41 protein-coding genes and 1 tRNA gene (1 of these 42 running past the window's edge) are annotated in these 57,671 nt (G+C 57.9%); 15 read left to right on the top strand and 27 right to left on the bottom strand.

Going from position 1 to position 57,671, the window contains the following annotated elements:
• On the bottom strand, positions 1-3 hold the 5' end (the start) of the coding sequence (prfA, locus tag HMPREF2920_RS07960; RefSeq protein ID WP_005509382.1) for a peptide chain release factor 1. It extends 1,071 nt beyond the left edge of the window; 3 of the gene's 1,074 nt are visible here — the first part of the coding sequence; the start codon lies at positions 1-3; its stop codon lies beyond the left edge, outside the window.
• Between the two features lie 66 nt (positions 4-69).
• Positions 70-2,022 (bottom strand): transcription termination factor Rho, encoded by a 1,953-nt coding sequence (rho, locus tag HMPREF2920_RS07955; protein WP_049172046.1) that lies wholly within the window; start codon positions 2,020-2,022, stop codon positions 70-72.
• Positions 2,023-2,537: 515 nt separating this feature from the next.
• Here rho and HMPREF2920_RS07950 point away from each other — a divergent pair.
• The gene (locus HMPREF2920_RS07950; protein WP_070601561.1) at positions 2,538-4,256 is read left to right on the top strand and encodes a long-chain fatty-acid--CoA ligase; all 1,719 of its coding nucleotides are present in this window, start codon (positions 2,538-2,540) and stop codon (positions 4,254-4,256) included.
• A gap of 45 nt (positions 4,257-4,301) precedes the next feature.
• Here the strand turns inward: HMPREF2920_RS07950 and thrB are convergent, their stop codons facing one another.
• From thrB to argS, 4 genes are all read right to left on the bottom strand, one after another.
• A complete protein-coding gene (gene thrB / locus HMPREF2920_RS07945; RefSeq protein ID WP_049190091.1) occupies positions 4,302-5,228 on the bottom strand; it encodes a homoserine kinase in 927 nt (308 codons plus the stop codon).
• On the bottom strand, positions 5,229-6,563 hold the full coding sequence (locus HMPREF2920_RS07940) for a homoserine dehydrogenase (protein WP_016422448.1): 1,335 nt from the start codon (positions 6,561-6,563) through the stop codon (positions 5,229-5,231).
• Complete coding sequence (lysA, locus tag HMPREF2920_RS07935) at positions 6,560-7,978, bottom strand: diaminopimelate decarboxylase (RefSeq protein ID WP_070549675.1); 1,419 nt, start codon at positions 7,976-7,978, stop codon at positions 6,560-6,562. Before lysA ends, HMPREF2920_RS07940 begins: the two co-directional genes overlap by 4 nt.
• A gap of 65 nt (positions 7,979-8,043) precedes the next feature.
• Positions 8,044-9,696: an arginine--tRNA ligase gene (argS, locus tag HMPREF2920_RS07930; protein ID WP_049172039.1), complete on the bottom strand. Its 1,653-nt coding sequence runs from the start codon at positions 9,694-9,696 to the stop codon at positions 8,044-8,046.
• Between the two features lie 213 nt (positions 9,697-9,909).
• Here argS and HMPREF2920_RS07925 point away from each other — a divergent pair, with 213 nt between their 5' ends.
• The 3 genes from HMPREF2920_RS07925 to HMPREF2920_RS07915 are packed head-to-tail and all read left to right on the top strand — an operon-like array spanning position 9,910 to position 12,964.
• The gene (locus tag HMPREF2920_RS07925; RefSeq protein WP_042388597.1) at positions 9,910-10,698 is read left to right on the top strand and encodes a (Fe-S)-binding protein; all 789 of its coding nucleotides are present in this window, start codon (positions 9,910-9,912) and stop codon (positions 10,696-10,698) included.
• Positions 10,698-12,245: a LutB/LldF family L-lactate oxidation iron-sulfur protein gene (locus tag HMPREF2920_RS07920; RefSeq protein ID WP_049172036.1), complete on the top strand. Its 1,548-nt coding sequence runs from the start codon at positions 10,698-10,700 to the stop codon at positions 12,243-12,245. Before HMPREF2920_RS07925 ends, HMPREF2920_RS07920 begins: the two co-directional genes overlap by 1 nt.
• 2 nt (positions 12,246-12,247) lie before the next feature.
• On the top strand, positions 12,248-12,964 hold the full coding sequence (locus HMPREF2920_RS07915) for a LutC/YkgG family protein (RefSeq protein WP_016422443.1): 717 nt from the start codon (positions 12,248-12,250) through the stop codon (positions 12,962-12,964).
• Between the two features lie 16 nt (positions 12,965-12,980).
• Here HMPREF2920_RS07915 and HMPREF2920_RS07910 read toward each other — a convergent pair whose 3' ends face one another.
• Positions 12,981-13,385 carry a hypothetical protein gene (locus tag HMPREF2920_RS07910; protein WP_016422442.1) on the bottom strand — a complete coding sequence of 135 codons (405 nt, stop codon included), beginning with the start codon at positions 13,383-13,385 and terminating at the stop codon, positions 12,981-12,983.
• A gap of 117 nt (positions 13,386-13,502) precedes the next feature.
• On the opposite strand from HMPREF2920_RS07910, the gene HMPREF2920_RS07905 reads away from it, so the two are divergent.
• Positions 13,503-14,525 carry a pirin family protein gene (locus tag HMPREF2920_RS07905; protein WP_070566854.1) on the top strand — a complete coding sequence of 341 codons (1,023 nt, stop codon included), beginning with the start codon at positions 13,503-13,505 and terminating at the stop codon, positions 14,523-14,525.
• 194 nt (positions 14,526-14,719) lie between these two features.
• Here the strand turns inward: HMPREF2920_RS07905 and HMPREF2920_RS07900 are convergent.
• The 10 genes from HMPREF2920_RS07900 to HMPREF2920_RS07855 form a co-directional block, all read right to left on the bottom strand.
• Positions 14,720-14,792: transfer RNA gene (locus HMPREF2920_RS07900), tRNA-Arg, on the bottom strand.
• A 93-nt stretch (positions 14,793-14,885) separates the two neighbouring features.
• On the bottom strand, positions 14,886-15,677 hold the full coding sequence (locus HMPREF2920_RS07895; RefSeq protein ID WP_070549632.1) for an ABC transporter ATP-binding protein: 792 nt from the start codon (positions 15,675-15,677) through the stop codon (positions 14,886-14,888).
• A complete protein-coding gene (locus tag HMPREF2920_RS07890) occupies positions 15,677-16,852 on the bottom strand; it encodes a FecCD family ABC transporter permease (RefSeq protein ID WP_070549631.1) in 1,176 nt (391 codons plus the stop codon). The genes HMPREF2920_RS07895 and HMPREF2920_RS07890 overlap by 1 nt, the downstream gene beginning before the upstream one ends.
• A 30-nt stretch (positions 16,853-16,882) precedes the next feature.
• Entirely contained in the window at positions 16,883-18,085 is a 1,203-nt protein-coding gene (locus HMPREF2920_RS07885) for an ABC transporter substrate-binding protein (protein ID WP_038628435.1), read from the bottom strand.
• A 169-nt stretch (positions 18,086-18,254) separates the two neighbouring features.
• Positions 18,255-18,707 carry a MarR family winged helix-turn-helix transcriptional regulator gene (locus HMPREF2920_RS07880; RefSeq protein WP_038628433.1) on the bottom strand — a complete coding sequence of 151 codons (453 nt, stop codon included), beginning with the start codon at positions 18,705-18,707 and terminating at the stop codon, positions 18,255-18,257.
• 71 nt (positions 18,708-18,778) lie between these two features.
• The gene (locus HMPREF2920_RS07875) at positions 18,779-19,270 is read right to left on the bottom strand and encodes a MarR family winged helix-turn-helix transcriptional regulator (RefSeq protein WP_049172025.1); all 492 of its coding nucleotides are present in this window, start codon (positions 19,268-19,270) and stop codon (positions 18,779-18,781) included.
• A 14-nt stretch (positions 19,271-19,284) separates the two neighbouring features.
• Complete coding sequence (locus tag HMPREF2920_RS07870) at positions 19,285-21,942, bottom strand: ATP-binding protein (protein WP_070429340.1); 2,658 nt, start codon at positions 21,940-21,942, stop codon at positions 19,285-19,287.
• Positions 21,943-21,945: 3 nt separating this feature from the next.
• Entirely contained in the window at positions 21,946-23,121 is a 1,176-nt protein-coding gene (locus tag HMPREF2920_RS07865; RefSeq protein WP_070429341.1) for a metallophosphoesterase family protein, read from the bottom strand.
• Between the two features lie 2 nt (positions 23,122-23,123).
• The gene (locus HMPREF2920_RS07860) at positions 23,124-24,182 is read right to left on the bottom strand and encodes a hypothetical protein (RefSeq protein ID WP_070854141.1); all 1,059 of its coding nucleotides are present in this window, start codon (positions 24,180-24,182) and stop codon (positions 23,124-23,126) included.
• A complete protein-coding gene (locus HMPREF2920_RS07855) occupies positions 24,182-27,421 on the bottom strand; it encodes a DEAD/DEAH box helicase (protein WP_070854140.1) in 3,240 nt (1,079 codons plus the stop codon). Before HMPREF2920_RS07855 ends, HMPREF2920_RS07860 begins: the two co-directional genes overlap by 1 nt.
• A gap of 578 nt (positions 27,422-27,999) precedes the next feature.
• On the opposite strand from HMPREF2920_RS07855, the gene putP reads away from it, so the two are divergent.
• From putP to HMPREF2920_RS07840, 3 genes are all read left to right on the top strand, one after another.
• The gene (putP, locus tag HMPREF2920_RS07850) at positions 28,000-29,523 is read left to right on the top strand and encodes a sodium/proline symporter PutP (protein WP_070546799.1); all 1,524 of its coding nucleotides are present in this window, start codon (positions 28,000-28,002) and stop codon (positions 29,521-29,523) included.
• A gap of 97 nt (positions 29,524-29,620) precedes the next feature.
• Complete coding sequence (locus HMPREF2920_RS07845; protein WP_049172013.1) at positions 29,621-30,262, top strand: HNH endonuclease family protein; 642 nt, start codon at positions 29,621-29,623, stop codon at positions 30,260-30,262.
• Positions 30,263-30,370: 108 nt separating this feature from the next.
• Positions 30,371-30,871, top strand: a complete 501-nt coding sequence (locus HMPREF2920_RS07840; RefSeq protein WP_049172012.1) for a hypothetical protein — start codon at positions 30,371-30,373, stop codon at positions 30,869-30,871.
• A gap of 177 nt (positions 30,872-31,048) precedes the next feature.
• Here the strand turns inward: HMPREF2920_RS07840 and HMPREF2920_RS07835 are convergent, their stop codons facing one another.
• Positions 31,049-33,214: a DEAD/DEAH box helicase gene (locus HMPREF2920_RS07835; RefSeq protein WP_049172010.1), complete on the bottom strand. Its 2,166-nt coding sequence runs from the start codon at positions 33,212-33,214 to the stop codon at positions 31,049-31,051.
• Between the two features lie 713 nt (positions 33,215-33,927).
• On the opposite strand from HMPREF2920_RS07835, the gene HMPREF2920_RS07830 reads away from it, so the two are divergent.
• Positions 33,928-34,860 (top strand): bile acid:sodium symporter family protein, encoded by a 933-nt coding sequence (locus HMPREF2920_RS07830; protein WP_070854139.1) that lies wholly within the window; start codon positions 33,928-33,930, stop codon positions 34,858-34,860.
• Here HMPREF2920_RS07830 and HMPREF2920_RS07825 read toward each other — a convergent pair.
• The 5 genes from HMPREF2920_RS07825 to HMPREF2920_RS07805 form a co-directional block, all read right to left on the bottom strand.
• Positions 34,857-36,239 (bottom strand): MFS transporter, encoded by a 1,383-nt coding sequence (locus HMPREF2920_RS07825; RefSeq protein WP_070429347.1) that lies wholly within the window; start codon positions 36,237-36,239, stop codon positions 34,857-34,859. The genes HMPREF2920_RS07830 and HMPREF2920_RS07825 overlap by 4 nt on opposite strands.
• A gap of 23 nt (positions 36,240-36,262) precedes the next feature.
• Entirely contained in the window at positions 36,263-37,546 is a 1,284-nt protein-coding gene (gene dcm / locus HMPREF2920_RS07820) for a DNA (cytosine-5-)-methyltransferase (RefSeq protein ID WP_069358840.1), read from the bottom strand.
• A gap of 124 nt (positions 37,547-37,670) precedes the next feature.
• A complete protein-coding gene (locus HMPREF2920_RS07815; protein WP_070854138.1) occupies positions 37,671-39,056 on the bottom strand; it encodes a Sau3AI family type II restriction endonuclease in 1,386 nt (461 codons plus the stop codon).
• Positions 39,057-39,206: 150 nt separating this feature from the next.
• Positions 39,207-40,346 carry a trypsin-like serine protease gene (locus HMPREF2920_RS07810; protein WP_246821107.1) on the bottom strand — a complete coding sequence of 380 codons (1,140 nt, stop codon included), beginning with the start codon at positions 40,344-40,346 and terminating at the stop codon, positions 39,207-39,209.
• Positions 40,347-40,601: 255 nt separating this feature from the next.
• Complete coding sequence (locus HMPREF2920_RS07805; RefSeq protein WP_070854137.1) at positions 40,602-41,663, bottom strand: chymotrypsin family serine protease; 1,062 nt, start codon at positions 41,661-41,663, stop codon at positions 40,602-40,604.
• Between the two features lie 298 nt (positions 41,664-41,961).
• Between HMPREF2920_RS07805 and HMPREF2920_RS07800 the strand changes: the two genes are divergently transcribed.
• The gene (locus tag HMPREF2920_RS07800) at positions 41,962-42,516 is read left to right on the top strand and encodes a hypothetical protein (protein WP_049190066.1); all 555 of its coding nucleotides are present in this window, start codon (positions 41,962-41,964) and stop codon (positions 42,514-42,516) included.
• Positions 42,517-42,544: 28 nt separating this feature from the next.
• On the opposite strand, the gene HMPREF2920_RS07795 is transcribed toward HMPREF2920_RS07800, so the two are convergent.
• Positions 42,545-43,378 carry a hypothetical protein gene (locus HMPREF2920_RS07795; RefSeq protein WP_070643448.1) on the bottom strand — a complete coding sequence of 278 codons (834 nt, stop codon included), beginning with the start codon at positions 43,376-43,378 and terminating at the stop codon, positions 42,545-42,547.
• 198 nt (positions 43,379-43,576) lie between these two features.
• Complete coding sequence (locus HMPREF2920_RS07790) at positions 43,577-44,389, bottom strand: (2Fe-2S)-binding protein (protein WP_070429350.1); 813 nt, start codon at positions 44,387-44,389, stop codon at positions 43,577-43,579.
• Positions 44,390-44,575: 186 nt separating this feature from the next.
• On the opposite strand from HMPREF2920_RS07790, the gene HMPREF2920_RS07785 reads away from it, so the two are divergent.
• The 3 genes from HMPREF2920_RS07785 to HMPREF2920_RS07775 all read left to right on the top strand — a co-directional run bounded on the left by HMPREF2920_RS07785 (position 44,576) and on the right by HMPREF2920_RS07775 (position 53,103).
• The gene (locus HMPREF2920_RS07785; RefSeq protein WP_224783718.1) at positions 44,576-45,394 is read left to right on the top strand and encodes a hypothetical protein; all 819 of its coding nucleotides are present in this window, start codon (positions 44,576-44,578) and stop codon (positions 45,392-45,394) included.
• A gap of 91 nt (positions 45,395-45,485) precedes the next feature.
• Positions 45,486-49,331, top strand: coding sequence for an ABC transporter ATP-binding protein (locus tag HMPREF2920_RS07780; RefSeq protein WP_168168143.1), 3,846 nt, complete (start codon positions 45,486-45,488; stop codon positions 49,329-49,331).
• A gap of 103 nt (positions 49,332-49,434) precedes the next feature.
• Positions 49,435-53,103 (top strand): multifunctional oxoglutarate decarboxylase/oxoglutarate dehydrogenase thiamine pyrophosphate-binding subunit/dihydrolipoyllysine-residue succinyltransferase subunit, encoded by a 3,669-nt coding sequence (locus HMPREF2920_RS07775; protein ID WP_070854135.1) that lies wholly within the window; start codon positions 49,435-49,437, stop codon positions 53,101-53,103.
• Positions 53,104-53,487: 384 nt separating this feature from the next.
• Here HMPREF2920_RS07775 and HMPREF2920_RS07770 read toward each other — a convergent pair whose 3' ends face one another.
• Positions 53,488-54,243 (bottom strand): type 2 periplasmic-binding domain-containing protein, encoded by a 756-nt coding sequence (locus HMPREF2920_RS07770; protein WP_070854134.1) that lies wholly within the window; start codon positions 54,241-54,243, stop codon positions 53,488-53,490.
• A gap of 43 nt (positions 54,244-54,286) precedes the next feature.
• On the opposite strand from HMPREF2920_RS07770, the gene HMPREF2920_RS07765 reads away from it, so the two are divergent.
• Positions 54,287-55,510: a magnesium and cobalt transport protein CorA gene (locus HMPREF2920_RS07765; RefSeq protein WP_016422415.1), complete on the top strand. Its 1,224-nt coding sequence runs from the start codon at positions 54,287-54,289 to the stop codon at positions 55,508-55,510.
• Between the two features lie 43 nt (positions 55,511-55,553).
• Here HMPREF2920_RS07765 and HMPREF2920_RS07760 read toward each other — a convergent pair whose 3' ends face one another.
• The gene (locus HMPREF2920_RS07760; protein ID WP_042388577.1) at positions 55,554-56,036 is read right to left on the bottom strand and encodes a YflT domain-containing protein; all 483 of its coding nucleotides are present in this window, start codon (positions 56,034-56,036) and stop codon (positions 55,554-55,556) included.
• Positions 56,037-56,355: 319 nt separating this feature from the next.
• Here HMPREF2920_RS07760 and HMPREF2920_RS07755 point away from each other — a divergent pair, with 319 nt between their 5' ends.
• Complete coding sequence (locus HMPREF2920_RS07755; protein WP_049190060.1) at positions 56,356-57,489, top strand: Mrp/NBP35 family ATP-binding protein; 1,134 nt, start codon at positions 56,356-56,358, stop codon at positions 57,487-57,489.
• The last annotated feature ends 182 nt before the right edge of the window (positions 57,490-57,671 follow it).

Below are 57,671 nucleotides of genomic sequence, written 5' to 3'. Positions count from 1 at the left end.
CATTGAATATTCCTTCAGATTGTGATGGGTGAAATGCTGGTTGGTGCTGTGGTTTGCGGCTAACCCCAGCTAAAGCATGTCGTCCACATCAACGTCGGCGGCCATTGGTGCAGAAGAAGCCACCTGCATCAGGAATTCCTTGTTATTCCGGGTCTTCTTCAGCTGCTTAATCAACAGGTCAATAGCAGCCTGCGACTCCAGCGCGGAGAGGATGCGGCGCAGCTTGTGCATAATGCGAGCCTCCTCCGTGCTGAGCAGTAGCTCATCCTTACGAGTACCCGACGGGTTGACATCCACTGCCGGGAACACGCGGCGCTCGGAGATTTTACGGTCGAGCTTCAGCTCGGCGTTACCGGTGCCCTTGAACTCCTCGAAGATAACAGTGTCGCCTGCGGAACCGGTCTCCACCATCGCGGTGGCGATGATGGTGAGGCTGCCGCCTTCTTCGATGTTTCGGGCAGCACCCAAGAAGCGCTTCGGCGGGTACAGAGCGTTGGAGTCCACACCACCGGAGAGGATTCGTCCCGATGCCGGCGAAGAGTTGTTGTACGCACGGCCAAGGCGGGTAATGGAGTCCAGCAGTACGACGACGTCCTGCCCCTGTTCCACCAGACGCTTTGCACGCTCAATAGCCAACTCGGCCACTGCCGTGTGATCTGACGGCGGGCGGTCGAAGGTAGAAGCAATAACCTCGCCACGGACACTGCGCTGCATGTCGGTGACTTCCTCCGGGCGCTCGTCGACAAGCACGACCATCATGTAGCACTCGGGGTTGTTCGTCGCGATAGCGTTCGCAATGTTCTGCAGGATCGTGGTCTTACCGGCCTTCGGCGGCGAAACGATGAGCGCACGCTGACCCTTACCAATCGGCATAATCAGGTCGATGACGCGAGTGGTGAGAATCTTCTGCTCGGTCTCCAGGCGCAGGCGACGGTTCGGGTACAGCGGGGTGAGCTTAGCGAAGTTCGGCCGCTGCTTTGCCTGCTCCGGATCGATGCCGTTTACAGTTTCGACCTTGACCAGCGGGTTGTACTTGCGGCGATTACGGCCGTTGCCATGAGTGACCTGGCCCGAGCCATTCTCACGCGGCATGCGGACCTGACCAGTGACGGCGTCGCCCTTGCGCAGACCGTATTTACGAACCATTTGCGCGGACACCAGCACATCGTTAGAGCCCGGCAGGTATCCGGACGTGCGCACGAATGCGGTCTTGTTATCTAGCACATCGACGATGCCAGCCACCGGCTGGAGAACGTCATCCTCGCGGATCTCGTCCTGACCGCCGTGTCCCCCACCGTTGTTATCGCGTCCGCGACGGTCGCGGCGATTGCGACGGTTGCGGCGGTTACGGTTGCCACGACCGTCATCGTCATGGTTATTGCGGTCGTTATTGCGATTGTTGTTGCGACCGCGGCGGTTGTTGCGGTTGCCGCGGCCTTCATCGTCGTTGTCTCGATCGTGGTTGTTGCGATCGTTGCGGTTATTACGGTCGTTGCGATCACCGCGGTCATTACGATCATTACGATCGTTGCGATTGTCGTTGCGATCACCGCGGTCGTTGCCGTTATCGGAATCGTCGCGGCTATCGTTGCTGCGATCGTCCTGATTCTCCTGCTCGCGCTGACGAGCACGGTTACGACGATTTCGACGCTGCTGAGAACGGGACATCTCCTCGCGACCATCCGCGTTGGCGTCGTCTCGCTTGTCGTTGCCCTTGTCGCTCTTGTCGGCGCTCTTACTGGAACCCTTATCCGCGCTTTCCGACGGCGATTCCTTGGCATCCTTCGCCTTGGAGCCGGTATCCGCAGCCCCAGCCGCAGCCTTCTTCGCGCGAGATTTCCGAGCTGGAGCGGAACCAGCAGCCGGGGCACCATTCTTAATGGCCTCAATCAGCTCATGCTTGCGCATGGCGGAGATGCCGCGAATGCCCTTGCTGGAAGCGATTTCACGCAGTTCTGCCATTCGGAGGGCCGCAAGATTCTCTGGGCCGCCTGCCGTGGCAGTGGTGTCCGTATCGGTCACGGATGTCCTTTCATCGACCTTCCCTGTAGTCACTCTCTACAGGGGGCTATGTCATTGACACTTTTTCGCTCTTACTGCCCGCCACCGCGTGTGCTCCGTCGTCGAACCTTTACCACGTGCGGAAAAGTAGCCGCAGCTGACGGGAAATTATCGAAAAAGCCAGGCAAAAGACCTCGACGTTGAAACTAAACCGAGGCATCTTGCCTACATTATTTCCGCATCTCAAACCCGAGCGTCCGGGCTGAAGATGGTTAGGAAATTTTAGGTCCACAGCACCGCAAGACTATGTAGTCGCACTACTGATTTATGTGTTTTCAATGTCACGTTGCGCCATCGCGTTGTGTGAACAACTGCGAAGGTCAACGGCATGCGGAGTACATGAAGAAGTACGTATCTATCCGCGTATTGAAAACGACCTATTGACCAAGGATAGTCACCAAATAGTCAGGTAGCAACACTAGTTCTCACCTGCGTTTCGCTAGGTCGCGGGGCTGCGAGTCGGTACTGTAGAGCTCATGCGCAGTACGATGCCTCATATTCCTCTCAGTATCGCTCAGATTGTGGAATACGGTCGCACCATTCACGGTCGGACTCCGGTGACCTCCTGGAACAGTGACGGACCTGAGACCACCACTTTTTCCGCCATCGCCGCGCGCGCTAGTGCGCTGGCACATGCACTTCGCGATGAGCTCGGCATCGACGGTGACCAGCGCATCGCTACCCTGATGTACAACTGCACCGAACACTTCGAGGTCTTCCTCGGCGTCGCCTCCATGGGCGCGGTATTCCAGCCGCTGAACAAGCAGCTCATGCCGGATCAGATTGTGCACATTATCAATCACGCCGATGACCAGGTCATTATCGCAGACCCGACCGAGATTGAGCTGCTCGCCGAGGTTCTTCCGCACTGCCCGCGCGTCCGCGCCGTTATCATTATCGGTATTGGTGATCTGTCGGATGTGGCTGAGCAACTGCCGGCTGGCATCCCGTGGTACTCCTACGAATCACTCATCGACGGACGCCCCAGCCGCTTCGACTGGCCTGAGCTCGACGAAAACTCCGGTGCAGCCATGTGCTATTCGACGGGCACCGAGGGCGCACCTAAAGGTGTCGTCTACAGCCACCGTTCGCTGTACTTGCACAGCCTGAATATGCGCACCACTGACTCCTTTGCCATTTCGCATGGAAACCCGTGGCTTTGCTGTGTGCCCATTTACCACGTCCTGTCCTGGGGCGTGCCGCTGGCCTCCTTCATGTGCGGGGCATCGCTGATCTTCCCCGGCGCGGACCTGTCCGCACCGCGTCTGGCAGAAATCATCGAAACCTCAATGCCGCGCGTAGCTCAGGGCGTGCCGACGCTGTGGATTAACCTCATGGCGCACTACCTCAGCAATCCTCCGAAGCGCATGAGTCTGCAGGAGATTTTCTCGGGCGGTTCCCCTGTCCCACCTGCACTGATTCGGCTATGGGAAGAGCGCTACGGTGTCGATGTCATCCACTTCTGGGGCATGACCGAGACTTCGCCTATCGGTACCGTGGCACGACCTCCGTACGGCGCCTCCGGTGAGGCCCGCGAACGCTACCGTGTCAGCCAAGGGCGTTTCCCGGACATCATGCAGTTCCGCATTGTTGATGACAACGACCGCGTACTCGACCTGCATGACCGCAACCAGGGTGAGCTGCAGGTGCGCGGCAACACGGTCACCGGAGGCTACTACAGTTCTCCGGAGGCTCAAGATGGAGGCACCGCGCACTTCTTCCGCGGTGCGGAGGTCGACGAGGCTAGCGAACAGTTCACCGAGGACGGGTGGCTCCGCACTGGCGATGTCGGCTCGATTACTCACGACGGCTATCTGACTATTCATGACCGTGCTCGCGATGTCATTCGTTCCGGTGGCGAGTGGATCTACTCTGCTCAGCTGGAGAACTTCGTAATGGAAAGCCCACAGGTACTCGAGTGCGCGATTATCGGCATGCCAGATAAGAAGTGGGGTGAGCGACCGCTCGCCATTACGGTGCTGATGCCGGAAGTTGAACCAAGCAAGGAGACCGCTGAAATGCTCCGCGATGAGCTGCGGCCAAAGCTGCCAAAGTGGATGTTGCCGGAGTACTGGGCCTTCGTGGACTCAATCGATAAGACCTCAGTGGGCAAGTTCGACAAGAAAGACCTGCGCTCGCACTTGAGCGCAGGTCAGTACAGCATCGTGAAACTGAAGGGGCCGGGCGAAAAATAGGTGGCAGGCTAAGCCACTGGCTCGGCACCTGGCCGCAGCGGCGGCTTAGCCGTCGACCACGACCTTAACCGGCTCGCCGATTCCCAGCTCCATGACCTTGATGCCAGCCTCGCGGGCATCGTCCAAGATTTTCTCATCCACTGCAGTAGTTCCCAGAACCATACAGGTCGGGCCAGCACCCGAGAGAAATGCTGCGTAGCCACGGTTGCGCAGGCGGTTGACCCACTCTGCGGTCACCGGCAGCACGTCGGAGCGGTACGGCTGGTGCAGGCGATCTCGCGTTCCCTCCCACAGCAGTTCCGGGTGGGACTGCAGCGCTGCGGTCATAACCGCAGTACGAGAGACATTGAAACGAGCGTCGACATGCGAAACATCGCTCGGCAGCACCTGACGAACTGCATTCGTGGAGGCGTGGAATGCCGGTACGAGTGCGGTCGCCTGAATGGACTCATGCACCGGAATGCTCACTGCTCGGTACTGGGGCGCGGTGCGACCATCGACAGGCTTGTCGGTCCAGCTGACCACTGCCCCGCCGAGAACGGATGCGCCAGCGTTATCCGGGTGGCCTTCGAATACCGAGGATTCTTGGATTACCTGGTCATCGGTAAGCGGGAAGCCCGCCAGACCGTTAGCGGCAGCGACACCAGCAACGGCGGCGGCTGCGGAAGAGCCTAGACCGCGCGACTGCGGAATGGTGTTGTGGCAAATAACCTTCAGCCCCGGTGCCTCGACACCTGCGGCGCGAAGGCCCGCGCGAATCGCGCGCAAAACCAGATTAGATTCGTTGCGCGGCAGGTCGACTTCGCCCTCGCCGTGAATTTCAACGACGACACCGGACTCGATGACCTCGACCTCGACGATGTCGTAGAGCGCAACTGCCAACCCCAGGGTGTCGAAGCCCGGGCCCAAGTTCGCTGACGAACCTGCAACCGTGACGGTGACCTTCTGACCCGGGAAAAGCTCCTGTGCCATTTAGATATCCATTCCTTCGATACGAATGACGTTGTTGACGGCCAAAACCGCGTCGTTGGCGCGCAATTCGTCGACCGTTGCTTCCAAATCCTTCTCCAGTGCCTTGTGGGTCACGATGACCAGGCGAGCGCCGTTGGCGCCCTCTTCCTGGCGGACGGTGCGCAGGGAGATGTTGTGATCAGAGAAGGTACGAGCGACATCGGCAAGCACTCCGACACGATCGTCGACGTGCAGGTCGATGTGGTAGCGGGTGCGAACGTCACCGAAGTCGAGAATCGGCAGGTTAGCGTAGGTGGAATCTCCCGGTGCGCGACCACCGTGGACAATGTTGCGAGCAGCTGCAACGAGGTCACCGAGCACTGCGGAGGCGGTCGGATTACCACCAGCGCCGTTGCCGTAGAACATCAGGCGACCAGCGGCCTCGGCCTCAATGAAGACAGCGTTGAAAGACTCACGCACAGTTGCCAGCGGGTGACGACGTGGAATCAGCGCTGGGTACACGCGGGCGGAAATGGACTCCTTGCCATTTTCGTCCGTAACCCGCTCACAGGTAGCCAGCAGCTTAATGGTGCAGTCTGCGCTCTTGGCGGCTGCGATGTCGTCAGCGGTGATCTCGGTAATACCCTCGCAGTGAACATCATCAGCAGTCACGCGGGTGTGGAATGCCAGGCTGGCCAGAATAGCTGCCTTGGAAGCGGCATCGTGGCCCTCGACGTCTGCAGTCGGGTCGGCCTCGGCGTAACCCAGGCGGGTGGCCTCTGCCAGCATCTCGTCGTAGTCCGCACCAGTGGAGTCCATCGCATCAAGGATGAAGTTGGTAGTGCCGTTGACAATACCCATGACCTTATTGACAGTGTCACCGGCCAGCGAACGGCGCAGCGGCCCGACGACCGGGATAGCTGCAGCCACAGCTGCCTCAAAGAACAGGTCGACACCCGAGGAATCGGCAGCCTCAGAGAGCTCCTCGCCGTGAGCGGCGACGAGTGCCTTGTTGGCGGTCACGACCGACTTGCCGGCACGCAGTGCCTCCAGCACAACGCGACGTGGGTAATCAATGCCGCCGATGACCTCGACTACCAGGTCAACGTCATCGCGCTGAACCAGCGAAAAAGCATCATCGGTAAGAAGATCCTGATCCACATTCGGACGCGGCTTGGTCTTGTCGCTCACAGCAATACCAACGACCTCGACCGGGCCGCCGATGCGGCGCTCGAAGTCCTCAGCCTTCTCGTTGAGCAGGCGGTAAACCTCAGTACCGACTGTGCCAAGACCTAAAATAGCGACACCAACTTTGTGGCCCTCGCCCTTTCCAGGATTATTCGTTGCGGCAGTCATCGTGGCGTTTCACACTCCAGGCTTAGTAAGTCTTGTACGGTTTCTCGTCTTAATATTTGGGTCACTTGACCATCGCATACCGACACTACTGGTGGTCGCGTCAGCATGTTGTAGCGGCTGGCCATTGCGTAACAGTATGCCCCAGTAGCAGCGAGCGCGAACAGATCACCCTCGACAATGTCGTTCGGGTAGTTCGCATCGTTAATCAGAATGTCTCCCGATTCACAGTGCTTTCCGACGACGCGGGTGGGAATCCTGGAACCGGACACCTCGCGATTAACAACGCGACCATCATAGTTCGAGCCGTAAAGCGCCGGACGAATATTGTCGCTCATGCCGCCATCGACCGATACGTAACGACGGGTCATGCCGTCATCGATGGTCACATCCTTCAAAGTGCCCACTTCGTACACCGTGACCATGGACGGGCCAACGATGGCACGACCTGGTTCAACAGCCACTGCCGGAGTCGCAATGCCGATATGCTGCGCAAGCTTGTCCACAGCAGTGAGGATCTCGTCGGCAAGCGGAGCAACGTCGAGGGGCTGCTCGCCTGCGGTGTAGGCGATTCCGAAACCGCCACCGAGGTCGAGGGTGTTGAAGTGTTCCGAGATTTCAGTGCCGTGACGTTCGACCAGCTTTTCCACCAGTGAGAACACGCGCTCGGCGGCGAGAATGAAACCGTCGGAATCGACAATCTGGGAGCCGATGTGGCAGTGCAGACCAACTAGGCGCAGATTGTCGTCCTCTTCTACGAGGTTGGCAGCTTCCAGCGCCGAACCGGACGCGAGGGAAAAGCCGAACTTTTGATCTTCATGCGCAGTAGCAATGAACTCGTGGGTGTGCGCTTCCACACCGGGCTTCACGCGAACGAGCACGTCCTGCACCACGCCTGCTTCAGCCGCTACCTCGGACAGGCGACGTAGCTCCGAACGGGAGTCAAGCACAATCTTGCCCACGCCGGCGGAGATAGCATCACGCAGCTCAGCGGTGGACTTGTTGTTGCCGTGGAAGGTCATGTCCTTGGCTGGGAATCCCGCAGCCAGAGCGATAGCCATCTCGTTGCCCGAGGCGACATCTAGATGCAGCCCCTCCTCCATTACCCAGCGGGCGATGGTCTTCGACAGGAAAGCCTTGGATGCGTAGTGGACATTCTCCGCGCCGCGGAAGGCCTTGGCCATCGAGCGGCAGCGGGAGCGGAAGTCCTGCTCATCGACGACAAAAACCGGAGTGCCAAATTCCTTGGCAATGTCGACCAGGCTCACGCCGCCAATTTCCACCGAGCCGGGGTTATCTTCGTCATCGCCCCGACGACGGGCGGTAGTTGGCCAGACATGCGCTGGTAGTTCATTAAATTGGGTGGAATCGGGTCGAGTGTAGCCACCCAGTTCGAAACCATTGCCGTCGATAGGCACGAAACAGCTCTCTTTCTCCGTTACCCGGGCGGAGCAACGGGGTGTAGTTTTACGGGCGCGTTCGACTACATGCGCTCAGGTGCGGTAACACCGAGCAGCTGCAGAGCATTGGCCAGCGTCTGGCGGGTAGCCTCAGCCAGGCCGAGACGAGCACGGTGTAGCTCAGATACCTCTTCGTCTGCCTTTGGCAGAATCTGGCAGGTGTCGTAGAAGCGGTGGAAGACACCGGCGAGCTGCTCAGAGTAACGGGCAATGCGGTGTGGTTCCCGCAGGTCAGCAGCAGACTTGATGATGGCCGGGAACTCACCGATAGTGCGGATGAGCTCACCTTCACGGTCCTCTACCAGCAGGGAGAAGTCAGCGCCTTCGCTGGTCACACCGGCCTCTTCGGCACGGCGGCCGATTGAGCACAAACGAGCGTGGCCGTACTGGACGTAGTAGACCGGGTTGTCGCTGGACTGCGAAGCCCACAGCCCCAGGTCGATATCCAGGCTGGAGTCCACAGAGGAACGGATTAGCGAGTAGCGAGCAGCATCGACGCCGATTGCCTCAACCAGGTCGTCCAAGGTGACCACTGTGCCCGCACGCTTCGACATCCGGACAGCCTTGCCGTCGCGAAGCAAGTTGACCATCTGACCGATGAGCACCTCGACGCCATCGGCGTTGTAGCCGAGCGCTGCAGCGGCCGCGCGCAGACGCGCGATGTAGCCGTGGTGATCGGCACCCAGCATGTAGATGCACAGGTTGTGGCCGCGGTCGAACTTGTTCTTAACGTATGCGATGTCACCTGCGATGTAGGCTGCGTCGCCGTCGGACTTGATGACCACGCGGTCCTTGTCGTCACCGTAATCGGTGGACTTCAGCCACCATGCGCCGTCAGCTTCGTAGAGCTTGCCGTTTTCCTTCAGGGAATTGACAGCTGCTTCTACCTGACCGGACTCGAACAGCGAGTTTTCGTGGAAGTAAACGTCGAAATCGGTGCCGAACTCGTGCAGAGACTTCTTGATGTGCTCGAACATCATGTCCACGCCGATGGCGCGGAAGTGCTCCTGGACCTCTTCCTCAGAGCCCTCGAGTGCCTGCGGGTTCTTCTCCAGCACAGCAGCGGCGATGTCCTGGATGTACTCTCCGCCGTAGCCATCTTCCGGAGTCGGCTCGTTGCGAGCGGCTGCAACCAAGGAGTCGGAGAAGCGGTCAATCTGGCGACCGTGGTCATTGAAGTAGTACTCGCGAGTGACCTTGGCACCGGTGGCGGACAGGACACGACCGAGAGCGTCACCGACTGCTGCCCAGCGAGTACCGCCCAGGTGGATCGGCCCGGTCGGATTCGCGGAGACGAACTCCAGGTTCACGTCGAGGTTGGAGTTGAAGTCGGCATGACCCCACTTCTCCCCCGCTGCCAGGACGTCCTCGACGATCTTGCCCTGGGCATCGGAGGCCAGGCGGATGTTAATAAAGCCCGGGCCTGCGATGGTTGCTTCATCGATGCCCTCAGAAGCGCCGAGCGCTGTGGCAATTTCAGTTGCCAAGTCACGCGGCACCATGCCGACGCGCTTGCCCAGCTGCATGGCGATATTGGTTGCATAGTCGCCGTGCTCAGGGTTACGCGGACGCTCGACGGTCGGGTTTTCCGGCACGATAGAGACATCGGCATCGTGGGCAGTCAAAACCTCGACGGTGACTTTTCGGACTAGTACAGCAAGATCAGCAGGATTCACGATTGCCTATCCTATTAGGTCAATCGCAGTCGTGGAAACATCAGCCACCAAAAGATTGATTTGAGGGGTATCTGCAGGCCACCGCGTCCGGCTGTCCTACACCGCTTTCACGGTCCAGCCGAATTCAGGTTGAGAACAGATTTAATCCGGGGCTAGGCGTAGCATTCAGGTAGGAAATTATTGCCTTACCCCTCAACCCTTTTTGGAGCGACCGTGAAAGTAGCACTTTTCGCGACCTGCATCGGGGACATGATGTTTCCAGATGCAGTGAGTGCGACCGCCAGAGTTCTCACGCGCCTAGGATGCGATGTGGTCTTTCCACCACAACAAACCTGCTGCGGCCAAATGCACGTCAACACCGGGTACCAAAAGGAAGTCCTTCCTCAGCTGGACACCTACGCTGATGCTTTTGCAGATTCCTCGATTGACTACGTTGTCGCCCCGTCCGGTTCCTGCGCCGGCGCCGTTCGCCACCAGCATCCGATGATCGCGGGCCGCTACGGTACCCGTGCCCAAGTCCACGCGGCACAGGCCTGCGCGAACAAGACGCTGGATCTCTCCGAGTTCATCACCGATGTCGCTGGCGTGACTGACGTCGGTGCTTACTTCCCCCACTCAGTGACCTACCACTCCACCTGCCACAGCTTGCGGGTACTCAAGGTGGGCGACCGTCCGTGGCGGCTGCTCAGCGCAGTCGATGGAATCGATCTGCGCGAGCTGCCCGGCGCGGCGGAGTGCTGCGGTTTTGGCGGCACCTTCTCGGTGAAGAATGCGGAGACCTCCGCTGCAATGGTTGCCGACAAGACAGCCAATATCCGCGCTACGGAAGCGGAGTTCGTCACCGCTGGCGATGCTTCCTGCTTGCTCAATATCGGTGGCGCGTTGCGTCGCCAGGACTCTGGCGTGCACGCCATCCATATGGCCGAGATTCTGGCCTCCACCAAGGAGACCCCGTTTGATGTGCACAACCGCCAAGAGGCTTCCCTGCGAGGTGAACAGTAATGGTCGCAATTAACGTCGGCATGCCAGCCCTTCCTCCCCGCGCGCCGCACAACGTCGGGCATCTGCGCGGTACGCGCGGGTTCACGGCCGCAGCGCACGAGGAACTCAAGAACACTCGCATGCGCGAAAATGTCGGTCATGCCACGCGTTCGATTCGTCAGAAGCGCGCGCATGTCGTAGCCGAGAAGAATGACTGGGAGCAGCTGCGGCTCGCGGGCAGCCACATCAAGCGCGATGTTATGGCGCGTCTGCCGGAACTGCTGGAGCAGTTTGAAGAGTCAGTTACGAACGCCGGCGGTCACGTCCACTGGGCGCGCGATGCCGCCGAGGCAAACCGCATCATCACGGACTTGGTGAAAGAGACCGGCGAAGAAAAGGTCGTCAAGATTAAGTCGATGGCCACACAGGAAATCGGCTTGAACGAAGCACTTGCCGACGCCGGCATCACCGCCCGCGAAACCGACCTGGCGGAACTCATCGTTCAGCTTGCCGACGACATGCCGAGCCACATCCTGGTTCCTGCTATCCACCGCAATCGCGAGGATATCCGCGAGATCTTCCTCAATGGAATCCCAGGAGTCGACCCGGACCTGAAAGCCAATCCGGCCGATCTCGCCGAGGCATCCCGTAAGTTCCTGCGCGAGCAGTTTATGGAGGCCAAGGTTGCGATTTCCGGCGCCAACTTCGGTGTAGCCGAAACCGGCACGGTAGCCGTCGTCGAATCTGAGGGCAACGGCCGTATGTGTCTCACACTGCCGGAAACACTGATTTCGGTGATGGGTATTGAGAAGCTGCTTCCCACCTTCCAGGATCTGGAAGTCTTCTTGCAGCTACTGCCACGGTCGTCGACAGGCGAGCGTATGAATCCCTACACCTCTCTGTGGACGGGAACGACTGACGGCGACGGCCCGAAGAATTTCCACATTGTGTTGCTGGACAATGGGCGCTCGGCCACTCTTGCAGATCCGATTGGGCGTGAAGCGCTGAAGTGCATTCGCTGCTCGGCATGCCTGAATATCTGCCCTGTTTATGAACACGTGGGCGGGCACGCTTACGGTTCGGTCTACCCGGGCCCGATTGGTGCGATTTTGTCCCCGCAGCTCACTGGCATGGATTCCTACGATGATCCGAATGCTTCGCTGCCCTATGCGTCTTCGCTGTGCGGGGCTTGCTTTGAGGTCTGCCCGGTGCGAATTGACATCCCTGCGGCACTGCTGGAGCTGCGCCACCGTAAGGTCACGGAACACCGCCCGCCGGTGGAGGGCAAGCTGTTTGCCACGCTCGGGTTCATCATGGGCAATCAGAAGCTCTGGAATATGAGCGCAAAGATGGCCTCCCTCGCCCGCGTGCTGGGCCTCAAGGACGGCGAAATTCACGCCCTGCCGCTGTTCCTCAGCGGTTGGTCCGATGTGCGTGACACGCCGGTGCCGCCGCAGAAGCCCTTCCGCTCCGTGTGGGGTTCGGAGGATCTCTCCGCTCAGTTGGCGCGTGAATCGGCGCATCAGGTACCGACCAAGATCAATGGCCAAAGCGAAAAGGAGTCCTAGCGATGACCAACTCTGGCGCCAAAAACGACATTCTCGGCCGCATCCGCAACGCGCAGAAGATTGCCTTTGAGGGCCGCGATTTAGCCTCTGACGTGGGCATTATCACCGGCGAGCCCGGCGCGCACTTCTCCGTTCCACGCGACTATGAACGAAGCTCGGAGCTGCCCCACAAGGACATCGTTTCGCTTGCCGACGAACGCATCGCCGATTACAAAGCCGATGTGCGCCGTTGTGGCAGCTCGGCAACTGAAATCAATGACGCAGTGAAGAAGGCTATTGCGGATGTTGGGGCCTCGCTGATTGGTATCCCCGAGGGCTTGGACCGCGACTGGGTTGCGGGGCTTGGCTCTGGCGAGACTGCTGAAGGGGCGACCGAAATCCGCGTCGATACCGGTTTCAACGCCCGCGAACTGGACGAACTCGATGCCATTGTCACCAGCTCTGCGGTTACCTGCGCGGAGACCGGCACCATTTTCCTGGACGGCTCCGCTACCTCCGGGCGCCGAGCCCTGACCTTGGTGCCGGATAAGCATATTTGTGTCGTCCCAGCAGAAACGATTGTCTCTGGCATTCCGGAGGCCATTTCCCGCCTGCGAGAGGTTGACCCCACGGCTCCAATCACTATGATTTCCGGGCCTTCTGCGACCTCGGATATCGAGCTTTCCCGCGTCGAAGGTGTCCACGGCCCGCGCACCTTGATTGTGATTATTGCTGGGTAGGGGCGAATACTCCCTGTTATCGCCCTGGCCAGTACCTTTTGACTGACACGAATAGCATCACCGCTACCGCCACGATTGTCACCGCAGCGGTAGCGCCAACATGGTGCCGCGGCACATTTGATGCAACTACCAGCACAATAACCAGCGCAAGGACTGCAGCCCAACCTTGTCGCGCCCTTTTATCCCATTTGAAGGCATTGTCCTCCCAGTCCGGGTCAAAGACCCCTTCCCTATTGCGGTAATCAAAAACGAACTGAACCGCGATTAGTAGCAACACACCGGGAAAAATCCACTTAGTTGTCAATCCCGCCCATGCAATGACTCCGATTAAGAACCCGAAAATGGCAGCATAGATAACTGCTTGTCCCCATACTGCACTAGGGCTTTTGGGTCTTTTCAGCGCAACTTCGGTTTCCGTCATAGATTCCAGGCTAAACCTCAAATCGAAGCTCCACAGCGGTTTCAACCAAACCTCGGAATATTGACATGACAACAATGCGTTATGGAAAATGAAACAACCTAGCTAAAGGAGCCTTCCATGAGCGCAATCATTCAAAAGTTCTCAGTAGCCGACAACCCACAGCTCCCCGGCATGGATCCCTTCCTGTTCGCGGTCCACCATTACGACCTATACCCGCAGGCCAAGGGCACAACCATGACACCAGATGCCTCGCTGCTCGGCCGTAATATCGGCATGGACTTTTCCGGCAAGGACGGCTGGTCCATGTACCACGGCACAACCGTCCCCGGCTTCCCCTCCCACCCACACCGCGGCTTTGAAACTATCTCGATTGTCGAGGAAGGTTACGTCGACCACACCGACTCCGAAGGTGCACAGGCTCGTTACGGCGACGGCGACACGCAGTGGCTGACCACCGGCGCAGGCACTGCGCATGCTGAAATGTTCCCGCTTCTGCATAACGACGGCCCCAATCCTCACCACATGTTTCAGATTTGGCTGAACCTGCCGCCCGAAGGCAAGGAGGCAAAGCCGCACTTCCAGATGTTCTGGGCAGAAGACACTCCGCATGTCACCGGCACTGATGACAATGGCCACGGCTACGACGTAAAGGTCATCGCGGGCGCATTCGGCGATACTCAGCCGCTTGCTCCGCCACCGGAATCCTGGGCCGCTGCACCAGATTCCGATGTAGCCGTGTGGGTGCTGCGCCTGCAGCCGGGCGCACAGCTAACGTTGCCACCAACCAATTATGCCGAGACAATTCGGACTCTCTACTCTCTACGCGGCAGCCTCACTATCGAGGGCGAAACGCTTGAGCAAGAGGGCGCAGTGCTACGCTCAACCGAGACACTGGACATTTCTGCAGGTGACGAAGGGGCCTTCGCACTCATTCTCCAAGGCCGACCGATTGGCGCTCCCGTGTATCAGCATGGCCCGTTTGTCGCGAATAGCCGCGAAGAGCTCGTTGAGGCATTCGATGCCTACCAGCGTGGCGAGTTCGGCGCATGGCGGTTTGATTCCAACGATCCGGTTGCCCCCTTTGAAGAGGGGCGCTTTGCCCGCTATCCGGACGGTACGGTTCGCCGCCCGGTCAATTAACCGGGATCTCCGACGGGCTGCACATGTGAAACTGTGTGAGTTTATGACACTTTCAGGCCATTTTTCGGGCGATTTTTGTCATAAACGCAGTCAGTAACTCGGATTGGCCCGCTTCCGCCAGGTACACCCGAAACAAAAATCCCTCAAGCAACCAGGCGAATCTAATCGAACCTAACCGCTTAAGGGATAAGACGTGCCCCCGAGAGGAGTCGAACCTCCGACCTTCGGTACCGGAAACCGGCGCTCTATCCACTGAGCTACGGGGGCGTGTGGCACAAGCACAACAAGTGCAACGAGAAAAGATGTTACCACTTGGCTGGGGCGATTAGCGAAATGCCCCGCACCCCAGCCAAATCCGCACTATGCGGCCTCAGAAACCTGGTCTTCCTCAATAGGACACACCACAGGAACGCCTCCATCATTAAGCACGCGGGCTCGAATTCCATAGACGCGGGCCAAAAGATCCGGTGTGAGAACGTCAGCAGGACTCCCCTGGGCAACCACGTGGCCGTCGTGAAGCATGACAAGCTCATCGCAGTAGCGGGCTGCGAGATTGAGATCGTGGATTGCCACGAGCGCCAAGGAGCTCCGTGAGGCGACTTCCGCGCGGACGAGCTGTAGGAGTTCCACCTGGTGGCGCAGGTCGAGGGCGGAGGTGGGTTCGTCGAGAAGCATGACCTCGGGATCGCGGACAAACATCTGCGCGACGGCGACGAGCTGACGCTGACCGCCGGAGAGCTCGCCGACGAAGCGGTCGGCAAGGTGCTCAATACCAACCTTCCGGAGAACCGCCGCAGTATGCTCAATCTCGGAGCCGCGCACGCGCAGACGCCCGGCGCGCCGGCCAGAGACCAGTACCGATTCGAATGCGGTCAGCGAGGCACTTGCTGGCAAATCCTGGGGCACGTAGCCGACGACATCGCGCAGTTCGGAGCCGATGACCCGCTCAGTGTCACGGGTCAGCACAATCTCCCCGGACATGGGCTTTCGAATCCCCGCCAGGGTGGTCATCAGTGTGGACTTACCCGCAGCGTTTGGCCCGAGCAAACCCGTCACCGTACCCGGCTTCAGCGTGCGCATCGACGCCCCGCGCAGCACCTTCCGCTTGCCATAGCCTGCAGCTACTTCGTTGACATCGAGAAATACGCCCATTAGTTCCACACCGTCCTCTTACGCAGGAAAACCAAACCGACAAAGAATGGGACACCGACGATTGCGGTAATGATGCCAATCGGCACTGCCACACCCGGCACCACCGTGATGGATACCGCATGAGCTGCCGCAAGCAGCGCCGCACCTGCTGCCATCGATGCCGGGGCAAAGAAGCGCTGTTCTTCACCGACCAGCATGCGCGCAATGTGTGGGCCGACCAGTCCGATGAAGCCGATGATGCCGGCAAAGGCCACTGCGGTTGCCGCCAGCAGCGAGGCTACAATCAGCGTCGCAATGCGCAGCCTATCCACATTGATGCCCACGGCTTTTGCGCGGGCATCGCCAAGCCGCAACACCGTCAGCGCCCACGCATAGCGAATGGTGAACGGAATGGCGATCAGCAGCGCCGCCGCAATAATGCCGTTGGCCACCCAGTTCGCGCGCTGTAGCGAGCCCATCGTCCAGAACACAATCTGCTGGAGCGCCTCGGTAGTCGCGCGGTATTGCAACAGCGCCAACAGCGCTTGGAATAGAAACACCAGACCAATACCCAGCAGAATCATCGATTCCTTACCCGAGCCGCGCCATACCGACGCCGCCGCCACAATCGCCACCGCGATGACGGATGATACCCAGGCCACGGCCGCCAGGTTGAACTGCGCATGCGGAATAATCACCCAGCCCAGCACAATCGATGCCGCCCCACCGAACGCCGCTGCAGCCGAAATACCGAGGGTAAACGGCTCCGCCAGTGGGTTGTCGAGGATTGTCTGCATCTGTGCACCGGCAAGCGACAGCGCTGCACCAATCAGCACTGCCATCACTGATGCAGGAAGGCGCAGCTTCCACAGCACCGTACGAGTGGTTTCATCAACGTCATTCGGGCTCACGATACCCCGCACGACATCCCCCACACTCAGTGACATCGGCCCCACGATCGTCGCTACTACAAACGCGCACACGGCCAGCCCCACCAGCACCGCAATAACGGCAATCTTCCGGGCGGAGCGTCGTCGGTACTGTCGCGCAGAGTCGTAGGTCGTGCTTGACGACGGACACTCGTGCTGTTCGGTGGCGGGCTGCGACTCTTGACCTCCACTGCCGTTGGTGGAGGTGGACTCGCGGGGTTCGTCGTCAAGCCCTGACGCGGGAGCGTGCAGATTGGTGTAAGTCATCGGATTCCTTCTTCGATGGTGGAAGATGGGTTACTTGGTCGGCTCCAGCGCGGTGAAGAAGGTGCCGCTGAGTTCGAAGGGCAGGTAGTCCTTGTGGAACTTGGCGAAGTCAGCGACCGGGTCGAGGTCAGCGAACTCCTCTGGGTGAATCCACTTGGCGAATTGCTCGAGCGCGAAGACGTTGTACGGCGAGTCGTAGAACTGGTGGAAGGCGGCGTACAGATCACCCTTCTTCGGCGCGGTCAGGGTGTCAAAACCCGGAGTCTTCAGCAGGCCTTCCAGAGTGCGCTGTGCGGTCTCTGGGGTGGCGGTGTAGCCGAGTTCGACGTGTGGCAGCACTTCCGGCTTCTTCGGATCGAGCGCCCAAGAACCACCGGTGGCGATGATCTTCTCCGGCTGGACGGACAGGACCTTCTCTGCGGTCACGTCGCCCGATTCGGTGTCGAGGAGGCTGTCTCCGAGGTTCTCACCGCCGGCTGCTGTGACAAGGTCACCGAGGTTGGACTTGTTGACGGTCGAGCAGCAATCCTTGAGGCCGGCTGCTCGCCAGACGAAGGTCTTTGGCTTGTCTTCGAGCTTGGCGGCACGTTCGGTGATCTCGTTGACGCGCTTTGTGTAGAAGTCGGTGAACTTCTTGGCATTGTCCTGCTCATCGACGATCTGGCCGAGGAGCTCGACGGACTTGGCGGTATTCTCCAGGGGCTTTTGCCGGAAGTCGGTGAATACGTACTTCAGACCTGCCTGATCGAGCTTGGTGAGGAAACCGGACTGCTCCGCGGCCTTCTTGTGGTCAAGGGTCATGACGACCACGTCTGGGTCGTGGGAGATGAGGTTTTCAACTGTGACATCGCCCTTGGCGATATTGCCGATGGTCGGCATGTCTTTCAGCTCGGGGTTCGTCTCGAAAAGCTTGGTTTCAAACGACGGCGCGCCCGAATGCAAATCGCTGCCCATGGCGACAACGTGGTCACCCGGGTTTTCGTGGTCAAGCATCGCGGTGACAAACATGGCGCGGCCTTCACCGAGCACGACTCGTTCTGGCTGCTTGTCGAAGGTCACAGTGCGACCTGCGACATCAGTGACAGTGAGTTCTCCTTTGTTGTCGGCAGCCTCGTTCGACTCTGCGTCCGCACCGCATGCTGTAGCGACGAAGCTCAGCGCTGCACACCCGATTGCGGCCAGAGTTTTGGTCTTTGGCGCGGTTTTAGCCTTGGCGAAAATATTGACTCTCATGCGTTTCAGTTTCTGCCTTGTTTATTTCTGCGTAGTTTTTGGTACTTAGGGTGCACAAAGAGAAGTGAGCACTCACCCCTTTGCTTTAGGCACGCCTTACTTTACAACTTGAAACGTAGAGAAAAAAGCGCCCTGCTAGTGATTGTTTTACTAGCAGGACTTGGAAGTCTTATTTCCTTTCGAGAACCGACTGGAAGCACCTCAGCATCACTTCGCGGTCTTCATCAGCAAGTGGTGAAATAACTTCCTGGCGAACAGTGTCTACATAATCCGGCGCCGCCTCGGCAAACACGTGCCGACCAACGCCTGTTAAGACGACGACATAATCCGAATCCGGGTCTTCGCCGTGGTCTTCGGTGTGAATAAATCCGCGCTTTTCCAACCTGTTGGTATGTAGCAGCGCGCGGGGATGGTTCCACTTCAGTCGATCACAAATCTTGTCAACATGCAGAATCCCCTCCTCTACCTCATGCAGAGCGATGAGCAGGGTAAAGTCCGCGAACGTCAGCCCGGTTCGAGTGCGTAGGCTCCGCTCGATATTGCGCTCTACCTCGCGAAAAGCAGCTACCATCGACTGCCAAAAGAGCTGTTCATCATCACTCAGCCATTCAAATGAGTTCATACTGCTCTAGGCTAATGGTGAGAGCCTCGAAGCGGAGACAAATGAGAAAACACTCACAGAAAAACTTTTGACTACTCTGCTTTTCCGTCGACGGAATCGGTGACCGCAGCATTGGCGGTCGCTGCAATCTTATCGAGCACAGCGGAAATCCCCTGATAGTCGATATTTTCACCGAGCACGTCAAACAAGACATGACGTACAAGCTTCACATGGTTCGGCGCCGCCTTCTCAATCACGGTTCGACCGTGTTCAGTAAGCGTGACATCGATACCACGGTTATCGCAGGCGCAGCGTTCCTTAGTTACTAGTCCACGTCGCTCCATGCGAGTAATTTGGTGCGACATTCGGCTGCGGTCCCATTCCAGGGACTCACACAGGGTGCGCATGCGCACAACATTGTCTTCAGCCTCGGAGAGAACAACCAGAACCGAAAAATCTGCAGTGGAAATATCGAGAGAATCTTGCAGCTGAAGGTCAATTGACCTGTCAACGGCCCGTTTAGCGTTCAGAATTGAGCGCCATAACCGCTGCTCTTCATCACTTAACCACGGAACATCTTGCATATGTACAGAGCCTACTATCTTGAAACCAAATCCTGAATTTTCATAAATTCCGCTCCTGTCACGCGATCAAAACGGGCTTCATCGCACGTCAGGACTAATACCTGCATATCGCGCCCCGCTTTGGCAAGAGCATTATTCATCCGCCGCAAACGGTGTTCGTCTGAATAACCTAACGCATCATCAATAATCACCGGAGCGCCTTGGCCGCCCTCCAGGACACCGGCAACGGCCAAGCGCAGCAGAATGTCCAGCTGCTCCTGCGCTCCACCAGATAGTTCATCGACATCGAACTTGCCATCGGCATTAGACCGTGACTCAATCTGCAAGTCCTCATTCATCGTGAACTGGGTTCCCGCACCGAACACACCGCCGCCGTACTCTTCGAGCTTGCGGAGCAAGGGGTCAGCCAGCGCATTCCGCGATGCCGCACGTGCCTGTGTCATTACCTCCATAAGAGTCTTGGCGGCGGCTGCACGGCGACGCATCGAGTCCCGATCTCGCTGTGTTCGCTCCACTACCCCCTCAGCAGCTGCCAGCTTCTCATTCGCGCTGTCGAAATAGTCCAAGTGCACCCGAATCTCTTGCCGGCGCTTTTCCAGCTCAGCCAGGCGATTCTCAACTGCATCCCGTCGCTGCTTAGCGCCCGCGAGCGATGCTTCCACGTCGTCGGCATCCCGCTGCGCCAGCTCTTTCAGAGCCGTAGCCAGCTGCTCTTCTGCCGCCTCATAGTCCTTGCCTCGGTTTTCCACCGCAGCAAAGATCTCGGCATCCGAGGCTTTTTCTCGCGCCGTCGTGAGCGAATCTTCGCGGACCTTCAGGACGGACCGAGCCCCTTCAAGCTCGCTGCTGGCCTTCGTATAGTTGGCGTGTGCAGGACGCTTTTCCAGCTTCGACAAGCGCATATCGGCATTGTCACGCTTCGACTCGGCATCCCTACGCCCCGCTGCAGCTTCTTCCAACCGAGCCTTCGCCGCTACCAAGTCAATCTCCGTCGGCGCATCCTCGCCCGCAAGTGCCCGATACCGCTCGCCCTGTACTCGTGCTTCTTCCTTCGCATCGTCCAACTCTGCGGTGAGCTGGTGATACTCCACACCGTCGGACACCGCAGTTATGGATGTCTCCACCTGGAATCTTGCTTTTTCCGCTTCACGACGTCGTGTGTGTGCCTCTTGTGCTTCCGCGACGGAATCAGCGCCTGCCGCCTCAAGCTGTTCCTTGAGCGATATCTCTGCTTTTTCTAGCTTGCGCTGCTGCGAATCTGAGCCGTCTCCGGGCTGAACAGCAACCGTGACGTCGCCAACTTCGATGGCCAACGGCTTAGTAACCGCACGTTGAACTGACTCAGCCTCCGGCGCTAGCCCCACTTTCTCGCCGTCGACCGTGACCTCCTGCGCACTACTAGCCGAGAGCTGCACACTCGGGCTCGACGCCTCCAGCACAGCGGTGGCTGTTGCAACTTCGCGTTCGCAGGTCAACAGTTTTTCCAGTACCTCCTCGGTAACGGAATTTCGTGCAATTACCTCCTTGTGCTCTGCCAATTGTGCACGGAGCTCATCGAGCTTCTCCACTCGCTTCGACAGAGCTTCGACCAAGCTGCGCTTCTCCCCCAATGCGACTTCAGCTGCAGCCAGCTCTTCTGCTTTTCGAGCTTCGCGGTACGCGGTCACAACCGCATCGCGATTTTCCTGCGCCTTCTTTAAAGCTGCGACCTCCTTATCGAACGCTTCCTTAAGTTCAGCAACTTTCTTCTCTGTGGCGGAATGCTGATCCCTGGCATCTTGTGCCTGCTGAATGAAGGTTTCGCGCTCTTGCTGAGCCTGTTTAGCTAAGTCCAGCTTCTGCTTCGCCGCTGCAGAGACCTCCTGTGCCTGGGACACGGCAACCCTGAACTTTTCGAGTTCTTCGAGTGCCTGCGCCCAATGCTCGACTTCGTTTTTGGCTTCTGGCAACGATGCCCGCTGCGTGTGTTGGCTTTCTTCATTACGAGCAGCTTCCTCATTGAGCGCTTCGAATTCCCGGACCTTTTTCGCCGCTTCGTCGCGCACCCGCTGGGCTTCCGCCAGCTCCTTGTCTACGTCGGTAAGCTGCTTGCGCTCTTTGCCATTTTTTTGGAAATAGTTGCCGTATTCAGCTTCAACGGCTTCAAACAGACCTACCTCTTCTGCGGTTTCCGCGCGCTGCCCCGATGCCGACTGCAGTGCGCTTGTGACCTGCGCATAACCGCCCAAGGAGAGTGTCTTTTGCGCTTGTCCCTGTTCAGCAACGAAAACCTGCCACAGGTTCTTGGTGTCCGCATTGTGCATTCGGGCGGCCAGCCACTCTTCCGCCTGGTCATCTTTAAGAACCTCGGCTGTCGGCGAGTGGACGGTGACGATTGTGCCGGTGTCCTTGGTGCTACCAAAGATCTTGTCCAGCGTAAATTCGTAGCCGTCAAGCTCCAGACGGAGCTTAACCTGCGGCTTTTCCTGGCTGGAGTGACTGTTCAGACTAAGCGCTTCGCTTGACCTGGACTTCCATTTTGTCGTCAGCGCAACGTGAATAGCTTTGGCGATTGTCGTCTTACCCGACTCGTTTTCACCGGAAATCACTACCACGCCCCGCTCGGCTAGCCCTGTGATTGAGAGTGAATCAATCGCACGTACATTGTGTAATTCGATGTCGTGAAAACGCATGATTTATTCCTTCTCTCCTGCCAGGCGGGCCAGCAAGCGAAGCGCATCGGCTGCTGCGGTGGTTTCAGATTCTGATAGGGGGCTACCGCTCTCGGTTCGTCCCTTACTCAAGACCGTTAGTTTTTCTGCAGCTATGAGCGGATAACCGGTGAGATTGAGATTAGAGATATCCCCCTCGGACGGAACCACCGTCAAATCGGAGCCACTTTCCCGGCGATAAAGTGCAGCGAAAAGCTGTTGATACTGCTCAAGTCGGTTTTCAAAGGTAGTCGACTCTGACAGTGTCACGGTTCCTCGCAATGAATACTTCACCGCTGTGTCTGTCTTCGCCTCGATACCGTCCAGTTCAGCAAAGAACTCATCGAGGTCTTCCGCGCCAGTGATATCCATGTCTATGGCATGAAAAGCCCACTGCCCCACTCGGTGGGAGGCCACGGTAACTGAGCCTTTTTCGGGGCCGCTCTCTACAATGTCGACGACGAGTGCATTGCCGGAATCCCGTTCTTTGTCGTCGTACGCTGTGGTTTCGTGTGCGCCGGAGAAATAAACTCTGCCAGCATGATCGAGTTGGCTCGTGGAGTGGGAATCCCCCAGCGCAACATAGTGCAACGCCCCGCGGTCAATAGCTTGTTCCAAGCTGGTCAGATCAATGGTGGCTCCTGCATCAGCACCAAAGCCTTCTACTTGGCCGTGTGCGACCATCACTCGGATTCCATCGGCGGGCTCAAGCTCCGTGGCTATTTCCGCCACGATGTCGTCTGCCGAATACTTGCCGCGCACTGGCACACCGATGAGTTCCACCCCGTCACGGATTGCAATGGGCGCGCTGTCGCGAATTACGTAAACTCCTCGGTCTTCCAAAGATTCGAAAGCACTACGTCGATAAATGGAAGAAGCATCAAGCGCATCATGGTTGCCGGGTAGGAAATACACCGGCACGGGTAGCTTGGCGATTCGCTCAAGAGCCCGCAAAAACACCTTGTCCGGCAATGTGTTGGAATCGAACACGTCTCCAGCGACGACAATGAACTCAGCGCCTTCGCTAATCGCCAACTCGCCGATGCGATCGATGGCGTTGAGTCGACTTTCGTGGAACCTAGCTTGGGCTTCACCGCCGTCGAGCTCTAGGAACCACCGAGTCATTCCCAGTTGCCAATCTGAGGTGTGAATGAATTTCATGACTAGCGCTCCTTTTGTCCCAGGCTCAGCGATTCCTGCAGATGTTGCCAACAATCTTCCAAATCAGCGACTGCACGAATGGTCTCTCTCGAAATTACGCAGGTTGGCTGCAATGCTTCATGCAGCAAACTGCGGTCGGTAACTGTTAGTGGGTCAATAACCTCGAGCGAAGGAACACTGACTCGTTCCAAATCATTGCCCCAGTAGTCGGCTTCGACAGCGAAAAGTTCGGCAACCTTCTTCTGCTCGTTGTCACCGCTATCTTTTCCACCAGCGTCATTCGACTTCTGGGCGGTTTTATTGGGATTCTCCCGAACCGCGCCACCAAGCCCGAGGCGCTTCGGCGCAGTCCGGTTTCGCAGCTGTGTTAGTTCCTGAAGCCGGCGTTGCAATTCGCGCTGCGGATAATCGCGCAGCTGTAGTAGCGACAGCGGATCGCGGTCGATATCAGCGACAAGTTGAGCGGCAACTGCAACGGTGTGCTTACACACAGGTGCCGGGTCCGGGCAGGTGCATTCGCTGTAAATGTGCTCTTCGCCATCGCACAACAGCATTTCCATCTGATCATACGGCAACTCGCCGTGCTCAAACTCTGTGAAGGCCGACGGATTGTTCACCAACCACCGCAGTACGTCGTCAGTTTGTTTCTGCTCCCGCCGTGGGAACCGAATAAAGACTGAAAATGGTTCCGGCTGGCTGCCCTGCACTTCACCGATGATGTAGCCATCCGCGATTCGAAGCCCCAGCACATTGCCGTCGAACCTGTACTTCTCACCTCTGTGAACACGACCCGAATCAGCGCCACGGATGATGAACTCCCACACCCACCGGGCAAAAGTAGTACGTGGCTCGACCGCCACGCGCGCTGCGGTTCCACGTCGCTGCTGTCCGGTAAATGCACCAGCCCAGTCCTGGGTGGCCAGGAGCTTTTCAATCGTCGAGCTGGTTGCTGGCGCGCTTCGCGCCGTAGTCCTTTTACGACCACGCTTTCCAGAGGGCCCCTTGCCAAACTCGGCAAAGATGACATTGTCGCCCCATGTCACGTCTCCGTCACCGGCCATCAGTACCACCTCTTCTGGACCCTAAACGGGGTCACATTGTTGGGAATCGAATCGTCATCCGAGATTGTGGAGTCCGATGCCGTGCCCTCCGGGTTCACCCCATCGGTCACCGTCCCACCGGACTTTGACTCCGCTGCGTCCATCGATTCACGCAGTGACTGAATCTTGTCCTTGTCCAATTGCCACAGAGACCGCAAACGGTGAAAGTCCATCTCCGTCAGCTTGGTTTCACCAGCGCGCACAATCGCATCCGCCAATTCTGCCTTCTCGAAAATCAGCTCGTCGATACGCTCTTCAAGCGTTCCCACACTGACCAGCTTGTGCACGTGTACGTCTTTACGCTGACCGATGCGGTAAGAGCGGTCCGTGGCCTGGTTTTCAACTGCTGGATTCCACCACCTGTCAATGTGAATGACGTGGTTGGCGGCAACCAGGTTGATGCCAACACCTGCCGCGAGAGTAGACAGCAAAATGATTGGTGGGCCGTCCGGGGCATTAAACTCTGCCACTACTTTCTCGCGCTGTGCCGGAGTCATTGCCCCTTGGATAAACGGAATGTCCACGCCCAGGCGCTTGCTGAAATGAGGGGCGAGCATCTTGCCGAACTCCACGAACTGCGTGAACACAAGCGCGCGTTCACCGTTTTGGACAATCTCATCGACGAGCTCTTCCAGCCGTGCAACCTTGCCCGAGCGATGCTGCCCATGATTAAGCAGCCCTGAGCCGTCGTGCTGGTAGTGCGCTGGGTGGTTGCAAATCTGCTTCAACTTCATGATGCCGCCGAGGATGATGCTCTTTCGCCCGAAGTTGCCAGAGCGATTCCGCTTCGAGCGCTTGAGCTTGTCCTCGATGTCCTTCACAGCTTCCTGATACAAGAAAGCCTGCTCCGTCGTGAGAGGAACCATCTCCACCTGCTCATTCTTCTTGGGCAGGTCCGGCGCAATAGCTGGATCCGACTTGAGTCGGCGCAGAATAAAAGGTGCTGTAATCGACTGCAATTGCAGTAGCATTTCCGCATTCCCATCACGCTCGATGGGAATCGCAAACTTGTTGCGAAATGCATTCGCCGACCCCAGCATGCCTGGATTACAGAAATCCATGATGGTGCGCAGCTCGCCCAAGTCGTTTTCCACCGGAGTACCAGTCATGGCGATGTTGTGCCGCGAGCCCAGGCTCCGCAGCGCTCTGGATACCTGGGCGTTGGGGTTCTTAATTGCCTGTGCTTCGTCAGCAATCACATGATCCCACTGCACTTGGGCGAGTTCGTTCACATCGCGGGTAGCAACACCATAGGTCGTCACAACAACATCGTGTTTTCCGATAAATTCTTGTAGTTCCCCACCATGAGGGCGGTTTGAACCATGCAGCAGCCCAACCTTAAGCTCTGGAGTGAACTTTGCCGCTTCTGCTGCCCAGTTGCGCAACACACCTGTCGGAACCACCAGCAGCGAAGTCTTGTGCCCTTGAGCCGTAGCATCTGCTTTCCGACGGCAGCGCTCATACTCCAACAGCGCCAGAATTTGCACAGTCTTACCGAGCCCCATGTCATCCGCGAGAATGACACCAAAGCCGCGGTTGGACATATCCGCCAGCCACTCCACACCGCGCTGTTGATACTCCCGCAGCTCACCGACAAAACTCGGTGGCACCTCGACCGACTCTGCGAGGGCCGTGGAACCGTCTGAGTACTTCGACACCAACGCCTTGAGCCAAGAGGGGTCCCTGGGGGCGACTGGCACTGCTGCTGGAGCTTGCGACTCTAAGCCACCGTCGAAGACCAGCTCTTTCAGGGTGGCTTGCCCCTTACCGGTTTCCTCCCCGGCCTTGGTCTGCTCCACCAAAAACTTCAGGGCTTCCCTAGCTACCTCTGGGTTCGCGTGCACCCAATGGTCTCGCAGATGCACTAGCCCCGTACTCGATGCAGCGAGCTCACGCATTTCCGCTTCCGTCAGTACGGCATCCCCCACGGCCAGCTTCCACTCGTAATCAACCAGTTGGTCAAATCCGAGTTTCGGTTCCGAACGGCGCCCAGCAGGCCCCGTCGGATCTAACTGGACGACTTCAGTGTGCAACTGCAGGGTGGTCTCCACTGACTTCCAGTTCGGCGGCAGCATCACATCGATATCAACCTTTGCCAGCTGCGAGATGCCATCAGTCATAAGCTCTATCAGCTGCTCTGAGGTCAGCAGCAGATCCAAGCCCGGGTGTCCCGCTGCTTTCGCATATTTGAGCGTTGGGAATGCCTCCTGTGCCGCCAATAGCTGCGGGCGAAGCAGCGACAGCACGGACCGGCGACACATTTCTGGATTCAGGCGCTCCGGAGCTGCGACGCCGATGCGGTAGTACATCCGCAATGGCCATAGAGTCTCATGTTCCACCGCAGCTGAACGAGGATTGAAGCGAGTTACTGAGCCGCCTTCTTCATCCGCTCGATTCCGCAACTCCAACAGCTGCGGAAGATCCACATCCGGCAAGTCTTCCAGCTGGCCTTCAAAACCAACAGGTTCCTGCACCATTAGCTGCAGACGAACATCCTCACCATCGGCCGACAGCCTCCACTTTGCCAGTGACTGCGCCACCCCCGGCGTCGCACGCCCCAGGGACTGAGACTGCAACAACGACCGCACGAAACTCTGCCGCTGTTCTGCCGGTTCATCCAGATCGGCCAGAAGCGCGTTGGTGACCCAATGAAACATCCGATTGATGAAATCCTCAGCCACCGTGGCGCCTCCGTTATCAATCAATACCGGTGGTGTACGAGAAATGACCTGACTCTGCCAAGCAATCTCACTCAGCCCCTCCGACATCCGCCACGTCGGCCACCACTCATTGTCTTCCCACGTCAGCGCCACCAATGCCCGCCCAGAGCGTGCGAAAGCATCCAATCCCTGTACAACATCCACAAAGAACCGAAGATCCGGTGCCATCGCCGCCGAGGAAACTTCCTCCTGCAATTGCACCAGTGCCGTCACCGCAGCCCATGGCGGGAACACCCATGTGGGTACCGCTTTCCCTACTGCCCGCCCCTTCGGTGTGCGCAGTTTTAGCGTCAGTTGCGCTCGACTCCCCTGGTCCAGCACTGCAAAAAGCCGACGCTGATGCGCCGGGACTTCCAGCAAATCCACGTCCGCAATAATCCGGTGCCCCTCTGGCCGCTCCACCCATAGGTGAAGACCCGAATCATCTTTCCAGACCGCGTGCAGCAGCAACGGCACCGCTGACTTAGCAACTTGGTCCATTACTTCCTCCCCACTGCTTGCTCAGTCATCACCGTCTAATCACCCGGCGACTTCGCCACCAGATATTTGTTCAATGAAGATTCTGCCACGCACCCCGGATCAGCTTTTCCACCACACCACAACATTAGCACGCATGTTCGAATTATGTATCTTGCAAAAATTACTCCTCCTCTACCCAAATACCCCTTTTCCCAGGTAATTTGTCGCACTTAACCGATTTTTAAAAGCTTTTTCAACGCTTCTTATCTTGCAATGCAGCGCATCACATGAAAACGTCGTATAGGCCACAAGAATTAAAAATGTGTGACTCGTGCAATAGTTCTGCCATGGTTCGCATGTGCCAGTAGGCTCCGCTGACTGTCGAAGATAGTCCGGAAGCTGAAGCTGTGCTGAATCGCGAACCGCAGGTTCCACCGTGGACGTCGGCCACTTTTTGGCTCGATGCTGCCGCGGCGCTGTGAACGTCGTCAAGCAGACTTGATTAAGCGAAACTGAGTTGTGCGCCGAAAATGCTTTTTGGTGCGCTAGGTAGTGCGCGAGTCCGACTGTACGACTAATAAATAATGAGGAGTTGCCCTGTGGACCAACACACATGGTTCATCATCGCACTAGTCATTTATCTGCTGTTGATGGTCTACATCGGTTGGACCGGATGGAAAAAGACTGCAGAGTATGACGAATACATGATTGGCGGCCGCGGCCTACATCCGTTCGTCGCGGCACTGTCAGCGGGTGCATCGGACATGTCCGGCTGGCTGCTGATGGGTCTGCCCGGCGCGATTTACCTTTCGGGTCTGAACCAGACCTGGATTGCAATCGGCCTGGTCGCAGGCGCATGGCTGAACTGGAAGTTCACCGCACCACGCCTGCGTAGTTACACCAAGATTGCTCGTAACTCGATTACCGTGCCGTCGTTCCTGGAGAATCGTCTGCACGATACGTCGAAGGTGCTGCGCGTTGCCGCAGGCCTGATTATTTTGCTGTTCTTCACCTTCTACGTCTCCTCGGGCATGGTGGCAGGTGGCCGTTACTGGGAGTCGACGTTCGGTGGCAACTACCTCGTCGGCATGCTGTTGGTAGCGGCTATCACTGTCGCGTACACCCTGTTCGGTGGCTTCCTGGCGGTGTCTTACACAGACACGGTGCAGGGCATCATTATGTTCATCGCACTGCTGGCGGTTCCGACTGTCGGCATCATCTACCTAATCAACAATGGCAACTCCGCCTCGGACATCTTCAGCTTTGCTGCTAACAACCCCTACCCGGGCAGCGAGGGACAGCCGGTTGAGGCCTTCTTCGATCCGTTCGCTGGCATTCCGCTAATCACGATTATCGGTCTGCTCGGCTGGGGTCTGGGCTACTTTGGCCAGCCGCACATTATCGTTCGCTTCATGGCTCTGCGTAGTGCAAAGGACGCAACCGAGGGCCGCCGCTGGGGCGTTGGCTGGCAGGCACTGTGCATGCTCGGCTCCGTCCTCGTGGCGCTGACCGCAACTGTTTTCTTCGCTACGAACCCAGATGCTTCGGTCACTGATGCGTCTTCCTACGAGACCATCTTCCTGGACATGACCCGCATCCTGTTCCACCCGCTGATTGCAGGCCTGATTCTGACTGCAGTACTGGCAGCAATCATGTCCACCATTTCCTCGCAGCTGCTGGTGTCTTCCTCCGCGCTAATCGAGGACCTGTTCAAGGCAACGGTCAACAAGTCCCTGCGTCCGAAGACCTACATGGCTCTCTCCCGCGTCGCCGTCGCGCTGATCGCCATCATCGCCGCAATCATCGCTGCTAACCCGAACAGCTCCATTCTGGATCTGGTTGGCTTCGCGTGGGCTGGCTTCGGCTCGGCATTCGGCCCGGTGCTGCTGGCCGCCCTCTACTGGTCGCGCCTGAACACGCCAGGTGCTGCTGCCGGCATGATCACCGGTGCGGTTGTCTCCTTCGCATGGGGCATGAGCTCGCTCAGCGACACTCTCTACGAGATCGTCCCGGGCTTCGCCGCTGCAACTGTCGTGATGATCATTGTCACGCTGCTTACCAAGGAGCCGAACGAGAAAATCAAGGAAGAGTTCGACCACGCAGCAAAGCAGGCTCTGGTCTAACGCTTTGATCTAGGCTTGGCCTCCGCTAGCCCCGCAGGCTAGCCCCGGCGCATACCTACAAGGGAACCGAAAAAGTATTTTTCGCGCCCAACTAGGTATGCGCCCTTTTTTATTTGCCATCCTGGCCGCCTCCCTGACTGCCGCCTTTGTCTCATCCTTTGCGCTTACGCGAGTTCTCGTCACCTCCTCCCCCGCGGGCTCGGAGACGGAAGCCGTCGTCAAGCAACTGCGCACCGTACGCGTCGTCGCCGACCGCCCCACCGTCACCGGATACAAGCGCGAGCGCTTCGACGTCTGGGCAGGTTCTGCCGATTGCAATACACGCCATAAAGTGTTGGCGGCGTGGTTCGGGGGCTCGGCGTGTTCGCTTGACGACGGCTCCCCGCGCGAAATCCCTGACCCTTACACGGGTGACCCGGTTGGTGCGCATGAGGTCGATATCGACCACATTTATCCGTTGGCAGCGGCGTGGGATTTCGGAGCCTACGCCTGGGATCCCGAGAGGCGTCGGCAATTTGCCAACGATATCGAGACCAACCTCGTGCCCACGCGAAGCGCGGTCAACCGGGATAAAGGAGATGCCAGCCCGGCGGAATGGCTTCCCGAGGATGCGAAGGCGTGTGACTACTCGCATCGTTACTTAGCGGTGGCCATTAAATGGGACCTGCCCGTATCGTCGGCAGACTGGAAGGCGATGGCCACTGCGTGTGGAATCCGCGCGAGGAAAGGCACGAAATAGAGAAAATAGTGCGAGCACGTTAAGTTAAGGACTGGTCTTAATAAAGAAATATCCAGGCCACTCCTCGCTTGAACGCGAGGCCTACATTCAGTCGTGGAAAGGTAATACGTGCAAAACGTAGTTCTTATGGTTCACGTCCTGGCGGCAATTCTGCTGCTTGGACCGGTGACTGTCGCAATTTCGATGTTCCCGAAGCTCGCGCTTGCAGCCCGCGGCGGAGAGGCTGGAACGGTCGGCGCCGCGCGCACCATGCACGCCATTTCGCGCACCTACGGCATGTGGTCGCTGCTCGTGCCGCTGCTCGGCTTCGGTGTCATGTTCACCGATGTGTCGACCTACATGAAGTCCGGGGCAATGCACGCCGCAATTCTGCTGGCTATCATCGCCTGGGCACTGTTGTTCTTCCTGGTCATTCCGCGTCAGCGTCTGATGATGGCCGGCCTCGGCATCGCTGACGAAGACGAGGATGCTGACGATCCGGAGTTCATCGAGCGTCGCAAGAAGGCTGAAGAGCTCGACTGGGACAAGCAGAAGGGCCAGCTGGCTATGTTCTCCGGCATCTTCTCCCTGCTGTGGGTTGTCGCCGGCATCCTGATGTTCTTCATCTAGAGCTCACGCTCAGACACAATAAAACTGCCGGTGCGCCTGTACGTTTCGGCCCGACTTTTAGGGCTTGGAAGTACATGCGCACCGGCAGTTTTTTTATTTTCTAGGTCAGCGCCAAGGGCGGTCGTCGGTTGTCGCCTGACGACGCTCCCCCCCCCCAGCTCACCTCACCTAGCAGGTTTAGCGGCGTCCGCCTCGGTAACCACCGCGACGGTCATCACGGCCACCACGGTAGCCACCGCGACCGCGACCGCCACCACGACGGTCATCGCGACCGCGACCACGGCCACCGAAATCGTCACCGTCATCGAAGTTTCCACGGTAGCCACCACGGCCACGGCCACCACCACGACGGTCATCGCGACCGCGACCACCACGGTATCCTCCGCGACCGCGGCCGCCATCACGACGATCGCCACGGTAGCCACCACGGCCACCGCGGTAGTCATCGCTGTCGTCGACCGAGGTGCCGTCGTCAAGCTTCAGCCCAATGAGCTGGCCGGAGATGCGAGTATCGGAGAGGTTGTTGATGACTTCTTGCGGCAGGTTGGCCGGCAGTTCGACCAGTGTGTGGTCGCCACGGATGTCGATGTGTCCGAAGTCCTTGGAGGACAGGCCACCCTCGTTGGCGATGGCGCCGACGATGGCACCCGGGCGGACGTGCTGGCGACGACCGACGCTGATGCGGTAGGTTGCGGTGCCCTCGCGGTCGAATTCGACCAGGTCAGCGCGCTTGCCCTGACCGCGCTCACCGCGGGAGCGACCATCGCGGCCACGGTTGCGGTCGCGGTCGAAACGATCACGGTCACGGTCGTTACGACGGCCACGCGGCGGTTCCTTCATTAGGAAGTCGCCCGACTGTGCCTGCGCAGCGATAGCGGCGGCGATATCAACCAGTGGGGTGTCGTGCTCTTCTGCGTACTCCTCGATGAGCTCACGGAAGACCGGAACCTGCGAATCAGCAAGCGCCTCGGTCAAGTCATCAGCGAACTTCTGCTTGCGAGAGTCGTTGACCTCATCGACGGTCGGCAGCTTCATCTCGTGCAGCTGCGACTTGGTTGCACGCTCAATCGAGCGCAGCAGGCGTCCCTCACGCGGGGTGACAAAGAGCAGCGCCTCGCCGGAGCGGCCAGCGCGGCCGGTACGACCGATGCGGTGGACGTAGGACTCGGTGTCGTGCGGAATGTCGTAGTTGACCACGTGGGAAATGCGGTCAACGTCCAGGCCACGAGCAGCCACATCGGTTGCCACCAGGATGTCCAGGCGGCCGTCCTTGAGCTGATCAATCGTGCGCTCACGGAGAGTCTGCGGGATGTCGCCGTTGATGGCAGCAGCGGAGAATCCGCGGGCACGCAGCTTCTCGGCGAGCTCCTCGGTCTCGTGCTTGGTGCGCACGAACATGATCATCGCTTCGAATTCCTCGACTTCGAGGATGCGGGTCAGCGCGTCCAGCTTGTTGCGGTGGCTGACCATCAGGAAGCGCTGGCGAATGTTGTCCGCAGTGCGAGTCTGGGACTTGACGGTAATCTCTTCCGGCTCCGTCAGGTACTGCTTGGACAGGCGACGAATCGCAGCCGGCATGGTAGCCGAGAACAGCGCGACCTGCTTGTCATCCGGGGTGTCGGCAAGAATGCGCTCGACATCCTCCTGGAAGCCCATCTGCAGCATCTCATCGGCCTCGTCCAGCACCAGGAAACGCAGGTCGGAAATGTCCAGCGAGCCCTTCTCCAGGTGGTCGATGACACGACCAGGCGTGCCGACGATAATCTGCGCACCTCGGCGCAGACCCGACAGCTGCACTCCATAGGACTGACCACCGTAGATTGGCAGGACCTGAATCTTGCCCAGGTGATCAGCAAACGACTGGAAGGAGTCCGCAACCTGCAGCGCCAGCTCACGGGTCGGAGCAAGCACCAGAGCCTGAGGTGCGCGGACGGAGCGATCAATGCGAGCCAGAATCGGCAGCGCAAACGCCGCGGTCTTACCGGTACCAGTCTGAGCCAGGCCGACGACGTCGCGGCCGCTCATCAGAGTCGGGATAGTAGCAGCCTGAATTGGGGACGGAGTCTCAAACCCAACCTTGCGAACTGCATTGACAATGTCATCCGGCAGCTCAAGCTCATCGAAGCCGACGGTGTCGTCGTTGTCGTCTTTGTTCTTTTCGGCCTTCTTCTCAGCCTTTTCCTTGACCTCGGCCTTTTCGGTCTTTTCCTCAGCGGCCTTCTCTTCGACCACCGGTGCTTCCTCGGCCACTACATCCTCGGCCTTCACAATTGCGTCCTCGCGGTTTTCGCGCTGATCCTCGCGGTTTTCCTCGACGCTGCCATTCATTTCATTATTAGCCATTTGGGGCTCTTCCTGGGCCTTTTCGCCCGCACACTCAATATTCAACAGTTGATTACTCACAGTTGGGTCGCACATACATGACCCGCCCAATTTACGTTCTTGTTTTTCAGTGCTCTCACGTCGGAATTGCGATGACATCGCTTCTCTTGCACATACTTCGAAAAATTGCGCCCAAACCCAATTCAGCTTTTACTTCCGAGGAGGGGCGCCCATCATGCACTATGCACTTTCAAGCGTTTCACCAGCGAATTTATACCGCTGCCAGATTCTCTGCGACATTGTCGTCAGGATTTCACACCGACTGCCCAGACTACGCCACCGTCGGTCAAAAAACCATTTCCTGTCCGCAAGGTCACAACACTAGGCGGTCGATTTCTTGGATGAGGCCCCGGCGCTGGGGCCGTCGTTAAGCGAGCGCATTGCACCCACTTCGGGGTGCCTATTTTGTAATTTCCTGGGGTGAGGTGGCTAACATTTTCCCTACAAGTTTGTACACATATCAGCTATTTTCCGCCGTGGAACACCCACCGTTCGGCGGACTTTTGCAACTACACAACGTATAAACCCAAGGTCGCTAGAGAATGTCCAGCTATAACAACGCACCAGAAACGCAGCCGTCTTCGCCCCGGCAGTCCCCGCTAAAACCACATTATCCCGACGAGTTTTCTGGGAATGGCGGGCAGCCGGATACACAGCCGTCGAAGCTCTCGGCAATGATTGGAGTTCTCGGGTTTCCGGGCTTTATTTTGGCGGGTTCGGCGCTGGCATTCTTCTTCCCCGCCCCGTTTACTCCGCTGACGGATTACATCACGTACTTCCTGATGATCATCATGTTCGCGATGGGCCTCACCCTGACCATCCCGGACTTTAAGCAGGTCGCTAAGCGCCCGTTGGCGATTCTCTTCGGCGTCATTGCTCAGTTTGTCATCATGCCGCTGCTAGCGATTGCCGTGGCGAAAGCCCTCGGCCTCAACCCGGCACTCGCCGTCGGCCTGCTGATGCTGGGATCCGTCCCCGGCGGCACCTCGTCGAACGTCATCGCTTACCTGGCACGCGGTGACGTCGCACTGTCCGTCGCCATGACCAGTGTGTCGACGCTGGTCTCGCCGATTATGACGCCGTTTCTTATGCTCGTGCTTGCCGACGCGCACACGGAGGTCGACGGCCTCGGGATGGCCTGGAGCCTCTGTCAGACAGTCCTCCTGCCAGTGATTGGCGGTCTGATTATCCGCTTTGTGGCCGATACCTTTATTAACAAGATCCTCCCAATCCTGCCGTGGATTTCTATTCTCGGTATCGGTGGCGTGGTCTTCGGTGCCGTGGCCAAGAACGCTGAGAGCCTGGCGAACATTGGCCTGATTGTGTTTGTGGCTGTGATCATCCACAACGTTCTGGGCTACGTGCTCGGCTTCTTTGCAGGCCAGCTGGTGGGGATGCCGACTGCGGGCAAGCGCACGGTGGCCGTGGAGGTCGGCACACAGTCCGCTGGCCTGTCCTCCGGTATGGCAGCGAAGTTCTTTACCCCGGAGGCAGCGCTTCCCGGCGCGGTGGCCGCTGTGGTGCATAACATTACTGGCGCTATCTATGTGGCTATTTGCCGAAAGGTCGATGAAGGCAAGGAAACTAGCAAATCCGCTTCTGCTTAAGCTGTTTTTGCTTCGGCTTCTTTGGCTCCGCTGTTCGACGAGTGGGCTGGTAGAGTCTCTCGCCCGAAGATCCAGCCCACCATTGCGACCAGCGAAATGACACCGCAAACAAAGAAACCGGCCTTGAACCCTGCGGCATCCACAATTGCGCCGACAATCAGCGGGCCAGAGATCGCTCCGAAGTCCTGAGCCATTTGGAAATTGGCCAGCACCTTTCCACCTTGGCGGTTGGCGCCGATGACGTCGGCAAGCACGGCCTGCTGCGATGGATTGATCATGCCAGCGCCGAAACCCGCGAGGACGGAGAGAATCAGTAGCGGAATGGCGCCGCTGCTAAATCCGATAGCGCCCGTGAACACGCCGTTGATGAACAGGCCCGTGATGAGCAGAGGGCGACGGCCGATGCGGTCGGAGAGACGGCCGGAAAACTGCAGTGCCGTGACATTGCCGAGCGCGAAGGCCGTCAGCGCGAAACCAGCTGTGGCAGTGGCGGCTACTGCCCCATCGCTGCCCGGTTCTGGGGTGCCAACATGGGAAAACGTTGCCGCGGCGAACAGCGGGACAATCGCGACGCGCACACCGAAGTTCGACCAACCGTTGGCGAAGGCTCCGACTAGTGCGCTCCGATATGCCGAGTCACGGATTGCCTCGGAGAACCTCAGCACCGGGGTCGTGCGCTTGGGCACTACATGGCGAAGATGCTCCGCACTCAGCGACATGCCGACCACAATCGTTGCCACGATCAGCGCCCCACCGTAGATGAAAAACGGCATCCGCATGCCCCATGCGCCCATTGCAGCACCAATGATCGGGCCAAAGACATTGCCCAACAGGAAGGCTGTGCCGTAGGCGGCCGAGCTCTTACCGCGGATCTCCGGCGGTGAAATCCGCACAATCAGCCCCATTGCCGAGACCGTAAACATCGTCGAACCGATGCCTCCGAGCGCACGAAACGCCAGCAGTTGCCAATATGTCTGCGCAATACCGACAAGCAAAGTCGAGAACGCGACAATACTGATGCCGGTTAGGTACGTGCGTCGATATCCGAGCTTCTCTACCAGTGAGCCCGATGCCGGCGCGAAGATTAGCCGGAAAATGGAGAACGAACTGACCACGAAGCTGGCCGCGAACACCCCCACATCGAAGCTGCGCGCGTACTGCGGCAAGATCGGTGCAATCAGACCGAAGCCCAGCGCAATGATGAACGCAGCGCTGACCAGAATCCAAATCTCTCGCGGAATCGGCTGTTTAGTCCCGTCTAATTCACCCTGCCAAGAATCCCGACCTTGTGGTTTGCTTCCCACCTCCGATGCGATATCCGGCTGAGATTCGCACTTTGCTTTACGACGAAGCAGGTCGCGCGAACGGGAAGCTGACAAGGTAACGGTCCTTTCTAAAACCTCTAGTCAGAGTCGCCCATTTCACTTTCAATTCGCCGGGCCAACTCTTTGCCAATCAAATGAGGAATTCCAACTACTAGTGCATTACCCATGCAAAAGGCACGATGGCCGTCGGTCATTCCTGTGTCCGTCCATCCCTTAGGGAATCCTTGCAGAGCATCCAGTTCATCTGGAACTAGACGACGCAGTCTTCCATCCACCTTAACCACATGCTTGAAACGGGAGGCCGATTTTCCGCCTTCACCAGTCAAAATCGTTCGGGAGGGCTTTTCCGTCGAGTCCGGGAAGGACATACTCCCCTCACTGTACAAATACGTAAAACCAGTCTTTTTATTGACTCGTTCTTCGCGCTTTGAACCCTTCAGATACTCCCACTTATGAACTTCATCCGCGTGAATAACGAAAGAATCTGGAACAGCAGACTCATCAACAAGGACATCCCCAAGAACTTGTCGAGGCCCATCATAGGACTCAACCACAGAAAATGTCAGCGCCTTGAAGTTCTGCATTATGCCTCCAGTTTCGAATGGAGACTTCTTGGCACCTAGTGAAAACGTCTTTGTTGCTTCATATGGATCCTCTGGAATCACAACTTCTGTGAAATGCAGAGGTTCCTCAATTGGTAAAGCCGCGGCCATGATGCCATCCTTAGCGCGCTGCTCTAATTCCCAGGTGCCGGGATTCTTAACTGCATAGATGTAGACCCGCTTACGTCGCTGCGGAAAACCATACTCAGCACTATTAATCACCCTCCACTCGACGGAGTAGCCGAGGTCACCGAAGCACGACAACATAATTGCAAAGTCGCGACCTCGCTGAGTAGCAGGGCTCTTCAGCAATCGATCAACGTTTTCCAACAAGACATACTTGGGGCTCTTTAGCTTAAGGAACCTGTAGATATCCCACCAGAGGACACCTTTTTTCCCTTCAATCCCACCTGCTTGCGATAGCGGTTTGGCAACTGAGTAGTCCTGGCACGGAAACCCTCCCACAACCATGTCTACATCGGGAATTTCGAACAGCCCGGCTTCCGCATTGTCGAGAACAACGTTGATGTCTTCATTCACACAGCTGTTCTCCCCGAACCTGTTTACATAACAGCGCCATGCAAACTGGCGAGCTGGAGTTCCTGGTGGTTCCCACTGGTTAGCCCACACGGTCTCAAATGGTCCTGCCGCCGGAAGAGATGCTATACCGTCGCTTTGATCCTGATAGCCGTCTAAGCCGAGGCGAAAGCCACCTACTCCCGCGAACAATTCGGCTACGCGAATGGTTTTATCAGACACGTTTCTCCAATCGCTACTGTGTTCTGATACGTCAGAGTGATTCTAACCATGACACAGAGGCCGGATCAAACTGGCCGATAGTTAACCAAAACCGCCGCCTTATTCGAACACTATTTCTAAATCTCTAGGAATTTAGAACCCGACTGATCTCATCACCCACGTACCCCGCGTTCAACCAAAAGGACTTTTTGACCACAGTTTCACCTCGCGGAGTAACAGCTGTATCTGCCTTGTTTCGAGCCTTCGGCCGAACGTGACAGCAACGGTTCTCCGTACTCTTAACCGACTCGCTAGCGCGCCCGTCGATTACACGCTCCCGCATCAGGTCGTAACATGCACGTGCCTCTACCAAGTCAGAGTCAGGCATCTGCCAAAACAGTACGTCCGCTAGTCGAAACTCTCCAAGATTCGACTCATCTTCGCAGAAGACAACAAAGAGGTACTTCTGCGCCAACTGCTCACTGAACTCGCTTTGCTCGAAATCTTGCTCCACCAAATCACGGTAGGAAAACCTTGGAAAAGATAGGGATTCCTTGGGCTTTCCATTTCTCTTCAAACGGATAACCTTAGGGACGATCCCAGCTTTTACAAACTCAGCAATTTCAGATTCCTTGTCCACACCGAGAATACTCTTAACAATAAGACTGCCAATATGCTTAGGAAGGCGGGTGTTACTGTAACCCAAGCCTTCAGCCAAGCTAGTAAGGGTACGATTCATATACGGCGCGAATCGCTTCTTTACCAGCCCAAGCAAATCCATATCTGCTTCTGATTGCTTTCGTTCAATCTCTTGAGCATTAAGCATGCCGTTGAGAATGACATCAATATAACTCCGCTTAAAGGCCCATGCCCGAGGCTTCGCCGGCTCATCCGAGAATGGCTGCTTCCGCGTAATCGTGCTATTCGCTGCCTTAGTACAGGCTTCCAGGTACATCGTGTCACCAGATGAAATGGTGTGCGCTTGTCCTCGTCGGACCTTCTCCTGAATCAATTCCCAGTCACTGCGAAGCTGGACAATGTCATCCTGCGACAGTTCCCAAAGCTTCGCGAGAAGAACCTGGTAATCGACAGGATTCTTATCCTTTTCAAAAAGGTATGCCACTAATAGCATGCGGCTAATCTTGGCCAGCAGATGCGACTCAACCCACTGTTCCTCAGGGAGTGAAAAGTAGTCAATCATCGAAAGGACAAGACGTTCCTTTGCGGAATAATCACCTTTTCTAGTCAATTTCATCGGCGTACTTTTTAGTTCGACGCCTATTTTTGTAAAGTCTGCTTCTGCATTACTGTTAGCCGGAATCTTGAAATAGAGTGTCTCTAACGCGGAACCGAATGCCCCTCGCTTTACCCTCGGATCATCCAAATCCTCGACACCAAGTGCCTCTCGAAGAGATTTTCCGACTATCTTTTCGGCGTAGTTTACAACTGACTCCACATCAGAATCGTCATAGCCTAGCTCAGTCGAAAAGCTCTTCATAGCAAAAAATGTCCCATCACTCGATTCCTGCATATCTCTTTTCGTATGCTGGTGCGTTTAGCTTATATAATTTTGCGGCCAAAATACGAAAGCCAAACCCCTCCCCCGCCACTGTGGCGGAATAGGGGGTTGAACGGAGCGTCGTAAAGCGAACGCCCTATCTACGAGACTGCGGTGACCTGATTAGAACAGGCTCGGCAGGTTCGCCTGCGAGGAAATGTTGCTGACAGACTGCGTTGCCTGAGCGGTCGCACCCGACAGCTCCGGAATCGGCAGCTCCGGGAGAGACGGGCTCTCCGAGATGATGTCGGCAATCTCCGGCGGGACCTCGACGCCCTCTGGGAGCAGCTCGCCAATCGGGCCCAGCTCCGGCTCTTCCTGTGGGACGTGCTGCTTGGTGTACTGGGAGTCCTCGTCAATCGTGCGGAACTCGGACTGCGGTTCAGTGGAGGTCTCTACCTTGAAGCGCTCGTTGACCTGGCCGTCCGGGATGTCGTACTGCTCTTCAAGAGCAACGTCAATCGGCTGGAAGCGACTCAGCGGGCCGATGCCCATGGAGTTAACGCCAATGGCCTCGCGAGTCTCCGGGTTGAAAGCGTTTCCGCCCGAATCGCCGTGGTCAATCGGAGCGATAGCCCAGACACCATTGCGGACTCGGAAGACCTGGAAGCCGCAGCCACGGCCGGTACGGGAACCGTCGGTGCACACGGGCTCACCGAGGTTGTCGAAGGAAATCTCCATCGGCTCGAGAGTGCGCTTGTCCTCGATACCGACGATCTGAACCGGCTCGCCGTGGACGTTGCCGAACTCATCAACAGAGTGGGACATAGAGGTGGTCTTGATGTCGTCCTGAACCTCAATGATGCCGTAGTCACCGCTATTGAAGAGGTCGTTGAAGAACTCCGGCATAGTGGTGTTTTCGTCGAAGTCACCCTCTTCCGGCATGACATCGGTGCCCATGTAGTCCTTGTTGACCAGCCTGTCGCCATCCTTGGTTGGGATGAAGAACTGGCCGGTGACCTCTTCGCCGGTTTCAGTATCCTTCGCCACAACACAGTGGCCGGCAGTCATGATGACACGATGCGAAACGCCATTCTGATCCACAACGGTGCCAGGAACTCCCAGAGAGCACATCGGGGACTGAACATGACGTCCATCGATGTTCTTGCTGCTCGGGAACGGCATTCGCAACGGCGAGCCCGGGCCGATGACAACATCCGAGTTTGCCGGTGCAGCCTCAGCTACCGCGATTCCGGGCACAAAGCCACCTGCAGCTACCGACAGTGCAGCCGTAAGTGTGGCGACCTTCTTCGAACTGGCCATAGTGTGCGCTACTCCATTTCTGTACAGAAAACTTGTCCCACTCAGTGTATTAGGGACACCTTTACAAAGCTCTCCAAAAATGGAACCTAGGGTGAAATTCTCAGTCGAGGAACCGTTCAATCGCCTTCACGGCACGCGCATTACGCATCAAAAAGTTTGTTCAACAGCAATGCAAGAGCCAGAACCATCCGCCTTGGATGATTCTGGCTCTCTTAACGGTTCGGGGGTGATTTTTGTCAGATTCTCAGACTGGTGCTAGCCCTCAAAGCTTGGAAGCTGAATTTCTGCCAACTGAGGCAGCTCAAACGGCTGTGACGATTGTGGCAATTGGGGCGATTGTGGCAGCTCAGGCAGTTGCGGCGACTGCGGCAACTGGTCCACAAGATCAGTTAACTGCGGTACAGAACCTTCCTGAGAACCCTGCGAATTCTGCGTCCGGGCGTACTCCTGATCCGCCGCCATATCCTCGTTGAGGGTGCGATAGGTGGAGTCGCGCTGAGCCGTGGAATCCGATACCTCGAAGTGGTCGTTTACTTGACCGTCGGGAATGCCGTAGGCCTCCTGGATGGCAATATCCGCGGGCATCACACGCGAGACCGGACCGAAGGTCATCGAATTCACGCCAATAACTTCATTTGTGGTCGGATCGTAGGCATTTCCGCCCGAGTCACCGTGGTCAACGCCGATACCAACCGTCCAAATGCCGTTTCGAGCCCGGAATACCTGATAGCCACAGGCACGTCCGGTACGCATGCCGTCCTTACAGATAGGTTTGCCAAAATTATCGAAGGAGACCTCGCCACGCGGCAGATCTTCATTGTCTTGAATGCCAGTCATCGCTACAGGCTCCCCGTAGCTCTGACCATTTTCATCGATGGAGTAACTTGCGCCGGTAGTTTCTACGTCTGGATCAAGGTTGATTACTCCATAGTCTGCACCATTAAAGGCCGCCGGCAACGACCCCAGTCCGGCATCTTCCTGCGGCACTTCCCAACGGTGAGCACCTGTCGTACCAATGCGCTTATCGCCTTCGGTGGTTGGCACATACACCTCACCGGTAACGATTGGCAGACCCACATCCGGAGCATCATTCACACAGTGCCCTGCGGTCAACATGACCCGATGCTTTTCCCCATTGCGGTCCGTCACCGTTCCCGGAACACCCGCCGAACACATCGGCGAGTTGACATTTCGGTGCCCATCCCACGGGCTTCCCTCCATGGGAGTTCGAATCGGGTCACCCGGACCAACCACGACAGCATGTGCCGCGACCGGGGCTGCTAAGGACAAAAGTGCTGCGAAAGCCGATACCGCCATTCGACTTCTTGCGTGCTTCATTGAGACGAATCTTTCAAATTTTTAGTTTTCCTTTAGGGCCATCCCCCACACTAATCCACCACCCCACCCCCAGAAATAGCGTTTTCTCAGACTCTTGGACTTTTACAAAAGTCGTTATCGAATCGTTTCCACAACCCCACATGTCCCTGCAATAACACCAGGCACCTAGCCAATTGACTACCCCCACTTGGGTAGCCAATTGATGCTAAACATATCTCGAACATTAGTTCTATATGTTCGAAAATGTGAGTCCGGGGTGTTCGATAACTTGTGAACCATGAACACAGCAGACGAGTTTCCCATTCATCGCCGCCTAGCTCTTCCCCCACTATCCGCTACCTACCGTGCAGAATGTTTCGAAGACCTCGACCTCATCCGCACAATCCTCTGCCACCCCACCATCGGCCGTAGGCATTCGCCCGGCGCGCTAGATCACACCTTCTCGCTTCCCGACGGGCCTGTGGTCACCGTCCGCGCGTCACGGATAGCGCTTCCTCGCGCACTGGTCTCCCAGCTTGCCGACGTGCACGCGGAATACTTCATCCTGAAGGATGAGCCCATGTTCATGTACTCCGTTTCCGTCAAGGTGGAATCCTCATCGGAGGTAGTCCTCCGCGGAATTGGCGGTTCGAATCGGACGCGGGAAGAAAACCGCCGACGTACTCGGGCTGTGGCTGAGGCACTCCATCGTGCGCAGGACTGCAGCAAGATACACGAAAACGGCACTGACCTCGCACTCCCCGGGCGCCGTTATAGCTGGATTGGCACCAGGGACGCGCGGCCACTGCCGTGTCCTAACGAGCTCTTTTCTTCTCGCCCATCAGCGGCTTAGCACTGGTCACAGTGCTGCCACAGTACGGCTACTCGCTGTCGTCGCCTTCTTCGTCGTCCTCGTCGTCATAGTCGCCATCGTCATAGAGGTCATCATCGTCGTCATCGTCATCATCTTCCCCGTCCAAGGAGGCAACGTGATCAGAGTAGATATACTCCGCGTACCCGTCATCGACGGGTGCCAGCTGATCTTCCCATTCCTCTGCGCGGTCTACCACGAGCGCAAGGACATCCATCAGCTTGTCAAAGTCCTTGAAGGTGCCCAGCGTCAGAACCTCATTGCGCAAGGTCTGGATGTCAGAGTAGAGGTCAGCGAACATCTTGCGACGGTCATCATCGGTGAGAACCGTTTCGGTGTCCGAGTCCCAGAACTCTGCGATGGCCTGGTCGACAATGTCGTCCAAGTTCGCGTCCTGAGAGATGAAGCGGACGTGTGCGCTGGGCTCGTTGTTGTGGGCAGTTACCAAAACCTGCACCAACGAGGAGGTACCAACTTCGGAGGTAACCAGAGTTGCCTCTTCGGGGTCCTGTTCAAACTCCAGGTCAGCAATGCGGTCATCGTCGCCATCGAGCAGAGTGCGAAGCAGGCCAACAACCTGGTCAGTAGCTACATGGTGAGCGACTGCTGCGACGGCGTCTTCGACGGAGAATACAGCGGAGACCAGAACAGCTTCGAACTCGTCGTCCTCATCATCCACATCGGCAGCGGCTACGTAAACTTCGGCAGCCGGGATGTCCTCATCAATGGTGACGAACTGAACCTCCAGGTCAGAGGTAATGGGAACGAAGAGGGTGTCATCGTTGACACGACTTTCAATGCCCTCGCGGTCCAGTGCCGCAGCAATCTGCTCGAAAAAGCTCATGGGTGGAATCCTCCCTTGAAAGATAATTGGCCTCTACCCGCAGCCAATCGTAGCGACAAACGCGCAATCATGGGGCGGCTCATGCCCCCGACAATTGTTGCGAAAGATCACGCCGGCAGTGCGCGTGCTACATCAAAGCCGCCAACGCGGCCGGTTGAGGGGCAGGCCGCCAGCTGTCGATTCTCGAAAACAGAGCGCTCAGTAGCGTGCCCAGAGCTGATGGCGTTCCTCACGCGAACGTTTCGGACACGAGACACACAGATCGGCGTCTGGGCTGTGATAAATCATGCAGCAAGTAGCTCTCTCCAGGTGAGTAACTACATCGAAGTCCGGTTCTTCTCCCGATTCAGCAGCGGCTTCATCCCAGGGGCGCACCTCGCCTCCACAGGAATCCATGAAACGAGGAAGAGGGACCTTATGTACTCGCTGTACTCCCTCAACGACATGTTTGCCAATAAGCGCTCCGCGCCAGGGCTCCATCAGCTCATTACCGGCGGATATTGCGGCATTAGCTACGGCATCGGCAGCCACGGCCCAAAGAGGAGCAGGCTTGATTTCCCCGACTTCTCCAACAACCTGAGCCAACGGCTCCAAGAAATGGGCCAGTGCTTCGCCGGAATCCTTCAGCTCATCCGCATCCTCAGCAGAAATGCTTTCAAACTGTTGAGCTTGGAACCCGACCCAATAGTCATCTCGGAGAAATGTGAACCAAGAAGACCACTGCCACACTGGAACTCGATCGGAAACCAACACGCATGCCAGCGATGGCCCTACCAATGCTCCGCACATGGACCACCACCACAACTGGGCCTGGAAACGGGTATCCACCTCAACCTCGGGCATGGGAAACAGCCTTCTCCCGGCCTCAATTCCGGCGGCTACAGCTTCGGTAGAAAGGTGCCACTCCGCAGCGCCGTCGTGAGGCATGACATCTGCGGAAAACCGAGGAAAGTCCGCCAAAAGCTGGGAGTACTCGGGAGGCAATGCGGCGCCCCGCATGACATCGTTCACCAGTCTCGCCCTTCTATCCGCTGTGGTAGTCGCCGTACACGTGTCTATTTTTCCACCGACTACGGAATTTCCCCACAGCTCAGTAGTGTTTATATGGGCATATGGCTCTCAACGGACCCGTTTAGGAGGTCTACTACTTTGTTCCAAAAGACGAAGAAGGATTCAACTCGCACAGTAACTGATGCAGTGAACTCAACCCCCGAAGCAATCGAACGTGATGCCGGAAAACTGGGAACCCTTCTTATCCAAACCCTGGATAAGACCATGAGCTGGCAGTCATCTGCCATCACCGGGTACGTCAGTTCCCTGCACAAGCGCAAAAAAGATGAAACTCCGGCGCAGGTACAGGAACGTATTGATTCCCACTACCTGAACCTGGTCACCGGCACCGGTGGTGCAGCTGGCGGCAGCGCAGTTCTTCCCGGCGTCGGCATGATTACGGGCTTGGCTGCGGTTACCGGTGAATCACTGCTGTTCCTGGAAGCATCAGCCTGGTACACACTGGCCTCAGCAACCCTGCGCAATATTGACATCACCGATCCACAACGCCGTCGCACGCTGATTCTTGCGGCCATGAGCGGTTCTGAAGGGACAGCTATTATGGCCTCCCTGCTTGGCGAGGAATCGCTGCGGAAGCAGACCAAAACTTCCGTGAATTCCCTACTGCCACGGCTTGGCGTTCCGCAGCTGGGTGCAGCAAACCGTCTGCTAATTCGCGAGGCACGCAAGCGCTTGATGAAGAACGCTCGTCTGGCCATCATCGGCAAGATTTTGCCATTTGGAATTGGCGCCGTGGTTGGGGCCTCCGCAAACCGCAAGCTCGGTGGCATTCTTATCAGTTCCACTCGCGCATCTCTGGGCCCACTTCCCCAGGATTGGTCGGACTTTGAACGAAAGCTACCGGCTAAATCCAACACCTCTGAAGACTCGAAGAAGGACTCAAAGTCATCGAGGTTCTCTATTCCCTCGGCGCTGAAGTGGCCGAAGAAAAAGAAGAATAAGTAGTTCCTCTTACCCCGATTACCCTTCAGCGACGTTTTTCAATGGAAGAGCGGTACCCACCATGGCCCAGAGCAAACCCCTCAGAACCTCTCCCATGAAGTTCTTGTGGAAACAGTCTCTTCACAGGCCGCTACCGCTCTATGGTGTCGTTGTTGCAGCGCTAATCGTTGTCGGGGTGGAGTCCGTACTTCCGCTTCTCACTAGAGATGCCATTGATGTGGCAACGGGCTCTTCCGATGGCGGTGTCCCCGCGCGCCTGCTGCCTTCCCTAACTCCCCTGCAGGCAGTCATTTCCGTATTTCTGGCCATCGCGTTAGTACGCTTCATCGCCCAGGTGGGGCGCAGATTCTTCTCCGGCAAACTCTCCATTGATGTTCAGCACGACCTGCGACTAAAAATCCTTCGCTCCCTACAAAACCTCGATGGTCCAGCACAAGACCGAGTCAACACAGGCCAGGTTGTATCGCGGTCAATTTCCGACCTCCAGGCGGTGTCCGGACTACTGGCGATGTTGCCGTTGACGCTGGGGTCCGTCGTCAAGCTGTTCATCACTATCGGCATCATGCTCGCCCTCTCGCTGCCCCTGACGCTGGTCGGCCTCGCCGTGGTGCCAGCGATTGTCTACATTGCAGTGAATTCGCGTGACAAACTCCATGCCGCAACCTGGGCTGCCCAACAGCAAGCAGGCGAGATTGCCGGACAAGTCGAGGAAACCGTTTCCGGCATCCGTGTTGTCAAGGCGTTTGCGCAGGGTGACAACGAAGTTGTGAAGATGGAGCGTAACTCGTCTCTGCTCTATTCCCTCCGCCTGCGAGCGGCAAAACTCAGCGCTCGATTCCAACCGGCGCTGCAGTCGTTGCCGCAACTGTCCCTCGTCGGAAATATCGCGGTCGGTGGCTGGCTAGCGATTCACGGACACATCACCCTAGGCACGTTCGTAGCTTTTGCCACGTATCTCACCAGCCTGACTGCCCTGTCGCGTCTGGTCTCCAACATGGTCATCTCGATACAGCTGACGTCGGCAAGCATCGACCGCATTTCCGATGTCATCGACGCCCGACCAGACAACCCCGAACCCACCGACGCGCTTCCTCTCCCCGACGGCCCCGTTGGCATCAGCTTCAACCACGTCACCCACAGCCGTGGCGGACGCACGCTTATCGACGATGTCTCATTCTCCGTCGCGCCAGGGGCGACCTTAGCGTTGATTGGCCCACCGGGGTCCGGAAAGACTATCGCCACGGAGTTACTCGGCCGTCACTATCTGCCGGATTCGGGAACTATCACTATCGATGCGCCCAGCCACGGCACATCCACAGATACCGCGCGCATTCTCTCCAGCGACGTATATGACGCTATTACTGTCGTTCCGGACTCTCCTTATCTATTTGCGGGCACGTTGCGTGAGAACATCGCATTCGCCAATCCCGCGGCGTCCCAGGAAGAGATTATCGCCGCAGCGACCGCCGCCCAGGTCAACTTCGTCGACGACCTGCCTCAGGGGTGGGACACAGCCATCGGCGAGCGCGGGCATAATCTCTCCGGCGGACAAGCTCAACGCGTGGCATTAGCACGGGCATTCCTCGCCCGTCCTCGAGTTTTGGTTCTCGATGACGCAACCTCAGCAATCGATGCTGCAACTGAGTTGGAAATCTTCAACGCGCTGACCTCACAGCTGGCAGATACGACTATCGTCATCGTGGCGCATCGATCTTCCACTCTCGAGCAGGCGGACCACATCGCCATTTTCGAAGACGGTGCCATTACCGGCATTGGAACCAAGGCCGAACTGATTACTTCTCATCCGCGCTTCACCGAGCTGATGGACATCGACCAGAGTGCCTACCCCGAAATCGAAAACCTCGTTCTCGACCCCATCGACAGTGAGGACCCCAGCCCCGAGGAACTCTGGCCCGACGAATCCGCACCAACCTCCGACGACTCCACGTCAGACACCTCTGCGCGGCTTCCCAGAGACGCCACTTCTCAAATGACCCGCGGGGTAGGCCAAGCCGGAGGCGGTCCAGGTGGACCCGGTGGCCCTGGTGGTCCCGGTGGTCGCGGCGGCGGGCGTGGCGGCATGGGGGCGGCTCTCGCCAATGCTCCTGCGACGCCAGAGCTTCTCGAGCGTGTGCGAAACCTCCCACCCGCTAGCGAAAAACCGCGTGTACCAGCTCGAGCACTCGACAACTCCGAGCCTTTTTCTCTGCGCCGGCTGCTCTCCTACGTCCGCGGCCTATTTATAAGCGTCATTGCGCTGCTGGCCCTCATTGCCGTTGCCGATCTCGCGTTCCCCATGCTCGTGCGCTACGCCATTGACCACGGCATCCGTGAGCACAATGAAGCCGTGTTGTGGGCCTGCGCCGCAGGCGGTTTGGCGACAGTCCTCATCAGCTGGATTGCCGTAGCCACAAATGCTGTTATTACTGCGCGCACTGGTGAGCGGCTGCTCTATGCCCTGCGTGTGCGCTGCTACCGCCACCTGCAGTCGCTTGGCATTAACTACTTCGAGGCCAATCGCTCGGGTGCCATCATGACGAGGATGACAACCGACATCGACGCGCTGTCCTCCTTCCTACAAACGGGATTGGCAGAGGGCGCGATTGCCACGTTCACTCTGCTCGGTGTCTCAGTGCTGTTGCTTGCCACACAGGTGTCACTCGCCGCGGTGGCGTTGGCGTCCCTTCCCATCATTGTGGTGGCCACCCTGGTATTCCGCCGAATCTCCTCGCGCTTATACAAGGCTGCACGCGAGCAGCTCTCCTTGGTCAACGCTGATTTTCAGGAGACCATTGGTGGGCTTCGCGAGATTCAGATGTACCACCGTGTCGCCGATATCGAATCTTCCTTTGCCGAGGAATCCAACAAGTACCGCGCAATCCGTCAGCGAGCGCAGCTGGCCGTGGCTCTATTCTTCCCCGGCATCAACTTCGTCTCTGAGTTGGCAACAGCCGCGGTATTGGCTGTCGGTGCCCAACAGGTTGCTTCGGGAACCACGACGCCCGGCGTACTCGTCGCCTTCACGCTGTACCTAGGAATGCTCTTTGGCCCGATTCAGCAGCTGTCCCATGTTTTCGACGGCTACCAGCAGGCGAAGGTCGGCCTCAATCGCATTGATGACCTCCTACAGACCGCCCCCATGCCAGATCACGGCACTACTGACAGCGCGTCCCGCGCAGCTGCTGGCGACCTGCGCTTAGACAAGGTAACTTTCTCCTACTCCGCCGCCGACTCTGAGCACGAACGCCCGCAGGTTCTCGATGCTCTCGATTTGCAGATTCCTGCCGGAGAAACAGTCGCAATTGTCGGATCCACGGGCGCCGGAAAATCAACAATCATTAAGTTGTTTGCTCGGTTCTACGATCCAGTTGACGGTGTGGTGCGAGCCTCCGAAACTGACATCCGCGACTTCCCTCTTAACGATTGGCGACGCACCCTCGGCTATGTCCCCCAAGAATCACACCTGTTTTCGGGGACAGTAGCAACAAATATTTCCTACGGTCTACCGGACAGCAGTCATGCTGAAATTCAGCAGGCCGCGAAAAACGTCGGTGCCCTCAGCACCATTGCCAGCCTGCCCGGTGGCTTCCACCACCCCGTCGGCCCAGATGGCCGAGGGCTCTCCTCCGGACAGCGTCAGCTCATCGCACTCGCTCGTGCCGAAATGATGCGTCCTGAACTGCTGCTTCTCGACGAAGCCACCGCGACACTCGACCCTGCAACAGAGTCGGCAATCCTTGAAGCCACTGACCGTGCGTCGCGTCAACGCTCGGCAATTATTGTGGCCCACCGCCTGGCTACAGCGGCTCGGGCCAACCGGATTTTGGTACTTGACCACGGGCGTATTGTCGAGGACGGCTCCCATGACGAGCTCCTAGCGGCGGGTGGCCAATACGCAGAGCTTTGGAGCAAGTACCATATGGGGAGCGCGACGGTGTAGTAATTCAGAATTTTCGTTATCCTTGAATGACACTTTGACACTTGCGCTAATTAGAATAAACGTGAGTTAGTAAAACTAAGACGAAAAGAGGCGAGTACCTGCCGTGAGCAGCGACATGAGCTTCGGCCAGAACGAATGGCTGGTCGACGAGATGTACCAGCAATTCCAGAAGGATCCACAATCTGTGGGTCAGGAATGGCGCGAATTCTTCGCAACCCACACCCCGTCCCAAAAGGGCGAGGACCTTTCCAATATGGCAAAGCCAGCAGCAGCCACGAAGGAGGAAGCTAAGGCAACCGGACGTCGTGAATCCAAGGGGGTCGAACCAACTAAGACCCCGAACAAGCCGGCGTCCCCGAAGCCAAAGAAGTCCCCAATGGATGCAGCAGCCAAGGTTTCGGCTGTTGAATCCGGCGAGGAGCCTCTGAAGGGCGTCGCACGGGCTATCGCTAAGAACATGGATGTCTCCCTGGAGATGCCGACCGCTACGTCGGTTCGCGATATGCCGGCACGTCTGATGTTTGAAAACCGCACCCTGGTTAACAATCATCTGGCACGCGCCCGCGGTGGCAAGATTTCCTTCACCCACATCATTGGTTACGCCATGGTGAAGGCTGTCATGCTCCACCCGGACATGAACAACAACTACAAGGTGGTTGACGGCAAGCCAGTTCTGGTTACCCCGGAGCACATTAACCTCGGCCTGGCTATTGATATGCCAGCTAAGGACGGCTCTCGCTCGCTCGTAGTTGCCGCTATCCGCGAGTGTGAGACCCTGACCTTCAAGCAGTTCGTCGACGCCTACGAGGACATCGTCGTTCGTGCTCGCCACGGCAAGCTGACCGGTAAGGACTTCCAGGGTGTCACCATTTCCCTGACCAACCCGGGCGGCATCGGTACCCGCCACTCCGTCCCGCGCCTGACCAAGGGCCAGGGCGCGATTATCGGTGTCGGTTCCATGGATTACCCGGCTGAGTTCGCTGGTGCTTCCGCTGACCGTCTGGCAGAGATGGGCATCGGCAAGCTGGTGACCATCACCTCTACTTACGATCACCGCATTATCCAGGGTGCAGAGTCCGGTGAGTTCCTGCGCACGATGAGCAACCTGCTCGTCGACGACAAGTTCTGGGACCACATCTTCCAGACCATGCGCGTCCCCTACACCCCAATCCGTTGGGCACAGGATCTGCCGAACACGGGTATCGACAAGAACACCCGCGTTATGCGTCTGATTGAGGCCTACCGCTCCCGCGGTCACTTGCTGGCTGATATCGACCCGCTGCGTTCTGACCAGCCGAGTGATTCCGCTCCGAACCACGCTGACCTCGATATTGAGGAGCACGGTCTGACCCTGTGGGATCTGGACCGTACCTTCAACGTCGGTGGTTTCGGCGGCAAGGAGACGATGACGCTGCGCGAGGTTCTCTCGCGCCTGCAGAACGCATACTGCCTCAAGGTCGGTTCCGAGTACGCTCACATCCTCGACCGCGAAGAGCGCGAGTGGCTGGAAGAGCGCATTGAGGGCGGCCAGCCAAAGCCGTCCCACGCTGAGCAGAAGTACATCCTGCAGAAGCTGAACGCCGCTGAGGCATTCGAGAACTTCCTGCAGACCAAGTACGTCGGCCAGAAGCGCTTCTCCCTTGAGGGCGCAGAGTCGCTGATTCCGCTGATGGACTCCGCCATTGACACCGCTGCTGGCGCTGGCCTGGATGAGGTCGTCATCGGTATGCCACACCGCGGTCGACTGAATGTGCTCGCAAACATCGTCGGCAAGCCACTGCGCCAGATCTTCACCGAGTTCGAAGGCAACATCGACCCGGCACAGGTCGGCGGTTCTGGTGACGTCAAGTACCACCTGGGTACTACTGGCCGTCACATCCAGATGTTCGGCGAGGGCGAGATTGACGTCACCCTGACTGCGAACCCGTCCCACCTCGAGGCCGTCAACCCGGTCGTTGAGGGTCTTGCTCGTGCACGCCAGGACAAGATCAACAAGGGCGAAGAGGGCTACTCCGTCATGCCGCTGCTGCTGCACGGTGACGCATCCTTCGCCGGCCTGGGCATTGTCCAGGAGACCCTGAACCTCATGTCCCTGCGTGGTTACAAGGTCGGCGGTACCGTCCACATCGTGGTGAACAATCAGATTGGCTTCACCACTTCGCCGGACTCCGGTCGTTCCTCCTACTACGCAACCGACATCGCCAAGGCATACGGCTGCCCGGTCTTCCACGTCAACGGTGACGACCCGGAGGCTGTCGTCTGGGTCGGCCAGCTGGCTGTTGAGTACCGTAACCGCTACGGCAAGGACGTCTTCATCGACCTGGTCTGCTACCGCAAGCGCGGCCACAACGAGGCCGATGACCCGTCCATGACTCAGCCGCTGATGTACAAGATCATCGACGAGAAGGAAAGCGTTCGTGCTCAGTACACCGAGGACCTCATCGGTCGCGGTGACATCTCCGAGGAAGAGTACGAAGCAGTACGCCGAGACTTCCACGACCAGATGGAAGCGGTCTTCAACGAGGTTCGCGCAGCTCAGGACGCAAAGCCGGGCGAGCAGACCGGTATCGCCGGTTCTCAGCCGCTGCCGCACGGTCTCAAGACCGGCATCGACAAGGCTGAAATCGTCGAGATTGGTCAGTCCTACGTCAACCTCCCTGAGGGCTTCAAGATTCACCCGCGTGTTGCGCCGGTCGCTAAGAAGCGCGCGGAGATGACTCAGGAAGGTGGCATCGACTGGGGTATGGCCGAGCTGCTGGCAATCGGCTCCTTCACCGGTGCTGGCATCGACGTCCGCTTCGCAGGTGAGGATGTCCGCCGCGGTACCTTTACCTCTCGCCATGCAGTTCTGATTGACTCCGAGGACGGTTCGGAATACAACCCGATCGACGCCTACGGTAAGTCCAAGAACGGCGGCCGCTTCATGATCTACAACTCGGCTCTGACCGAGTACGCAGGCATGGGCTTCGAGTACGGCTACACCCTGGGTAACCCGGACGCAGCAGTGTTCTGGGAAGCACAGTTCGGTGACTTCGCCAACGGCGCTCAGACCACCATTGACCAGTACGTTTCCTCCGGCGAGGCCAAGTGGGGTCAGACCTCCAAGCTGATCCTGCTGCTACCGCACGGCTACGAGGGCATGGGCCCGGACCACTCTTCGGCACGTATCGAGCGCTTCCTGCAGCTGGCAGCCGAGGGCTCCTACACCGTTGCTCAGCCGTCCGAGCCGGCTAACTACTTCCACCTGCTGCGTCGCCACGTCCTGTCCGACCTGCACCGTCCGCTGGTTGTGTTCTCGCCGAAGTCGATGCTGCGCAACAAGATGGCAGCGTCTGCTGTCGAGGACTTCACCAACCCGAACAAGTTCCGCTCAGTCATCGATGACCCGAACTTCGAGTCCAAGGACAAGTCCGGCATCAAGACCCTGCTGCTCTGCTCCGGCAAGATCTACTGGGAGCTGGAGAAGAAGCGTAAGAAGGACAAGCGCGACGATCTTGCAATCGCTCGCCTGGAGATGCTGCACCCGCTGCCGCACAACCGCCTCCGCGACATCTTCGAGTCCTACCCGGATCTTGAGGAAGTCCGCTGGGTTCAGGATGAGCCGGCTAACCAGGGTCCGTGGCCATTCCTGGCACTGAACCTCCCAGAGGTTCTGCCGGATATGCCGAAGCTGACCCGCGTTTCCCGCCGTGCACAGTCCTCCACCGCAACTGGTGTGGCTAAGGTCCACCAGATTGAGGAGAAGGCTCTGCTGGAAGAGGCTCTCAAGTAGGTCTCATTGACTGGTCTTCACCAGTTAGCGTGTAAACGCTAAGGGGCTCCAACCGAACGGTTGGAGCCCCTTTCCTGTTGCTTGGGCGATCGTTGCCAGGCATCAAGGGCGAATAGTCAAAAAGCGTGTCCGGTCGGCGTGCCACCGGGTCGGCACCATTTACTACTTAGTCCTCAATGCGAGTTACTGACTACGTTTATGACAAAAATGTCCCGAAAAATGGCATGAAAGTGTCATAAACTCGCACAGTTTCACATTTGCAGCCCGTATTCACATGTGTAGCCCGCAGTTGTTGGGGAGGGTGCCGCTTCCTTCATCTGGCCTGCATATATGGGGCTTCGCGGGTCTGTTTCGTGTCCTCTGGAAAGCAAACCAAGACCCCGACTACGCCTTGTCCAGCCACTCTTGAGCGACCAACTCAGGGCTGGCGCCACCAGCCACAGCCCGGGTCATCAGCTTTAAGTCCTCAGTGCTCAGCGAACCCGCAATTTCATTGAGCACGCGGACTCGATCATCTCGGTCCAGCGCTGGCTTGACGTAGAAAGGCACAAGCCATTGCGGCAAGTCAGCCCCAGCATTGTCGGCTGACACATCTGCGCAGCCCTGTGCCATGCCCGCGTCGGTGGCCATAACTTCACCCGGCAGCGACCGCGAAAAAGCGTCGTAAACGCGGTCGCGCCACCCGCCGCTGAACTGCTTGTCCGGGGTGGAGTCGTCCGCGTATTCCTCCGCCAGTGAAGCCGCCGACGCAGGGTCGCTCAGGCCGAGTAGCTCACCTGTGCATCCGAAGGAGACCAGGACCGCTTCATTGCGTACGGCCCGCAACCGGTCGTCAGCATTGCGAATGCCGACGACCTCCGCTTGCCGCCCTATTCTCTCGAAGCTTTGCGCATACACGTACGCAAGAGCTGCTTGCTCAGGGTTGCGTAGGTCTGCCCCGACAGTCACTACCGCCTCCTGCTCGGGAGGAACGGGCATCTGCGGATCCAAATCAGAACATGCGGCAAGACCGAACCCCGTCGCCCCAGTGACCAATGCCAGGGCGGTAAAAGTGCACGCAGTAGCCGTGGAGCTACCCTTGCACCCCATTGAGCGGATGCGAAAGTGGAACCCGGCGTTCGCACGTCTAAAATCAATCATCGACACCAGCGTAACCTACGAACGGATTGTGAGGTCACCCAGAATGGGCGAAGAGAAAAGCCGCAACATCAGCGCTTCGGCGAAGGCTCGCAATCCGCGAACTAGCTCGGCCAGTCAAAGCCAAAAACCGTCGGCCACAGCAAAACCCGGTAAAACCGCTCGGGCGACGAATGCGGCTAAATCCGCAGCGAAGTCGGCTGTCTCGAAGGTGACGCGCACCAACGGCTCGTCGTCAAGCACAGGAACAGGACAGTCGAGGGCGGTGCGCGATGCCCTGCGCGATTGCGGCGTCTACATCGGCGGCAAGCGGTTGCCCGGCACCTACGACCACTTCTCCGGGCTGTCCGAGGTACGGAATTTTGGCGAGGGCTTCACGTGGCTGTCGTTGTCGCGCCCCAACGCGACACAGATGGATGCCATCGCTGAGCTTTACGGGCTGGATGAGCTGACGGTGGAGGACGCACTGACTAACCGCCAGCGTCCCAAGATTGAGATCCACGATGATCACGTGGTTTTTGTAATTCGCTCGATTCACTACTCCCCGGAAGGTCTCGCGGATGACGAAAATGAGATTATTCGCTCCGGCCAGCTGATGATTGTTATCGGCCCGGAGTACGTCATCACCATTCGCATGGGCATGCCTAGCTCGGATATGCAGCGCATTAGCGCACGCGTGGAGAACACCACCGACGCCATCGACTACGGCCCCGCGGGCGTGCTGTGGGCACTGACGGACAACCTCGTCGATGCGTACCTGCGCATCGCTATGCAGCTGGAAGATCGCGTGGAGATCATGGAAGACGAAGTCTTCGAGCCGAACTTGGATTCGGATATTGAGGACATTTACATCCTCAAACGAGAGATTCTGGAAATGCGCCACGCGATCGATCCGCTGACACCGGCACTGCGCTCCCTGATGAATCTGCGGGAAGACATCATGCCTAAGGACGTCAGCCGTTACCTTTCCGATGTGCTCGACCACCAGCTCGCCGCCGCGGACCTCGTCTCCGGACTCGACGAACGACTCTCCGCCCTCATCGACGCCGCCGCCGTGAAAATCCAGCTGCAGCAGAACCAGGATATGCGTACCATCTCGGCGTACGCGGCTATTCTCGCCGTCCCGACCGCCCTGGCCGGCATCTACGGCATGAACTTTGACCACATGCCCGAGCTGCACTGGGAGTACGGCTACTTCATCGTCCTCGCCATCATGTTTGCCATCGTGGCGTTTTTGGTGTGGGTCCTGCGCCGCAACAAGTGGCTGTAGGTACTGCTTCTGGCAGGCATCGCTTTACGACGGATACAGCAACCTACCCGCGATTCCCACCGAGCGCCCGCTGCGCCAACAGGTCACGGGCCCGCTCGGCATTGCGGGGATTGCACAGGACGTCGTAGCGACGGGCAACAATCTCCGTTGTGCTCGAGAAATCCCGCTTGCCGTTTTGCATTGCGTACGGAACTGCGGCCAGCACGATGCCGAAGATGGCGCCCATACCGAGGCCAACAATCAGCGGACTAACCCAATCCTCCTGGAAAAGCCCCAGAATCAGGCCGAAGAACAGGCCCATCCACAGCCCGTACAGCGCGCCGCCGCCGAGCACCTTCGGCCAGGTCAGCCTGCCAACCACGCGCTCCACCTGCATCAGGTCAACACCGACGATGGTGAGGTCGGAAACCGGGAACTCATCGCGATCACTGAGCGAATCCACCGCCGCCTGCGCGTCGGAGTAGTTGGTGAAACTGCCCACCGGCCACCCCTCGGGTACCTGGCGCTGAGGCAACCGGGACTTCATGCTCTGTTCCCGGCCGCTCCCCCAACCGCTGCCCGCTTCCCCATTTGCCATCGGTACTCTCACCGTTCCCTTGCAGTTGTTGTCACAGTAAAAGGTGACTCAGTTGCTGAAAATATTGCTAAAACTATCGCCAAAAGGCGTTCTATCAAGGACAACGTCAGACGATTGGCAATTGTTCCACCGACTGGTCCGCCGCCCATTCCACCGCCACCGCTCTTGCCGGAAGGGTTGGTCGCTGTGACCGTCGTAAAGCGGCAAACTACTGATTTTGTCAGTAGTTCTTTGTCTTGCGGGGTCTCACGATAAGATTCACTACATAATGTCTACGATTACTGAAGCTGAAGTTCGCACCGCCCTGGCGCAGGTCGAAGATCCTGAGGTACGTCGCCCGATTACCGAGATTGGCATGGTCAAGTCCATCTCGGTGGCGGACAACAATGACGTGGCCGTGGAGATTTACCTCACCATCGCCGGTTGCCCCATGAAAAACACCATCATCGAGCGCACCGAAGAGGCGCTGAACGGTATCGAGGGCGTTGGCAACGTCACCGTCACCACCGATGTGATGAATGACGAGCAGCGCCGCGAGTTCCGCAACGCCGTCCGCGGCACCGCCTCCGAGCCGGTGATCCCATTCGCCCAGCCGGACTCCCGCACCCGCGTGTTCGCCGTCGCCTCCGGTAAGGGTGGCGTCGGTAAGTCCTCCGTGACCGTGAACCTCGCCGCCGCGCTGGCCGCGAAGGGCCTGTCTGTCGGTGTCCTCGATGCCGACGTCTACGGACACTCCATTCCGCACATGATGGGCTCCGAGGAAAAGCCACACCAGGTCGACGACATGATCATGCCTCCGCAGGCGCACGGCGTGTCACTGATTTCTATCGGACACTTCGTCGACGACAACGCACCGGTTGTCTGGCGTGGGCCAATGCTGCACCGCGCTATCCAGCAGTTCCTCGCGGACGTGTTCTGGGGCGACCTGGACGTCCTGCTTTTCGACCTGCCCCCGGGAACCGGCGACATCGCCATCTCCGTGGCGCAGCTCGTGCCGAACGCTGAGCTGCTGATTGTTACTACCCCGCAGATGGCCGCCGCCGAGGTCGCAGAGCGCGCCGGCACCATTTCGCTGCAGACCCGCCAGCGCATCGCCGGTGTCATCGAGAACATGAGCTGGATGGAAATGCCCGACGGCTCCAAGATGGAGGTCTTCGGCACAGGCGGCGGCGAGACCGTTGCCCGTCGTCTTACCCAGATCACCGGCGGAAAGGTCGAGCTGCTCGGCCAGGTGCCGCTGGACACAGAGCTACGCGAAGGCGGCGACAAGGGCACCCCGATTGTCCTGTCCAAGCCGGATTCGGGCGCGGGCGAGGCCCTGAACGCCATCGCTGACAAGCTGGTTGTTCGTCGCGAGTCGCTCGCAGGCAAGTCGCTCGGCCTGGGCGTGACTCCGAAGTAGGCCTTCGCTTTACGACGATCACAGCGACGCCCCCTCCCCGGTAGTTTCGGTGCCGGGAAGGGGGCGTCTGCTTTTGTGGCTGCGGTGTCTGGGGCGTATGTGTTGTGGGCGCTTTCGGTGGTGCATCCATCAAAGCGGCTGCGTGCACTTACTGACTAGGTTTATGACACTTTCGTGGCAAA

Source organism: Corynebacterium sp. HMSC075F02 (genome assembly GCF_001838335.1).
Classification (GTDB): domain Bacteria; phylum Actinomycetota; class Actinomycetes; order Mycobacteriales; family Mycobacteriaceae; genus Corynebacterium; species Corynebacterium jeikeium_D.
Note: the sequence above shows the minus strand (reverse complement) of the source record. Positions and strands in the feature narration are given on the sequence as shown.

Bases quoted from the DNA above. Each gene is read 5' to 3' on its own strand.
- HMPREF2920_RS07950 (WP_070601561.1), top strand. From the start codon at position 2,538: ATGCGCAGTACGATGCCTCATATTCCTCTCAGTATCGCTCAGATTGTG.
- thrB (WP_049190091.1), bottom strand. From the start codon at position 5,228: ATGGCACAGGAGCTTTTCCCGGGTCAGAAGGTCACCGTCACGGTTGCA.
- HMPREF2920_RS07940 (WP_016422448.1), bottom strand. From the start codon at position 6,563: ATGACTGCCGCAACGAATAATCCTGGAAAGGGCGAGGGCCACAAAGTT.
- HMPREF2920_RS07920 (WP_049172036.1), top strand. From the start codon at position 10,698: ATGGTCGCAATTAACGTCGGCATGCCAGCCCTTCCTCCCCGCGCGCCG.
- HMPREF2920_RS07915 (WP_016422443.1), top strand. From the start codon at position 12,248: ATGACCAACTCTGGCGCCAAAAACGACATTCTCGGCCGCATCCGCAAC.
- HMPREF2920_RS07910 (WP_016422442.1), bottom strand. From the start codon at position 13,385: ATGACGGAAACCGAAGTTGCGCTGAAAAGACCCAAAAGCCCTAGTGCA.
- HMPREF2920_RS07905 (WP_070566854.1), top strand. From the start codon at position 13,503: ATGAGCGCAATCATTCAAAAGTTCTCAGTAGCCGACAACCCACAGCTC.
- HMPREF2920_RS07895 (WP_070549632.1), bottom strand. From the start codon at position 15,677: ATGGGCGTATTTCTCGATGTCAACGAAGTAGCTGCAGGCTATGGCAAG.
- HMPREF2920_RS07890 (WP_070549631.1), bottom strand. From the start codon at position 16,852: ATGACTTACACCAATCTGCACGCTCCCGCGTCAGGGCTTGACGACGAA.
- HMPREF2920_RS07885 (WP_038628435.1), bottom strand. From the start codon at position 18,085: ATGAGAGTCAATATTTTCGCCAAGGCTAAAACCGCGCCAAAGACCAAA.
- HMPREF2920_RS07880 (WP_038628433.1), bottom strand. From the start codon at position 18,707: ATGAACTCATTTGAATGGCTGAGTGATGATGAACAGCTCTTTTGGCAG.
- HMPREF2920_RS07875 (WP_049172025.1), bottom strand. From the start codon at position 19,270: ATGCAAGATGTTCCGTGGTTAAGTGATGAAGAGCAGCGGTTATGGCGC.
- HMPREF2920_RS07870 (WP_070429340.1), bottom strand. From the start codon at position 21,942: ATGCGTTTTCACGACATCGAATTACACAATGTACGTGCGATTGATTCA.
- HMPREF2920_RS07865 (WP_070429341.1), bottom strand. From the start codon at position 23,121: ATGAAATTCATTCACACCTCAGATTGGCAACTGGGAATGACTCGGTGG.
- HMPREF2920_RS07860 (WP_070854141.1), bottom strand. From the start codon at position 24,182: ATGGCCGGTGACGGAGACGTGACATGGGGCGACAATGTCATCTTTGCC.
- HMPREF2920_RS07855 (WP_070854140.1), bottom strand. From the start codon at position 27,421: ATGGACCAAGTTGCTAAGTCAGCGGTGCCGTTGCTGCTGCACGCGGTC.
- HMPREF2920_RS07845 (WP_049172013.1), top strand. From the start codon at position 29,621: ATGCGCCCTTTTTTATTTGCCATCCTGGCCGCCTCCCTGACTGCCGCC.
- HMPREF2920_RS07835 (WP_049172010.1), bottom strand. From the start codon at position 33,214: ATGGCTAATAATGAAATGAATGGCAGCGTCGAGGAAAACCGCGAGGAT.
- HMPREF2920_RS07830 (WP_070854139.1), top strand. From the start codon at position 33,928: ATGATTGGAGTTCTCGGGTTTCCGGGCTTTATTTTGGCGGGTTCGGCG.
- HMPREF2920_RS07815 (WP_070854138.1), bottom strand. From the start codon at position 39,056: ATGCAGGAATCGAGTGATGGGACATTTTTTGCTATGAAGAGCTTTTCG.
- HMPREF2920_RS07810 (WP_246821107.1), bottom strand. From the start codon at position 40,346: ATGGCCAGTTCGAAGAAGGTCGCCACACTTACGGCTGCACTGTCGGTA.
- HMPREF2920_RS07805 (WP_070854137.1), bottom strand. From the start codon at position 41,663: ATGGCGGTATCGGCTTTCGCAGCACTTTTGTCCTTAGCAGCCCCGGTC.
- HMPREF2920_RS07800 (WP_049190066.1), top strand. From the start codon at position 41,962: ATGAACACAGCAGACGAGTTTCCCATTCATCGCCGCCTAGCTCTTCCC.
- HMPREF2920_RS07795 (WP_070643448.1), bottom strand. From the start codon at position 43,378: ATGAGCTTTTTCGAGCAGATTGCTGCGGCACTGGACCGCGAGGGCATT.
- HMPREF2920_RS07780 (WP_168168143.1), top strand. From the start codon at position 45,486: ATGAAGTTCTTGTGGAAACAGTCTCTTCACAGGCCGCTACCGCTCTAT.
- HMPREF2920_RS07770 (WP_070854134.1), bottom strand. From the start codon at position 54,243: ATGATTGATTTTAGACGTGCGAACGCCGGGTTCCACTTTCGCATCCGC.
- HMPREF2920_RS07765 (WP_016422415.1), top strand. From the start codon at position 54,287: ATGGGCGAAGAGAAAAGCCGCAACATCAGCGCTTCGGCGAAGGCTCGC.
- HMPREF2920_RS07760 (WP_042388577.1), bottom strand. From the start codon at position 56,036: ATGAAGTCCCGGTTGCCTCAGCGCCAGGTACCCGAGGGGTGGCCGGTG.
- HMPREF2920_RS07755 (WP_049190060.1), top strand. From the start codon at position 56,356: ATGTCTACGATTACTGAAGCTGAAGTTCGCACCGCCCTGGCGCAGGTC.